The following is a 57,671-nucleotide window of genomic DNA, read 5'->3' as shown; positions in this document are numbered from 1 at the left end:
GGCAAGAGGGCGCTGTCGAGCTTGAACGCAAGCGCTTCGTTGGCCGCAGGCGTAAAGGCGTTGGTGCGCAATGTCGCGTCGATCACTGCGCGGAAGGCGCGCAGGATGCGGTCGTCGTCGATCGCGCTCACCGCGTCGAGCGCCGCGGTAATCTCCTCGTCGCTCTCGCCCGCGTCGCCGCTGAACGAGGGATCGTGCAGCGCGTGGAAGCGTGCGATCAGCGTGCGGGCAAGGCGCGCGTTTCGCGCCAGCGCGTCAACCACGGTCGACATAGTATAGGTCAGGCCCGCCTGGCGAAGATAGCGATACCACGCGCGAAACAGCACGGTCGCCTGCGGGCTCAGTCCGGCTGCGACCACCAGGCTGTTGAAGGCGTCATTCTCCGCTGCGCCGCGCAGCGTGGCCGCGATCGCTGCTTCCAGCACCTCGGGACGATCGTCGAACGCTGCGTCGGGGGCTTCGACGACGAAATCGTGCACAAAGGCGTTATCGGCCTCGCGCAGCCGCGTCGGCAGTTCGCCCACCACGCGAAAGCCGAAATTCTCCAGCACCGGCACCGCATCCGACAAGGCCAGCGCACCGTTCAACTTGTAGATCTTGAGCCGGTGATCCTCGCCCGCGGCTGTCGGGTAGAGGTAGACCTGCCGATCCCCCTCGCCCTCCAGCATCGACAACCGCACGATGTCCTGCGCCGCTTCGTCCGCGCTCGACACGTTGCGGTAATTGGCCGGGAATGCCGCGGCATAGCGGAGCGCCAGCCGCGCGGCGCGTGTGGCGGGGATGCGCTCGGCCAGTGCAGCCTCGACGTCGGGCACCCAGCCGCGCACCATACGCGCCAGCCGCTGGTCGAGCGGCTCGACCTCCGGCATCCGCCCGCCCTCGCGCAGGTCGATGGTGAAGCGCAGCAGCGCGACCACCTGATCCTCCAGGCTGATCGCCCAGTTGATCACGCGCCCGCCTGCCGCCTCACCCAGCATGTCGCCGATCGCGACGCGACGCGCCGTTGTTGCGTCCTCGCGCGGCAGCCACACGAACGCGAACAGGTGCCGCCCCAATGGCGAGCGCACCAGCACCAGCTTGGGCCGCGGTCGGTCGGCGATGCTCATCGCGCTCAAGGCCAGTTGCTCGACCGACGCGCTGTCAAATCCGGTCACGAGATCGTGCGGCAAAGAGGCCAGCGCGTGCATCAGCGCCTTGCCGGTGTGTCCCGCGGGATCGAAGCCGAACTTGCCCTCGAACTCCGCCACGCGCTGGCGCAGCACGGGTACGCTGCGCGGCGGCGCGTTGAGCGCGGCCGAGGTCCACAGTCCGGCGGTGATCGACAGGCCGGTGACGCGCCCGCCCTGCGTGATCGGCACCACCAGCAGGTCGAGCGGGACCCGGCGATGAACCGGCGAAATCAGGCTCGACTTGAGCAGCAAGGGCGCCTTGTTGCCGGCCTGGAACCACTCGATCGCGAGATGGCGCGAGCGGTCGGCGAGGATCGGCACCGCGTGCTCCAGCCGCATGATGCCGAGCGCACCCGCGGTGTCGGCGCCGTCCGCGGCGCTCCAACGCTGATGCCCCAGCAGCGTGAAATGACGGTCGAGGAACCAGCGCAACAGGCTCGCACCCTCCGCCTCCCCGCCGGTGTCGTCGAGCGTGCCCGCGTCGTGCGCGAGTGCGGCCTGCATCGCGCGCCAGTCGCGCGTCGCCGCGCGAACGTTGGCGAGCACGCCGGCGAGTTCCTCGATCAACTCGCGCCGGTCGCGCGCATCGGCGCGGTCCATCTCGAGGTAGATCATCGATTCGCGCGCGCCGCCGGCGGTGTCGATCGCGGTCAGGTGACCGTCCACGTCGCGCGACACCTGCACGACGGGGTGGATGATCCGCTCGATCGCGATGTCGCGCGCGCCGATCGCGCCCGCGATCGAATCGACCAGAAACGGCATGTCGTCGTTGACGATCGCGACGCGCATCTGGCGCGGACCGCCGTCCCCCGGCAGCGGCTCCAGCGCGATCGCGGGCGTGCCGGGCGCGCGCGTCGCACCGGTCGCAATCAGGAATTCGGCCGCGCTCGCCTGCTCGGTCGGAGAAAAATCGTGCAACTCGTCGGGCAGTGCGCCGTGGGTAAGACGCGCCGCCAACGTGTCAGACAGTATCATCTGTAACTTCCTCGCCATGACCGCGGCTATGCGCCCGTCACGATCATAGCTCAACCCCCGCACGAGCCGGCCTGCACGACCCGCCCCGCATGAACCAGCCCCAAGGGTCGCCGGGCGGGTTCGGCTCAGCGCAGCCGTGCGAGGACGCGTCGGGCGAGCAGTGGCTCGGCACTCGCGCCGACGACGTCGACGGAGCCGTCCGCTGCGACGCGGCCCAGCAGCACCACCGGCTCGCCCGGATTTTCTTCCAGCCCGAGCGCGTCGGCACCGGCGACCCGTGCCAGCACGTCGCGCGCGGCGAGCGGCGTCGGCGCGGCGCGGGCAGCGGCACGACGGCGTGCTGCGCGCTCCTCGGCCACCATTCCGCGCGCGCCGCCCGGCAGTGCCTCGATCAGGCGCGGCAGCCCGCCCTCGGGCACGTCGCGACGGCGCGCATAGGCGAGGATCGCACTCGCCTCAGCGATCTCGGCCCCGCGCCCTTCGCGCGCATGCGCCTCGCGTGCATGCTCGTCGGCTGCGGCGCCGAACACCAGCCGTGCCACGGTGCTGAGCGGTGCGCGTGCGTGATGGGCGATGCCCGCGCCGTCCAGCAGGTCGGCGTAGGCGAGCGGCGCGCGCGCAGCCGCGCGCGCGAAATCATGTGCACGACCCAGCGCGCGGTAATGCGCCGCGCGGCTGCGCGACCGTGCGGTGCGGGCAGCCGCGGCGCTCTCGCGCGCCAATGCCAGCCGCTCGATCAGATCGGCATCGGCGCTGACGTGCAGCGCAGGAGCAGCGCTCGGTCCGTCGGCCCAGACGGGCGACAGATCGCTCGCACGCGGTGCCGCGCGCACCGCGCTCGCCAACTCGGCATCGAGCCGCGCCTGCGCGTCGCTGCTGACCATCTCCTTCCAGTTGATCACGCCGTAGATGTAATCGATCGCCGCGCCGTCGGACGAGAACGGCATCAAAATGCCGCGATAAAAGGTGTTGTGCCCGCGGATGCCGACGAACTCGGCCTCGAACCCGACCGGCGCGCGGTTGGCGATGATTTGCAGGTAATGGTCGGTCAGCCGCGACAGAAGCGAGCGCGGCGGCACTTGCGCGATGCTGGTGATCGAATGGTCGACACCGCATTCGGCGCGCAAGGCGACACCCAGGAACTGAATGGCGGGGTTCTCCAGGCCGTCACTGAAATCGAGCAGGACGCTGTGCGGGCCGAAATCGGCGATCTGCGCGGGGTTCAGATCGGCGATGGTCGGGAACGGCCGATCGGCGAGCAGCGACACCCAGTGATTGTAGGCGCGCACGTGCATGCGCCGCTCGTCGCTGCCGATCTTGATCTGCGGCTCACCGACGCCGCCCGGAGCCGGCTCATTGTCCTGCCTGATGCCATCGGCGCCACTGTGTCCGTCACCGTTGTGGCCGCGCGCGCTGTCCATAACCTGTTCTTTCCCGGCAGAATCGCGCCCCCGCCGGCGCGGCCTTTCTCCCACCGGCATGCACCCCCACGCGTAAACGCGGCGTAAAGCGGTCGAGGAAAGGCGCGCCATCGAGGCGGCCGCGCGACACCCTACGATCGCGCTTGTCACCTCCCGATACAGCTGCTAAGCGCCGCGCCTCGCCCCCAGATGGGCGCACCAGGCCGCTTTAGCTCAGCTGGTAGAGCATCGCATTCGTAATGCGGGGGTCACAGGTTCGAGTCCTGTAAGCGGCACCATCCTTCTTGACATTGACCCTTAGCAGGTTCGCTGTTGACACTTAGGCGAACCCTGGGGCGTCACGCGACCAACGGACGCGTGCGGTGATCCGTCTGTGAGTGCATCTTCGGCCGAGTGCTAGCCGAAGAGGGTTGGATTACCTGAGGCTCAGCTGCAGGCGGTAGTTGCTGAACAGGTCCCGGCAGGTGCCCGGCTCCAGCATGATCTCCGGGCCGGTCGGCCGTGCGAAGCTGCCCATCACCTCTAGGATGATCACTCGGTCCGACTGCGACACGCCGTATGCCGAGCTGATGACCCGCGAGGCGTTCCGCTTCTCGCCCGGCATCAGCAGCTGGACGTTCTGGTCGAGGTAGCCGAAGCCGAGCAGCAGGATGGTGGAGGCATCCTCCACCGCGGCTTTTATGCGCGGTTCGATGGTGCTCTCCACGCTCTCGGTGAACGTCCGGATGCGTGATCCAACCTCCCAGACGTTGAGCCCGTCACCGCCTCCAAGAGGCACCGCCTGTTCGCCTTCGGTCGTCTGCCATGGCAGCGGGCCCAGGGACCCGTAGGGATGCAGGAACTCGACCTTGGCGAGGATCGCGGTCGCGGCTGCACCGTCCAGGTCGAAATAGGCCTGAAGCGCCAGCCAGAGATACTGCTCCAGACAACGGTCGTAGTTGAAGATCACAAATCGCAGATGCCGGAATACCTCGGCAACGTCCGCCTTCCCGATGCCCGACATCAGCAGCTGGACGAAAGGGACATACCACGATGCCAGCATCTTCTCGCTGGTGAGGGTCATCGAGCGTTTGCGGCCCTGGATGCGCATCTGCTGTGATGTGGCAGGGCTGACCTTGTCGTAGAATGCGCTTCCGCGTTCCGCGGCGAGAATGGACAGGGCGATCGCCATCTTGCCCAGCCGCACCACTTCCGCGTCGGCCTGGTGCGTATGCAGGAAGTTGTCGATAGACATGGCGAGCGGCAATCCCCGGCGGATGCGACCTGCCGCCTCCCGAATGGCGATGATCTGGCCATCATAATCCGGCACGTGGTTCACGTAGACGTGGTTGCGCTGCCCGAACCGATCCTTGACGATCTCGATCAGCTTGGGATTCTTGAGGCCGTAGCTGTTCTCATCCGTTGTGGCGAAGAGATCGACGATCTGTTTCTTCAGCTGATCCCCTGACGGCAGGCCGATCTCGCAGCTCGCCCCAGCGCCCACCACGATGGTCGTCTTCTGCCTGAACATCCGGCCTCCTGGTGGACTACCTACAACCCCCTGGCCGGCGGATCAGCCCTGATCTTTCACCTCCCGTTCTCGCGAGCGGCGATCCGCCCTTGCGATCCGCGAGCCGCCGCAGCGTGGCCAGCGCCGGGTCGCGCAGCCATCCGAAGCGATCCAGCCGCGGGCAGCCGCCATCCTCCATCAGCTTCTCCAGCCTGACACCCTGGACACCCGTCCGCGCGCACATCTCGGTCAGCGTGATGCGGGTGCGCGCGAGATCGAGGACTGCGCTCCACGGTATCTCCCAGTCATCATCGGCACCTGCGAAGGTCTTCAGCAGATCCGCGTGCTTGCCGGGAAGGTTTAGGATCTCCAGCGCGTCCCTCTGCGAACAGGTCGGCGGCAGCCAGGAAGGCGTAACGGAGGTGAGATCGATCTTGCGGAACGCGACAGCGTCCTCGCTGCCGATCTCGATGCGACTAACCCGATCGCCGGTGATCGCGAATGGGATGTCGCCGGAGAGCAGCCGATCGAGGATAGCGCCCCACGGTTTCAGACCGCCGCCGATCGCGCGGGCGGCCCGGTGCAGCGAGACCGGGTCCGCTATGCCGAGAGGCTCGGTAGCTGGTCCAGCCGCGAACACGTCAACTTCGGACTCGCGGTCGTCGGGCTGGTCGGAAGATCGACGGACCGCAGCGGCACGGACGGCGTCCTTGAAGCGACGGTATTCGACGGCGTGCAGTTGGGGGTCGCCGTAGTGAGCTAGCAGGAACGGGTGGCTTTCGGGCGTGATGCGACCCGCATCGGCGATGAGGGTCATCGCGTAGGCGGGCAGGTCGTAGCTGTCGGAGGCCTTCTCGACGCTGATCCTGTTGCTACCGAAATCGCGCAGGTACTCGACCTCGGCGCGATCGAGAGAGGGGAAGATGCGGTTGGCGCGAATGCAGATGTGCGTGCGCAGCCGCCCCGCGCGCCTCGCGGGGGCGAGCAGCTGAAGTGGCCGCCCGAGCCGCTCGGCCGCCTCCATCATCCCGATCTGCTCCGGTGGGACCTCGCCAGCTGCGGAGGCGATGGGCGCGAGCGCCTCGTTGATGGCGGACCTGACGATGTCCGGCATGACCTCGCTCGCGAGGGCGGGTAGGTAGTTCGTGACGCCGGTATATCGGACGTTTCGGCGCGACCTCGACCGGTGGGTGACGGCGTCCTCCAGCGCGGGCACGAGCGTCGCCGGCCAGCCGCGGACCAGGTCCGCTGTTCGGGAAAGTGAGGTCGCGTAGACGACCTGGTCTGCGGCGGGAGTTGGATCGCCGCGGCGCGGCGCGTAGCCGTCGGTGGTGAGAGGCATGAGCGCGAGCGCTAGTTCGAGGATCATCCCGCCATCCCAGCCCGCGAGGGCTACCGGCAGCATGGCGCGGGCTGCGGATCGGCGCGCTTCTTCGGGATCTATCAGGCCGAGGAGGAAGGCGAGTCCGTCGCGAAGGTCGGGCTCGACCTTCACCGCGGGCACTTGAGCGAGCGGAGCGTTGCACACGTCGCACCGGTCCAGCCGGTCCGCCGACTGCCAGCGCTGGACCGCGCCGCATCCGCATGCGTCGACGAGATACTGCCAATGCTCGGTGCAGCAGGGCACGGTCTTCAGCGACCAGATCGCGCGGGCGTGCGGGGACGCGCAGACCGCCGCCGGACCGAAGCGGCGGCGGCGGAAGACCATCTCATCGGAGCGAACGGCGACACCGAAGAAGTCCACGAAGCCAGGTTCCGGCCGCGGCAGGTGGCGCCGTCGCGCGATCTCCTCCACCGGCTGGCGGAGGATGGTCGCCAGCCGGTGCTCGTCGAGCCCGGCAATCATCGCCGCGGTCGGGTTGTTCGCGTGACCGGCGCCGACCTGCCGCAGAAGGACGTGGGACGACGGCAAGATGTTCCTGGTCACCGTCCGGGTGACCAGGCTCATCAACCCTTCGTTGCCGATCGGGTCGACACCCCAGAGCACGGGACCGGACACGCGCCTACTGCCCCTCGCGCGAGCGCTGCTGCGCCAGATTGGCGGAGAATCCTTCCCGGACGAAGTTCCGGTCGATGGTGCCGTCCGCCATGCACCAGGCGTCCACGGCGTCGGCGATGCGCGTCATGCTGATGAGAGGTTCACCGGCGAGCAGCGTCTCCTCGAGCGCGGCGAGCAGGATGTTGTGCAACTCGCCGATGAGCCCGTTGCTGGCGCGGCAGAGGTCCTCCGCGAGGAACGGGTCGGCCAGACCGGAGATCGAGCCGAGGATCTTCCGGTTCACCAACGCCATGTCCATCCGCTTGAGGAAGTCGGTCCAGCGCGCGAGGTCGCCGTCCCTGTCGTCCACGTCGTAGGCGGAGAGCACCACCTGGGGGGCGCAGCGGTTCTTCAGTTCCCGGTTGTCCGTGAACAGCGACTGCGCAGCGGTGGTGCCCATCAGCACGACCGGCACCCAGCCAAGTGTGAGGATGTTCTTGATGGTGTTGGCCGCGTCACGCGCCATGCTCTTGTGGCGGAAGTGGTTGAGTTCGTCGATGATGAGGAGCTTGACGTCGAAATCCTGGAGACCCTGCCGCACGCGGCGGAGCAGCAGTTCGGCCTCGCCACGGGTGGAGTAGTTGTCCCCCAGAGCGTCGAGGATGGAGCTTGCAAGGCTTTTGGGGGTGCCGGTGGTGGACAGCGTGACGTGAAGGACCGGCTTGGAGTCGGGAACGAAGTCCGGCCGACGCTCCATGTTGATCCGCAGGATGTTGGCGCTGGTGCTCTTCCCGGAGCCCGAGTGGTTCAGGTAGCGGTAAGCCCGCCGCATCTGCCCCACGGGCTGCTGCTCGCCCATGACGAGGAGCGAGTGCATCTGGCGCACCGCAGTCTGCTGCGGGGCCGTGGGCAGGATAATGCCCTTGAATGCGGCGAGACCGTTGCCCACGATAGTGGCGAGATCGGGAGCCTCGACGTCGTCCACACCCGTGTCAATGCTGCGCGGCGTGACGGCGGGCGACATCATCCCAGTCGCGAGCGGCGGCTTCACGCCGACCGTGGCCCGTCGGCCGGTGGTTCGGGGCGCGCGACGCGCGGGCACCTTCGGCGAGATGGCTGCGTCCGTGGTGGACGCGGCCAGGTCGATGTTCTTGTCGGTCTTGCGCATCATAAGCTCCTTCAGCTCCAGAGATAGCCGTCGGAGGCCGAGTCCACGTCGAGGCGGCGCCCGGCCCGGGCGGCGTCCTGCCGGGCCTGCTCGGCCTGGGAAGACATCGTGGCGCCGGGCTGGTCGCGCTGACCGCGCCGCCCTCCCTTCTCTTCGTTCCGGTTGGAACTGCGGGGCGCGATCTTAGTCGCGTCACCGCGTGTGCCCACGCGGTGACCGTGTTGAACGATGGTCTCCATGCCGGAGGGCGACGGTTTGATGTCGACCAGCTTCACGGCGTCGCCAAGATAAGCGCGGCCTTGGCTCGATTCGGCGTAGCGGGCCGCGGCGCGGCGCTCGGCGGCGACCGCCTCCGGCGCGATGCGCGACATCATCTGCGCATAGGAGTCCCTGACCGCGATCATGTCGTGCTCGGAGTCGAACTTCTTCCGCTTCTCCCGTGCCCAGTCCTTGAGGCGGTTGTGCAGCCAGAGCGGTAGACCCTCTGCATAGCGCCGCATGGTGCAGGGCACCTCGACGTACGCGCGCAGGTGTTCGTCGAAGATCCATGCGACGCCGAGGTCGTTGGGATCGTATTTGACCTTCACGTCCGTGAAGGACCGCTTCACGGTGTCGTTGGCGACGCCGCGCGCGAGACCGATGTTGAAGAGAAGGTCCTCATTGGAGACGGGCCAGCGGTGGTCCGAGCCGTCAGAACCATAACGCAGTCCCTCGATGCCGAAGCCGTCGCCGCGAAAGCCGACGTAGTCGACGTTGCCGATCGCGCGACGGAAATGGTCGATGTCCGTCACCCAGTCGAGACCGTGGAGGTCGCGCTGCTCGAGCCAGACATCGACCGGGTAGCGGTCCAGCAGCGCGGTGTGACCGGTTGTGTGGTAGCGGGCGACCACTTCGGCGAAGATTTCGCGGAACTGTTCGAGGGTGACGATCGCCTGCTTGGACGGATCGTAGCCGAACCGCCGCATCAGGGGTATGTCCCACGTTGCTGCGGGCAGGACGTCCTTGAGGATCAGCTGGAGCGTGCCGAGGCAGCTTTCGACATGTCCTTTGTGCGTCGGCTCGTTAGCACCTGCCCACCTGACACCGAAGCCGATGTCCCCGCCGGCATCCTGAGCGGCCCGTGCGGTCTGCTCCCGCGCGTTGTCGACCAGCATGTGCCCCACGATGGCGCCGGCGAGTTCCTCGAGCGCGGCCGCCACCTTCGGCTCGCATTCGAAGCTGGCCGGGACGTGCTTCGGCAGTGCGGTATGCAGCATCGTACGCATGAAGCTCGCCGAGCTCGGCGGCTCATACGTGATGTCCCAACCCAAGATGACGCGCGTAAAGATGCACAACGCGATCGTGACGGTCGGCGTGCCCACCGGCATACCGCGCACAGCGTCGAACGCGAAGACCGCCGGGAAGGGCGTCGCGTCGATCTGAACGTATTGGAGAAAGCGGACGGGCTCCTGCGCCACCCCGCCGCCGCCGAAGCGCTGCTTGCGCGCCTGCTGGTTCCAGGCGACGGCGGCCGCCTTGCCGCCCGCCGCGCGCTCGATCTCCTGGTTGAAGATGCGCCGGGTGCACATCTTCGCCTTCTTGGGATCCTTCGGTGGCTCAAGCGCCTTTTCGAAGTCCGTGATCTTCAGCTTCTCGCCCCGCCGGTAGCGATCGACGTCGTCCGACGCCTCGCGCCAGAACGCGTTCTTCGACTGCCGGGGCTTGGCGTGAAAGCGGACCACCCAGTGCTTGACGATCGCGAGCACGACGGGATCGATGCGGCGCCGCCGCGTGCCGAGGCCGGAGAAGGACGCGAAGTCCGCGGGCCGGAGGTCCCGTCCCTGGCCGCGCGTCTGGATCCACTTGCGGAAGGTGCGGTCGCTAGGCAGCCGCCCGAAACGCCTCTTCAGGTCCTCGACGTCGAAGTTCGCCTCATACCAGGCGGTGATGCCCGGCTTCGTGAGCGAGCACTGCTCCACCTCCGGGTTGTTCCAGACCTCGAGCGTCTCCTTCCGGTAATAGAACCAGGGGTCGCGGGACTGGCCGGGCTTGTGCTTGCACTTGGCGTTGGCCAACTCCTCCCGCGTGCCCTCCTCACTGCGGGCGCGCCGACGAACGGGATCATCGAGCGGATCGGCTCGCAGGATGAGGCGCATGTCCGCCATGAGCCGGCGCACGTCTTGCGGGAGCGGCCACACGGGCAGGCCGGTCTCCGGATCCTCGATCTCGAGGAACCAGCCCTCCCCGTCGCCGAACTGGCATCGCCCGTTGGCAGCCAATCCGAGATACACGCACGGGTGCCCATGGTAGGCGAGGTGCGCGCCCTTGCGGAACGGTAGAGGGCGATCCATCGTCAGAACCGGATCAGCGAGGTGAAGTTCGGCGCCGGCAGGAGCCGCACAGGGGAGAGGTCGAACAGGTAGCGGTCGAGCTCGAAGGACACCCGCCCGCGGCAGATGAGCGCGTTAGCCATCGCGGAGCCCTTGATCCGATTGGGGTGCAGGGCGAGGCGAAGCTCGCGGTAGGTGAGCGATGGACGTTCGATGCAGAGCCGTTCGAAGCGCTCGAGAGGTCCGTCGGGGATCTCCGCCGTCTGGTGCGCGTACACCGTGCCGAAGTTGATCTGACGCTCGCCACCGCCGACGATGCCCGCGTGGTAGAGCACCCGGTGCCTCCAGCCCATGCCGCGGATGACCTTGCCGGCCGCCGCCTGGACTGCGCGCTCGTCGGCATCGAGGTAGGACACGTCGGGCTTGCACTCGATCGCCTCGACGACGTCGTGGCCGTTGACGCGGATGTGGCGCAGGTGGTCGCAGATCCACTCGCGGACGGTGGTGCCGACGAGCAGCCGCAGCCGGAAGGCCTGGGTCCGGTAGTCGAGGACGTCGGCGCGCAGTTCGCTTTCCACGATGAGCGCGTGTTCGGTCGGACCCTCGTAGGGGTTGGACAGGCCGGTCTTCTGCGACTGCTCCTCGCCGGTCCAGTGCCGGTGCATGTCCCCGACGATGGTGCGGACGGGACCTCCGTCGTCGGCTACGAACATCTCGGCGGCGAATCGCGCGCCCTCCGCATTGGCGCTGCCGCCGCGCACCAGGCGCAGGCGTTCCCCCGGCCGCTGGGCGGCAGGGAGGTGCAGGGCCTGAGCCGCGAGCTTCGGCTTGATCCTCACGCGAAGTCGCCGAACCTCGGCCGGCGAACTTCGCGGCCGATCTCGCACCTGGGCTCCAGGTGTTCGTCCTTCGGTGACGTAGCGTCCCGGACCCAGCGGCGGACGGTCTCGTAGGAGGGGCGCCGCCCCCACTCACCGTGCCACTCCCTGCTAATGACCGAGTGGATGTGTGCGATGGTCAGGTGCCGCTGGTCGGACGCCCTGATGATGCGGAAGGCGGTGGCTCGAGCCTGCGCCGGCCAACGACCGACTCGCGACGGCTTGGACAACCCGGACTCCGGCCGTGGCAAGCTGTCCGAGCCCGGCGCATTCCGCGCGACGACGCGGATCACGTCCTCGCACGGACCGGAAGCCGCGTCGCGCGTCGCGAGGCGCGCCCGACCCCTCGCGAACATGGCGTCGAGCTGCGCCACCGAGAGCGCCTTCCGAACGAACGTCCTACGCTCGACCGCGATGGGCCGGACGATCACCACGTCGCCGCCGATGCCGGTCGCTGCCGCATAGCGAGCCTCGAGCTGCACCGCGTTGCCGTCCAGAGTGAACGGGCTACCCGCGATGCAGAGCATGGTGTCGAGACGGAGTCCGGACCCGGACGGTTTTTCGGATGCGGCGACGGCAGAACGAACCTGGCCTGCCGGGGTCGCGACGTTCCTGTCCCGGCTGGCCCCGGCGCGCCGGCGGCGCCCCGCTTGCGAGCGTCGCACGTCGGTTTCGGTCTGAAGGTGCTTGATCATGATGAAGGTCTCCCGTCGTTCCGCACATGACCCGTCCTCAGGAAGGGGCACCGGCTTGCGGAGCAGGTTTTTGCCGTGGCTGGGCGGGCTCGTCGGTCAGGCGGCGAGGCGGTCGTCGTGGAGCATGGTCCACCCTCCGGTTTCCAGGTTGAGGGCGAGGGCCGGGACGGTGGTGAAGGCGCGGTAGGGCGAGCCGGTGAAGCGGACCACCTGGAGAAGCAGGACCTCGCCGTCCGCGTCGCCCGTAGCGCGATGACGTCCGATGACGTGGGCGATGCCGCCGCCGGTGCGGAACGGCTCGCCCGACATGATGCTTTCGATATCGTTGTTCATCTCGCTGCCTCCTCGCTACAATCCTGAGCGGAAAGTAGTGGACAGCCATATCGGCGCGGGTCATGCCGATCGCAAGCCCAAAGCAGTGGACTAATTTCGAGCTCGTGGTTAATGGGTGTCATGCAAGGCCAAACCGACCCGCAACAGCTGTTCGCCGAGATCTGGCCGGAAGGGATGCCGGAACGCGAACGACTGGTCTGGGAGGCGATCTCCGCACGCGAGCGCGGCACTATCCTCAAGCGCATAGAGGCGGCGTTCCGGGGGGAGCGGGGCGAAAGGTGGTCGGACCTGGCGGAAGGGGTCGGGCTGAAGCGCGCCGGCTTCTACAAGCTGCGTGCTGGCTGGCGGGATCACGGCATTGCGGGGGTGGTGCCCAACCAGACTCAGCAGGTCCGCCGTGTGGCCGTGCCCGACGATCATCCCCTCCGCTCCAGCGCCGCCGCGCTGCTCCGCAGTGAGGGGGGAAGGGCGCGCAACGTGGATCTGGCACGCCGGCTGCTCGGCGGCGCCCCGGCAAAATCAGGTAGGGAACTTGCGGAACTACAGAAGGTCGAGAGGTTGGTGCAGCACGAGCGTCGAGCGCTGGCGCTGGACCCTGAGTTTCTTGCGAAGACCTTCGGAGCGGGACTGTTGGTAGACCTGACCGCCGTATCCGTCCTGCTTGACGGTGCCGAACCCGCTCCCGCGATCGTAGCCGTCGTCGCGGAGACGTCGAGCGGCCTTGTCATGGGAAGTGCCATCGGGTCGCGTGTCGATGCTCTCCATCTGGAGCGTGCCGCCATCGGTCAGGCGCTCGGCTTCCTTCGAGCGAGGCGTGGGGACAGGGACGTCGACACGGTGCCGGCGAGCGACCTAGGCCTGACGCTGCCGCCGGGCGTCACGGAGTCCGACGCCGATGTCGATCTCCTCAGGGGCGCAGTTGCGCACCTGGAGTTCGGTCGGCCCGGCGGGTTCGGATACGGTCAGGCGCTGGTCCAGCTTGTCGGCCCGCGGATCGGGCGGATGGTCCTCGCGCCGAGGCGGACCCTGCCGGCTGATGGCGCGGCGTACGCGAGCACGCGTGTCGCACCCGTCATGACGCTCGAACAGGCCGGAGCCCAATGGGCCCGTGAGGTGCTGCGTCACAACGAGCCGGTGCTCAAGGTTCTGGAGGATGCATCGCTAATCGACGCGGACGGCGTCGCGAGCGGGCCGATGACCAGTGCGCTGATGGCGGCGGACGTGCTGCTGGCGACCCTCGCTGGTCCGGATCAACCCCGTGACAGCTGAAGCAGCTGGTTGTCCAGCCGGTCCCGTGAGAGATCGTCCAGGAAGGCGAAGGCGGCGGATGTTCGCAGGCCCACCAGTCTGGAACGGGCGTATTCCGTCGCGACCTCCAGGGTCATCGGCGCGAGCGCGCTGTAGCCCCTCATCAGGCGATCCTTCAGCGGCGCGCTGACGAGACGTGGTCGCATCTCGATCCGGCCGTGGCGCCGTCCGAGGAGCGCCTCCACGATGGCACCGTAGCTGCGCGGCGCCGCGATCGCGGCGTCCACCTCCATCCCCGCTTCGTCAAGCACATCGTCGAGTGCCGCCCAAGCCTCGATCCCGTCTTGCGGCCGGGGCAACCTGAGCCGTGGCGCCGTTGCCGCCGTGGCGTGACGCTGGCCATGGCGTAGCGCGTCAAGCAGGCTCGCAGCGGCGGCGCCCGGAGAGGGATGACCAAGCGACAGGGACATTCCCACCGCTGCCTCCGTGGCGGTGTCGATGGTGAAGGTGGCCATCGGGCGGATGACTTCAGAGTCGGACCTTACGGGAATGTCGATCACGACCTGGTCGAGCATGATCTGGCTGTCGCGGCAGTGTGCCGGCAGCAGCGGGGGGCGTGCACGTGCCACATACCGAGCGACGATCTCCCGTCGGGGCATGGCGAGTCCCTTGGCTGCGGCGGTCCGCTCGATCGCGGCGACGAGGTCGGCTGGGGCCGCCCGTGGATCTTCCGCGATAACCGCGTCCATGTGGGCCGACTGCTCCGACGTGACGCCCAGCGCCCGTTCCCGGCGATCGCCGGCACCGACGAGCCGTTCGGGCCTACGGCTCGCCTCCCAGGAGCGCACCAGGTTGTAGAACTGCGCGACGCCCAGCCCGAGTTCGCGCGCATGCGCCTCGGCGGCCTTCCTGCCGCGCCCCTTCAGGAAACTGTCGATGATGGTGATGCGCCGAAGCACCTCGTCGCGCCGGTCCGGCGCGACGAGCGACAGGTCGTAAACCATGCTCTTTTCCGATCACATTGGGGGTGATGACCCACCCGTCACGCCGGACGGGAGCTCTATCGTCGCGCGCGGGCGGCTACGGCGCCGAGCGGACCTAACGCTGTGCGATGAGGGGCACGGGGAACCAGTTGCCAAACAGATGTCGGCGCGGCGTGCGGTTGTGCCGCGCTCAGATCCGGTGACGAGAGCGCGCTGCTGATGGCGGGGCGGGTTCGGTGATGGAAAGGCGGTGCCAGCGAGCTCGGGCCGGCACGGCGGAACGATGGCGCGCCGGACCGGAAGCGGATGGCGCGCAACCCTACCTATGCGGAGTGGTGTGTCGTTTCAGATCGGTCGTGACGGCGATGGCGGATCGTCTTCCGCGCAACAAGAGGTGTGCGTGCGTAATGACAGGCTTAGTGGGACCGATGCCCTGACCATCTAGGAAGAGGCTTGGCGCCGAGCAGCGCCCTTCAAGCCGCGGTTGACGATTGGTCGTCCGGGTTTGTCATGGGCGTCCGCGTCTTCCATCCTGCCGATCCCTGCGAAATCCATGACGTTGACCTTGCCGTCCGGCAGAAATGCCCGGATCTCGGAAGTTCCGCCAGCTGCCTCAATTAAGTGACACAGGTTGCTGACGCACATGTCCGTGCGCCTCTCCATGTCCGCCACGGCAGCCGTCCGACTTCGAGGGCGTCATTGGCCGCATGCCGACGAAGATGTAGTCTCCCGCGGGGATGAGGCGGCGAACCCACGTGCATCCTTGCCATCTTGGACCGCGTCACGGCGTCGGGGTTGCCGGGTATGCCGGCACGTAGCCCGTATAGCCCTCGTCCCGGTAGCGGCCGACAGCCCTGTCGAAGGCCAACGCGGTAATCGGCCCGAACCTTCGGGAGGGATCGGCGAGGTCCAGGTTGAACGTGCCAGCTGGCCCGTGCTGGTTCGCGGACTCGATCTCATCCAGCCCGATGAGGAACAGGCAATCGACCGCCTCGCGCGGGATCAGTGCGATGACGAGCGGTTCGACCCCGAGCTGCGGCATGGCCTTACGGAAGTCCGCAATCTCGTCGCTGGCTAGCGAGAACTGCTTTAGTCCGCCTGTCTGGTGGAGCTTGGCATCGACTAGAAAAGTGGCATCGTCCAGTTCGACGACGAAATCAGGACGCTTACCGCCTTCTGGAAGCAGCTGACCCTTTGTGCCCCGTTCCTGCGGTAGCCGCAGGACGTCCGCGCGTGCCACCTCCAGGAACCAGGTCTCGACGATGATCTCGCCGAGGCGGCCGTTGTCCCTGCGGGCCTGCTTCGCCTCTTTACGCTCTTGCAACTGTCGACGTATCTCATCGATACCTGCCATCGGCACCTCTCTATGTCGGTTGGGACACCCGCCTGCGGCGGACCTGATCGGAACTATGCCTGCGTCATACGTAGGGCTATTTATGACGACGGACTACCCGGCCCACGTCGGGGCTTGGAGTGTCGACGTTGGCGACATGGACGGATCTGCTGCGCGGCCGGATCGAAGATCCTACGCTCGCGCGCGAACGCCTGCTGAAGTCGGCGCCGCACTACGTCTATGTCCTGTGCTGCGCCGATGGCACGCCGTTCTACGTCGGCAAAGGCGTGCAGCATCGATGCTTTCACCATGAGGCTGAGGCGCGGAACACCGACCGCCTGACCCACAAGCTGAACCTGCTGCGTGCGATGCACCGCCGGGGAGAGGCGGTGGGCTACTGCATCGACAGCTCCTTTACGACCGAGGCGGTGGCGCATGCGCGTGAGCGGGAACTGATCGCGCTGTTCGGTCGCCACGATCAGCGCAGGGGGCCGCTGACCAACCAGACCGATGGTGGCGAAGGCGCGTCCAACCCGTCGGAGGAGTCCCGTGAACGCCGGCAGCAGTCGTTGTGGGGCGAAGCCGAAGACGAGGAGCGCAGGGCCGCCAACCAGTGGTTCCGAACTCTCTGTGACGTGAGGTCGGTGCCGATCAAGCCGTTGAGCCGGTTCAAGCCGGAGCGCCTGCACGCGAACCGGACGGGGTTCGCGATGAGCCCGCGGCAGGCGGCCGCCCTTGTCGCGTCGGCGGTGGCCAATCACGTGCTGCTCAGGCCAGGTGCCGTCATCCCCCGCCTGATGGATGTGGACGGCATCGCGATGGCTATTGAGAACGGTGTCGGTCGCGACATCCTGTCGAGCGGCATGGCGGTGGTCGCCGACACGGCGATCGGGGCGGAGACGCTCTCGCTCACGCCAGCGGGTTGCCGCTTCATCGTGTCGTCGTTGGGAAGGGGCGTGCTGGAGGATGCAGGCGTCCTGCTGCCCGAGCTAGGTTAGCTCCAGTTTTCCGGGCGACCAATCCCGGATGGTCAGGCCGCGCGTTGGCCCAGGACGGAGAAGAAGTCCGGCTGCTTCACGAGCTCCACCCGGTCGTTCCAGCCGAACTGCATGGCGGAGCGGCGAACTGCGCCGTCGGGCGATACGATCCGGACGTCCTTCGCCTCACGCAGGGTGGCCAGCGAAGTGTCGACAATGCTGCTGACGACAGGCGTGTCATTGCAGTTGGCTGAGAACAGCAGCTTCTTGGTCAGCGGCTCCGCGCCGGCAGACGCTCGGGCATGAAGCAGCCGGGCGAGCTGCTCAACCACGGCGTCCTCGGAACGGGTGCGTGCGTCGTCGTTGAAGCCGAAGTCCAGCATTCCGTCGCGCACGTCGCCACCCGGCACGAAGCCCAGCGAGTTGAATCCGGCGCGTCCGAAGTGTTCGAATGTGTTCTCCAACTCCCAGTGTATTTTACCCATTTCCTCACGCGCCTGGTGGTGACGCGAGAGGTGGAGGAGCCAGTAGTCGCGGTTGGAGCCACCCTCCGGATGGATGAAGAACGGCGAGTAGTAGTCGGCCCCCGTATTGCGCTGGATGTGTTCGTAGAGCGTGTTCTGAATCAGGCGCTTCCAGCCCCGCTGCTCCTTCATCTGGAGCATGGCCTGCACGTCGCTGCGCGTCAGGTCGATGGCGTTGAGCCCCGGCGTGTCGATCATTCGGTCGTTCAGGAGGTTGACGAGGTGGTCGACCATGAAGGTGAGGATCACCTCGGGGTTCTGCAGTGACGCCATGATCCTGCGGATGGTGGCGAACGTGACTGCGCTCCAGCCATACTGGTCCAGGAAGAAGAGCGAGCGGTGCGCACGGCCCTTCGCCTGAATCCGGCGGATGACGTCGTCGCTGACGTCCTCGAAGCGGTCGGCGTGGATGTGGATGTCCCGCCCGATGCGATCGCCGTATCCGCGTTGACGCAGGACCTCGCGCAGGAAGTCCACATGGTCCGGGTTGGCGTCGACGAATACGAACTCGGCGTCGATCTGGATGCCACGGGCGCGGGCTGCGTCGAGTTCGACCTGCGCCCGTTCGACCGCCGCCAGCATACGTAGGGGCGATCCGTCGACCTCGTCTCCGCACAGGGCGTAACGGCCGCCGCCACAGAAGCCATCGACGAGGGTGAGCTTTAACCGCCGTGTCAGATGGCTCTTGGTTAACGTCCGGATGTAGGCGGCTATGTAGGCATCGAAGATCCGGTGCTTGGCGAAGCTGTGCAACCCGAGTTCGGGCAGCGCGCCGCCAAGTAACCAGTCGTAATGCCGTGCCTCAGCCATTTGGCGCCCCCCGGCGAGTTAGGCGCCGTTGCGGGAGTATGGTGAGTAAGTGCCATGCTTGTCCAGCGTCCGCACCTTGACACGGCTGGACGCGATCGCCGAACCGCCTCCGATCGGGTTGCATCGCGAGTCGCGCTGTGGCATCGTTCCATGTATGTTCTAGCGGGGCGCAGCGGAGATGGCGGACGGCAGTGCAATCGAGTGGACCGATGCCACCTGGAACCCGGTCACCGGCTGCACGAAGATAACGGCCGGGTGCGACAACTGCTACGCCTCCCGCTTCTCGGAACGGTTCCGCGGCGTTCCCGGGCATCCCTTCGAGAACGGCTTCGACTTGACGCTCAGGCCGGAGCGGCTGCAGCAGCCGCTGGCCTGGAAGCGGCCCAGGATGATCTTCGTTAACTCGATGAGCGACCTTTTCCACAAGGATGTGCCGCGCGTCTTCGTCGACCAGGTGTTCGACAGCATGGAGGCTGCGCACTGGCACGTGTTCCAGGTGCTAACGAAGCGCAGCTCCATCATGCGTGACTACCTCAGGCGTCGCTATCGCGCGACGACCCCGCCGGCCCACATCTGGCTAGGAGTGTCGGTTGAGAACGACCGCGCCAGGTCGAGGATCGAGCACCTGCGGCAGGCTCCCGCGGCGGTCCGCTTCCTGTCGATCGAGCCGCTCATCGGGCCGGTCGGTCCGATGGAGCTGGGCGGTATCCACTGGGTCATCGCCGGCGGGGAGAGCGGGCCCGGCGCCCGCCCGATGCATATCGACTGGGCGCGGGACGTCCGGGACCAGTGCTCGGCGCAGAATGTCGCGTTTTTCTTCAAGCAGTGGGGCGGCATCCGGCCGAAGACCGGTGGGCGTGATCTGGACGGCCGGGAGTGGAACGATTTGCCCGTCAAGGTCGCGTCAAGGGCTGCGTGATGCTGCCGCCGATCCGCGCATATGCCGGTCGGCGGCAGGCATGGGTGAAGCACTATTTTCTCGGCAACTACATCGAGAGCCTCACCTTTAAGGTATCGAGCTGGGCTGACGACTTCGTCTACGTGGACGGCTTCTCCGGGCCTTGGCAGGCCGGAGAGGAGGAGTATCAGGACACCTCCTTCGGGATCGCGCTCGCCGCACTGCGCAAGGTGAAGCATGAGTGGAAACGCATCCGCGGCAGGGACGTGCGCATGACCGCGCTCCTCGTCGAGAAGAGCGCTCGGGCGTTCAACCGCCTGCAGCAGGTCAAGGAGCTATTCCCGGACATCAGGATCGAGACCTACAAGGGCGAGTTCACGTCGCTCGTTCCCACCTTGATCAAGGCGATCCCAGCGAACGCGTTCACCTTCGTGCTGATCGACCCGAAGGGATTCGCAATCGACATGGACGCGGTTGCTCCGTTGATCTCGCGGCCACGCACCGAGGTGCTGTTCAACTTTATGTTCGACTTCATAAACCGGTTCGCATTGCACGACGATGCGGATGTCGTAGCCGGACTTGAGAAGTTGATGCCGGGCACGGGCTGGCGCCAGCGTCTCGGTCATGTCGCGAAGACGGTGACCGGAGACGAACTGCCGCAAGGGAGGAAGGCCGTGCTGGTGGAGTGCTTCTCGGAGGCGCTTCGTCGGATCGGCGGCTACCCCCACGTGCTTGAGACGCCCGTCTACTACCCGCTGCGCGACCGCACCTTCTATTCCTTGGTCTACGCCACGCGAGCGGCTGCGGGCGTCGAGGTGTTCCGTGACTGCCAGGTTGCGACCCTCAAGCAGCAGGACGACCGACGGGCCGAGGCGAAGGTCGCTGCCCAGGCGCAGCGATCAGGTCAGGACGAGATGTTCGTGGATGCCCCGCGCCTGGCAGCGCGCCCGTCGGACGCGATCCTCGCATCCGCGGAAGCGGCGTCACGTTCGATGATGATCGACCTGCTCGGGCAGCAGCCTGCAGGAATGAAGTTCAAGGACTTGCGCCTGCAGGTTCTGGAACGCGAGATCATCAGGAAGCAGCGCGTGGGCGAGTTGGCTGCCGAATTGCGCAAGAGTGGCCTGATCGACTTCCCTGACTGGGAATCCCGTCGCCGCGTCCCCCAAGACGATTACCTGGCGATGGCCGCCCGCTGATGATCGGTGCGCCGGCATCGACGATCATGCGGATGACGCCGGCAGGTCTTGCTCGCGATACTCTCCAACCACCCAGATGAAGCTCTGTACGTCGATCCGGTCCGCTGGCTCCAGAGCAGCGATTGCCTTAGCGGTGTGGTCGGCCAGGTGGAGCAGGCTCTCGTAGACGTCCGGTCGGATCGCGGCGTCGTAGTCCACGGCGAACCGGTGCCCGATCCTCTCCGCGAAGTCCCGCGTGACCGTCGGTTTGAGAAACATGTGCCGCGCAGGATCCCATAGGAATGGAAGGTATGTTGCGATCGGCCAAGACAGCAACCCATGCGCCTTGATCGCGGCGTGCATGCCCGAGATCCCTTTCGCGAAGTCGTCGTTTGCGAAGGCAGCTGCGGCGCGCAGGAAGGCACCGCCATTCTGCGCCAGCACCTCCTTCAATCGTGTGGACTCCTGCAGCGACGGCATGTGCGTCCAGAGCTGGTCCTTCTTGAAGGCGGCAGCGAGCCTCACGCCATCCGCGTCGGTTGCATCCGCGGCGGCGGCCAGCGGCAGCAGATCAGTCAGCGTCCGGTGCGCATCGACCTTGTAGCGCCGTTCGCCATCCCTCGATCTGTAACGCTCTCCGGCGAAGCCGCCAGGCATGTATCGAAGGAAGCGGGTGAGCGCGCCGTCGATGCCGAAGTAGTTCGGATGAACGGTCCCGGCGAGGTTCATTAATCGGGTGCGAAGACGGTCGCGGTCATCGTCATGGATGACGTCACCCGCCTGCCTGCCCGCGATGATGACGAGGCCGGACCATCCGCCGTTCTTGGCTTGTCCGATGCGCAAGGTCGCCTTGCCGTGCTTCTCGTCAGTCGTCTCCATCCCTAGTTCTCCCCCTCTCCGCCATGCCGCTCCATCGGAAGGTTCCTGTAGGACACCGCACGAGATGTCAGGGGTCTATGCCCCAATAGCTGAGCGCAGCTCGCACTTGGCCGCGCGGGTAGAAGGACCCAGCATGCTCGAGGTCGTGCCGGATCGCGGCCAGTCTTTTGTCCGCATCCTTAGCTATGGCGGGTGTCACCATCACCATCCCTGGCGGGGCTTCGTCCGCGCCTGATCTCGGCCACGTGGACGGATACGCCGCGTGGCTCGTCCATGCATCGATGTCCATCTCGGGTAAGTCGTCGTGGTCGCATCGCCACCCGTAGACGACGGACGCGCACGCCCGCAGCATCGCCTTCACGTCCGGCATCACGTCGGTGAACGCCTTCAGCGGTGTCGGGAGCAAGACCATGTTCGCCACACAGGAGTAGAAGCGGGCATCCTGCACGACGGTGTTGGTCGGTGCGTAGACGGCATCATCCACGCCCCAGATGTGACAGCAGGACCAGTTCGGCCGATCGCCGCTTCGTAGACCCAGCGCGTGGGTCAGCGCCTTGTTGGCGTAGAGGTTGCCCTCGCGCTTGTGGACGGACTCCTCCGTCTGGCGGTTGCGATTGAGCTGTGGTTCAGACCAGTTCGCCTTGTAGAACAGGCCACGCCGACTGTGCTCCGGATACCAGACGGGCAACCGGCGGAACGTCGCCGGATCGACCCACCTGGCCGTCCGCTCGATCAGCCTCATGATCTCCCCCATGCTGAGCTCGGCCCGCAGGGAGTCAAGGCCGTCAGTGGCGGTCCGCACCGATGCGCGGGAGGCAGTCGACTCCCTTGACCTCCTCACGGTCGTCATGCGCCTTGCTCGCTGAAGGCGAAGAGCAGCGGGTCTGTCCGTTGAAGGGGGGTGACACTGTGTCGGGACTTGTTGGCCGCTGCATCCAGGAGCCGCTTTGCCTCGGCGGTGAGTGCTAGCGGGGCTGCGTGCGCGAGCCTGAGGTCTGGCTCACGCCTGATCATGCCCCAGGACACCATCGTCTTGAATGCGTAGCTGGTCGCCTGATCGATCGTCGTCCGCTTCCCGTGTTGTTCGAACATGCGCCGGTGGACCTCTCCGGCGGAGCAGGTTCCCTGCAGTCGGAGCAGCCGTCCCACATTCTCCACCACCTGCCGAAAATAAGGGTACGCGCCGATCGCCACCGCTTCGTAGGCGGCGGCCCGGGCGCCGTTCGAGCCGAAGGCGATGCGGGCCGCCGTGACGGCGATGTCGCGAGCGGCCTGATCGTCCGGGAACCACATGCGGTTGATGATACCGATCGTCTTGCGCCGCACCTGAACGCCGGGGATGTCGGCGGCGAGACGGGCATGGAGACCGTCCACCTGCATCTCCCCGCGCACGACGGACGCCGCCAGCTCCATCCACTCGGCATCGACGAAGCGATCCATGCCGATTCGGGGCGGTGCGGTGCTCACGTCTTTTCCTTTCTCGAGATCCTGACGAAGGGAACGATGACCTCCTCCAGGGATGTGCCCCCGTGCACGACGGCCCGGCGGCCGTCGGGAATGAACGCCCGCCCGTGGGGGGCGAACAGCGGCTTGTAGGTGTCGGGCAGACCACCGGGCTGCAGGACCCGGGTGCCGGCGATCGTCGCGCACGACTTCTGCCGCAGCGCCTCGCTGTCATAGATGCGGGCCCGCTCGCCGCGCTCCTCGGCCGCGCTGCCTTCCGACGGGCGGCCCATGCCGATCACGTCCACGTTGCCGTGGTCCGCGGTGACGTAGATCCGGTAGCCGGCACCGATCAGCGATGCGACGAGCCGATCCCACTCGCCCAGCCCCAGCCAGTGCTCGATGCGGCTGATCAGCGCCTGCTTGCCGAACAGCTCGCCGTGGAGGAGCTCGTCGATCGTATCCACCACGAGGCCGATGACCTCGGCGCCACCGGCGATCGGGCCGGAGACAACCTCGTCGCAGGAGCCCGGGTGGCCAAGCCCCTTGGCGTAGAACACTTGGTTCTCGGCGAGCCCCTCGTTCACCCAGAAGCGCCGCCATGCGGCGGGTTCGGGCGAGGTGCTGCCGATCGTCTTGGCGAAAGCCCGTGGTTGGTCGCCGGTGAAGATCGCCTGGCGCGAGACGCCGGTCACCGTCGGTAGCCAGGCGAAGCATGACCGGGTGTCGACAAGGACGTCCGGCTGGTTCGCGCGTAGGCGGCGCTCCAGGATGAGCCACTGGTCGAGCGCTATGCCGTCTACGACGATCAGCGCCTGCTTACGCTCACCGGCCCGTCGACGATGCGCCATGTGCGGCGCGATCTGATGCACGATGGAGGGAGCGGTCGCGTAGCTGTTGAAGCTGAGCCCGTCGAAACCGCTCTCCAGCCAGGCGAAGAGCGCGACGTCGATGGCCGGTGCGATCTCGGCCATCGGATCCGGCCCGGGAGCGTCGGCGGCCAGGCTCCGTGCGGCATCGACGATCTCGGCGTGCCGTTCGGCGAACCGCAGCCAGTCGCCGTGGGTGGCGCCCTCTCTCGGAATGTCCTGTTGCAGCAGGTCGATCCGCTGCGCGGCCAGGGCGCGGGCGGCGTCATCGTCCCGCACCATACCGACGAGCATCCAGCCCGGTGTCGATGGCGGGACCAGGTCAACCTTGCCGGGTGCGATGGTGCCATCCAGCACCATGCTGTCGAGGTTCACGCGGATGCCTGGCAGTGCGAAGGGAATGACGTCGGCGGGCGGTTCTTCGCCGCGTGCGGACGCTCGTGCGAACAGGTCCCAGTCCCTTTGAACGCGGTCGATGAAGGTCGCCCGGTCGGAAAGGATTGATGCCGCCACCTCGACCGACAAGTCGTCGGGGCGGCAGGCCCGCTCGGCCACGTGGCGGGCGATCAGATGAGGAAGGGGTGAGCCGCGAAAGAAGAGGTCGAACGCCTGCTCCCAAAGATCGGTGGGGCGGCGAAGCAGGTCCGGCACGACGCGGTAGAGGTTGGCCGCCAGGAAGTCCTTCGTTGCGACCGTACCCATCGTCGGCATGGTCGGCCTAGACGACGTGACCTGCCATAGGTCGTCGTAGCGCTCGGAGCCGACCGCGCGCACCGCGTTCGCGTCCAACGCGCCGAAGAGCTCCGGGATCGATAGCGAATGTACGCGCGCCTCGTTCAGCACGTCCCATGGCACCGTCGTGCCTGCGTCGCCGCGCACGTGGACGATGTAGGCGCCGCCTTCAGGCGCATCGCGCATCTCGGTCTCAAAGCGATGCCTGAAGGCGAGCGGGTCGCGATAGGTGACGAGCTCGAATCCCCTCTGCGCGAGGATCGGCGCGACCGTAGGAGCCAGCAGGATCTCGTCTGGATCGCTGACGACCCACAGGTGACCGAAATCGCGCTGGAACGGTGCCGTGACGTGGTCGGACCAGGCGGTCATGCCGGTCGCACCTCCACGATGGTGACCGGCTCGAGGCTCGGCATCATCGCCGCCGCGTCCTGGAGCTCACGGATGCGACGCTCATGCTCCTCCTCAAGGCGGCCCAGCCGTGCGCGTCGGACGTTCTCGAGCCCGATCCGACCTATCGCGCGTCGGCGTGCGTCGAAGGCCGCCGCTACGCGCTGGCGTTCCTGCTCCAGCTGCTGGAGGTGTCCGTCGCGAAGCTCCAGGTAGATCGGCTCGGCCTGCGCCTCGGCGAACCGTTCGAGGTCCGCGGCCGGACTCGTGGCGTAATCGCCGGCTGTTGCGAGTTCCCCTGTGACGATCATGTCCCACAGCCTGCGCGCCGTGGGCGCGAACGCCCGCCCGCTCTGCACGAAGAGCGGCATGTACCGTTGATCGTCACCGCGGACGGTGGTCATCCGGATCCGCCACAGCGACCAGACGCCTTCCACGCCGGCCGGCAGCTGCGGCACCGATACGCGCGGGATTGGGCGACCCGGCGGCTCCGCGGGAAGGTCGTCGATCACGCGCCGAACGGCATGGTTGTCGAGGGTCAGCCAGGTCGCGTCGGGTGCCGCGTCGAGGCCGGAGGCGTCGAAGCATGCCCGATCAACGATTGGGCCGTCGGGCCAGGCGATCCGCCAGGTCTCGCCATCGCGTCGGGCGTCGCCTCCGGCGTCGACCAGCCCGGCGATCACCGCCTTCTCCACCCAGAAGTGGATGGGATGTCGGCGCCACCGTTGGGCGGCCCCCGGATCGAGCGGGGCGTCGGAGCCGAGCAGCTCCCGCCGCTCGCGATCGGCGGCGATCCGCGTCCGCAGCTCCTCCAGCGTCGCGTCGGCGCGCTGCTCGACCGCCTCGGGCGAGAGGATGCCATCGATGTAGAGGCCGTCGAACATCGCCTCCGCCTCGACCGAGTCCATCACGTCAGCCGCCTTGTTGACTCCGAACTCCTCGGCGATCGCCTCCAGTTTCGCCTCCAGCACCTCGCGGACGCGGTGCTCGACCGTCTCGCTTAGGACGAAGTTGGTGGCCCGAACCGTATGCTTCTGCCCGATGCGGTCGACCCGGCCGATGCGCTGCTCGATGCGCATGGGGTTCCACGGCATGTCGTAGTTGAACATGACGTGCGCGAATTGGAGGTTCAGGCCCTCGCCGCCAGCGTCCGTAGAGATCAGGACCCGTGCCGTCCCGGCGAACGCCTTCTGGGCGGCGACGCGCTCCTCAACCGCCATCTGCCCGTTGAGCGTCGCCACCTCGAACCCGCGCTCGCGCAGCTGGGCGGCGAGCATCGCCTGCGTCGGGACGAACTCGGTGAAGATGAGCACCTTCAGGTCGGGGTCGTCCTCCTCCTGCTGGATGCGGTAGACGTGCTCCAGCAGCGCCTCGACCTTGGCATCGGTGCCTCCGAGCGCCTGCTCCGCCAGACGAAGCAGCGTCGCGACCTCCGCCTTTTCCGACCGCCAGCCGGGCCAGTCCACCAGCTCGTCGAGCTGCGACTGCCCGTCCATGTCCGCCATCTCGGCGACATCGATGTCAGGCGCGAGCGACAGCTGCGCGGGCGTATCCTCCAGCGCCTGGAGACGGCGACCCAGAGTCGCGGCGATCGCGGCGGTGGACGACGTCACCAGCCGCTGCAAGAGGACCATGAGGAAGCCGATGTGGCGCTGCTTGCTCTTCAGCGCCTGGTTGTAGCCGTGCCGCACGTAGTCGGTGACCGCCTCGTAGAGCTGCCGCTGGGCGTCGTGCCTCGGCGCCCAGTCGACGGTGACTAGCCGGGTCTGCCTGGGCTTGAAGAGCGGATTGCCCTCGTTGTCGATGGCCAGCCGCTTCTCGGTCCTGACGACGTACGGCGCGACCCGGTCGCGGTCGATGCAGTCCTCGCCGGGGAACGCCTCGCGGTCGAGGAGCTGCATAAGGCGCAGGAACTGGTCCGACTTGCCCGAGTGCGGCGTCGCCGACAGCAGGAGCAGGTTGGGCGTGGCGTCGGCGAGCGCCGCACCCAGCTTGTAGCGGGCCACCTGGTCGGTGCTGCCGCCGAGGCGGTGCGCCTCGTCAATCACCACCAGGTCCCAGCCGGCCGTGATCAGGTCCTCGAAGCGTCGCTGGTTATAGGCGGCGATCCGCTCCCACGACCATCCGCGCCGCCGTGCGAGCGGCTTCACGCTGTCGAGCGGGCAGATCACCTGGTCGGCGGCGCGCCAGACGTTGTCGTCGTCCGACCAGCGGGACACCGCGTCGAAGTCGCCCGGGTCGGCGATGCGGAACGTCTCGCCGAAGTGGAGCTGCATCTCCGCCTGCCACTGCGGGGTGAGCCCCTTCGGCGCGACGACGAGGATGCGCTTCGCCAAGCCGCGCAGCTTGAGCTCGCGGATGACGAGTCCCGCCTCGATCGTCTTGCCGAGCCCGACCTCGTCCGCGAACAGGTGACGGACGCGCCCCTTCTCCATGGCGCGCTCCAGCGCGAAGAGCTGGTGGGGCAGCGGGGTGACGCTGGAGCGCACGGGCGCGAGCAGGACCTCGGTCGCGAGTGCCTCCTGCACGCGCGCCGCGGCCGCCCGGTGCACGATGGTGTCCAGCGTGGGCGCGTGCGCGGCGATCGGCTCGGCCATAGCCTCCTCGATCTGCACGACCGTGCCGGACGCGGGTGACCACACCCGGAGCGACTGCACTCCCCAGCGGTCCAGCCGCTCGATCACCTGCACGGCGCCGAGGGGACTGTACCACAGCCAGTCGCCGCGCTGGGCGACCGCCACGCCCGACGCGGCGACGGCGCTCACCGCTCGGCCTCGAGTCGCGTCTCGGCCATGCTGTGCAGCATCATGAGGCGCTCGTCCTCCTGCCACACCTCGTCCGGCACCTTGGCCGACACGTCGATGATGGTGCGGTAGTCCTTGGCCGCCCACGCCGCCTTGAACCCGACCCGCATCACCTCAAGCCGGATCTCCTTCATCTTCTTGCCCTTGTGGGCTTTGTAGATGTCGAACTCGCGCAGCAGCGCCTTCTCGCGCCGCGCCTCCACGTCCTGCTGCTTGTTGGGGTCGGGGACGAACCAGCGGTTGCGCGCCTTCTCGACGAGCTGCGGATCGTCCTTGTCGAGGTTGCGCAGCTCCTTCCAGTTCGACGAGAGATAGCCGTGGATCTGCGACGGCACGGGGCCGTTGCCGTCGAACTTCAGGAAGTTCTCGTCGAGGAGCCGGAGCAGCTCCGGCTTGGTCTCGTGCTTGCGCCAACCGGCGCCCGTCTTCTGGGTGAAGTCGGGGTGCACCTCCTGGTAGGTCGAGGGTTTCGCCTTGAGGAAGTCGGTCAGCCAGTCGATCGCGGTGCGCTCGTCGTCGACGAACAGGTCGCGCTGGGGTGGATCACCGGCCTGCATCCGCGCCTTATCGTACTCGTCGATCTGATTGGGCAGGAAGAACATGCCGTCGCGCTCCGGGAAGCGCTCGGCCAGCCCCGCCTGGAACTCGGCACTGGACAGCGGCACAGGCGTGTTGTGCCGCACGAACCAGGCGACCATCCTGTCGAAGAGGCGTCGAGCATCACGCTCGGCGACCATCTCGATCCCGCCGACCTTGTTGCGCTTCACTACGGCCAGGTTCTTCAGATGGGTGCGGATGAAGTCCCATGCCGTATCATCGGTAAGCCCCCGAGCTTCGAACCGGTCCTCCAGCCCGCCATTCGGCTTGTAGCAGGAGACGACGAGATCTTGCTTCACGGCGTTGGCGGACGTCACCTGGCGGTAGCTGCCCTGCGTCTTGTCCAAGGCCGTCACCTCGGCGACGACAAAGCCAGCCTGCTGAAGCGCGACCTGGATCGCGTTCCATACGGACGCTCGGCTGTTTGAGAACACGACGGTCATCCACCGCCCGGGCTTCAGGACGCGGAAGTATTCTGCGAAGCAGGCCTGCATGGCACCTTCATACCAGGGAAGGTCCTTCTCTTTGGCCGAGTCTACAATAGCCTCGGCCGACGCTGCGGTAATTACACCGTGCCAGGCCTCCACAAGGAAGTTTAGGTCAGCATAGTATATGTTCTCGCCAAACGGCGGATCAGTGAACACGTAATCTACAGATGCCGCTGGCACCGGGAGGTGCGCAGCTGTCCCAACGGTCACAAACTCATCTCGCGACTTTGGTGCGAACAGGCGAAATGCGCTGACAAGTCGTGAGAACTTTCCCTCAAGATTATACCAAGGGCTGCATTCCGCATGCTGGGAGGCGATGTAGTAAACGCCGTTGAGATTGCGGTTGACCTGAGAAAAGTGAGTCGGACTGTAGCGATTGAGGATTGAGAAGCCCCAGATCGTCTGCTCCACAGCGAACAACAGCATCTTTCGCACGCGCTCATTCGGCTCCGCCGCCGCCAAGCGCCACAGGGCAGCGAGCGCCTGTCTTGCCCGAGGTAGGTAGAAATGGTGAACATGGGTGAAGCCCTTGGGTGCGATCCGAGAGCCGTGGGACATTTGCTCGATCGGAAAGCGCCTCGTCGGAACCTCAGCGGGGAGCGGAATTGCCTCGATCCGGGCAAGCAGTGCGTGGTCATCTGCCGTCAGTTCACGTTCGATGCGGCCGTTCGCGGTCGCAACGCTGACGAGCACCGGCTCGAATTTGACGCGCCGCCAAATCTCACCCGTGGCCGGATCCGCGGTGCTCTCGAAAACACGCTCCAGGCGATCCTTGTTTAGCTCGGCACCGCAATGAGGACACGGGAACCTCGCCGACACTCGCCCCTCATCGTCGCCCTTCGCATCGCGATGGAAATTGATCGTTCCGGTGCACTCGGGGCAGGTAAAAATCTCGCTCCAGACCATGTAGCTGATACGTTGGCTGTCGGACTCGTACATCCAACCGATATCGGCGCGAAGGTCGCGAAGTAGCTTCTCGGCAGCCTTCTCGAACTCGTCGACGTCCAACGGCGTAATGTAGTTTGCAGCTATGTAGCTAGCGGCGGGCGAGAGATCGTTGATGATTGCCCGACGAATGCCCCATGCGGGGGCATCACGCCCGTCGTCCTTGAATTGTCTCTCCACGGTGCGCTTGTAGGCGGCTGGCGCCACGTCGCAGAACGCGGCCGCCACGCCGGTCATGCCCGATCCACCAAATCCATCAAGAACGAGATCGCCAGGCTTGGTGTAGTGGAGGATCGACGGCACGATCGCCTGATGGGGCACCTTCGTATGGTAGCCATGTGCCTTGTAGAGCGGATCCGTCTTCCCGACCGCTACGTCGATGGCAAGAGGAGCCCGGATGTAAGCTGCGTGCGGCTCCGCCGCGGCAGTGCTCGCGACCCAATCTCCAATGAAGGGATTCGGGCACGCCGTGTAGTATGGCGGATCGGACATCTTCACGATGTCGTCGTCGCTGCCCTCAGGAAATCCCGGGGTGGTGCGAAATGCGGGATCGGCGAGCCGCTCCCGCAAGAGACCGCGGAAGTGCTCCCGCCGCTCGTCATCATCGGCGAAGGTCTGCCCGAGGCACGTCACCGGCTGCCCAGCGCCCTTCAGGTCCATGCGCACCTGGCTCGCCATATCAGTTCACCTCCTCGACGATGACGAAGCGGACCTTCGTCTCGTCCTTGCCCTTGAGCTCGTCGGCGAGCAGCTTCTCGAAGCGCTTCCGGATGTCGTCGACGGTCACCGGCGATCCCCCGCTGGTCAGTGCGGCGCGAAGGTCGGCGGACGTGATCTCCACCTTGGCGAGATCGGAGAGCGCGTCCCGGATCCCGGCCACGATCTCCCCATCGAGCGGCTCTGGCAGGTCGCCGCCTGCCGCGAACGCCTTGATGCGGTCACGCACCTTGGCATCGACCATCTGAAGACCTTCGGCGAGCGTGATGGGATCGTCGAGCTCCTCGCGCAGCCTGGTCGTCCACGCCGCCAGCAAGGTGTCGAGCCGGTCGTCGAGCGTCGCCAGGACCGAAGACGCCGGAGCTGTAAGCGGGAGCTGGTCGGCCTTCGGCGTATAGGAGCAGTGCGGACACGTGGCTCGCGGGGCCAGTTCGCTCTCGACCAGGCCGGAGCACGTCTTCAGGTCGGCCAGCGTGTTCCGGAAGTTCTCCAGCTCATTGCCGGGAAGGATGGGCACCCGGGTGAGCTGCTCGAGGGTCTTGAGCCGCTGATCGTTCATCAACGTCCCCTTGGTCTTGCTCTCCGTGACGCCGAGGCGAGCCTTCGCGTGCAGCGACATGTAGTGGGTGACGTAATCCTTCTTGAGCGTGGCGAGGCGAGTGCGGACCGCGGTCATGGCCGCAGCGTCCAGCACGTCGCCCAACTGGCCGGCGATCTCGTGTCGGGCCTTGCGGGCCTTCTCGAGCCAGGGATCGTCGTCCCGCAGGACGATCTCGGTCTGCTGCAGATAGGTTGCGTCCCTGGCGACCGCCTCGATCTGGCCGACCAGCGATGCGACGCGGCGGTAGCCGGCGAAGTCGTCGGCACGCGCCGCGACGTCGGCGGGCGTGGTTCGCAGGTTCTTCAGCTTGGCGGGGCTGTTGTAGGCGGTGTGGGACTCGGCGAACTTCCTCGCGGCATCGATCCAAGTCCTGCCGTCCTGAACCTGCTCCGGCGACATGACCGAGGCACCCCAGAAGGAGAGCGAGCTCTCCAGCCCCGTCCCCAGTGTGAGCGTGCTGGCGATGACCTTCTCCAGCGCGTCCTGGAGGTTGCGGACCGCGGCGTCGTCGCCCTTGGCGGCCGCCTGCGCCTGCCCAGCCGGGAGCCCGAACATTTCGTAGAGGTCGCGCAGGACCGTCACATTGACGTCCTTCGGAGCCTCGACGTGCTTGAAGGCCGCCAGCTCCTCGACGAGCGATGCCGAGCCGTCACCGAGGTTCGACGAGTCGACCTTCCGGCCGGCGACGGACACGACCACGTCGCCCGAATGGACCAGCGCCGCCAGAACGACGGCGACGAGGTCGGGCTCAAGCCCGAAGCGGCCCGGCGCGAACGACTCCGCCATGGATGTCGCCTCGAAGACCTCTCCGCGATTGAGCACCTGGCCGGGCCCCTTGGCGGCGAGGCGCGTGGTGATCTCCTGGGCGTAAGGCGAGTGGCGCGGATCGAGCTTGTCGCCGTCCAGCAGCTTCAACGCGTCGAGGATCATGACCGCGTCCTTCGGCCGGGCCGGACCGGACAGCGCCTTCACGGCGGTCGTGCATAGCATCCGCCGGTTGGCGTCGGTCACAATCGTGCCGAAGGTCGGGTATTCCGGATACTGCTCGGCGAAGTGCGGCGCGAGCAGGAAGCCCGCCGACGCGTTGATGTACTCGCGGAAGTTGACGGTCTCGTCGCCCTTGATGCCCGCGCGCTCGCGCACCGAGAACCCCTTCGCCCACTCGCCGAGCGTGCGGGTCTTGCCCCGGTACGTGACGTTGAAGGCGGTGGTCTGCTGGTCGCGCAGCCACTTGCGCATGCTCTTGAGCGCGTCCTCGGCCTTGTTCGTGTAGACGGTCTTGGCGTTACCGCTGTTGAGTCCGGCCAGTGCCGATGCCGACGAGAAGCGCCGCAGGATGGCGGTCAGCGCCTCGTCCTTGCTGGCGAGCCGCAGGAACACCTCGTCGGGCTTCTCCTCGTCCTTGAACTTCGGCGGGTCGTAGGGCTGGACGAAGTAGAGGTAGAAGTCGCGTGCCGGATAGGCGGTCGGCCGGTCGTTTGGCGAGCCGAAGAACAGGTAGCCGTCCCGGTGGACCCGGCGCTCGAACCACTCCAGCGGATACTGCCAGATTTTGTGACCCGGCAGGTGCGTCGCCTCGTCGGTCCGCTCCATTAGGTGGGCGATGGCCTGGTAGTAGGCGTTGTCGAGATCCTCGTCGTCAAGGCTCTCGCCGCGCTTGTCGATCTCGGCGTCATAGTCGACGTCCTTGGCGACATCGAGGAACACTTGGTCGCTGCCCGTCGCCCGCGTGATGAACTGCCCGTTCACGGCCTTCATGATGTCGCCGATGGTGGCGTCGATGAAGGTGAGCAGGTCCTGCGCCGGCTCGTCTGAGGGGAAGTCGGCCGCCATGGGGTTCATCAGCAGGAGCTGGTCGCGGAGCTCGGCGGAGGTCGGACCCATCGGCACGTGGATGTCGGGTGTGGTCAGGCGCTGGATCGCCAGACCGTCGATGATCCGGTGCGCGGTCGGGCGGCTCAGCGCCTTACCCTTCGGGAACGCCGTCTCGACCTTCTCCTGCAGGGTCTCGGCGATCCGGACGACGTCGCGGACGCCGATCTGCGCGCGGAACGCAGGGTTGGAGCGCACGTCGGTCCAGAAGCTGTCGTAGGTGATCACGCCCGGCGCGTCGGTCGGCACGTTCTCGTCCAGCATTCTCCTCATCGTGCCGGAGAGCGTGGATAACGCGTTACGGTTCTCGGCGAACTCGATGCGTTCGAAGATGGCGAGGTAGTCGGGGTGTACCGGAAAGAGCCGCACGAACTGGTCGAGCTTGTCGCCCATGCTGCCGTAGAACTTGGCGAACGGCTCCAGATGCTTCCGGATTGCCTCGCGCTGGTGCTCGTCCTTGCGGAGCAGCCGCTCGGCCACCACGAAGCCGATGTCCTGTCGGTCGATCAGCACCTGCTGAAAGCGATCCTTCACGCGCCGCAGGCTGTCGGCGGTGGAGGCGAACCGGGCGCTGTCGAAGATCGCCTCCTGAACGCCGCCTACGAAGCGGAAGCGGGTGTTCTTCGCGATCTCGCCGATCTCGCGGAGGAAGGACAGGTCATGGACGAGCTCGGTGTCCTTGCGGGAGCGCAGATAATCGAGCATCTCGTCGACGACGACGAGCAGCCCCTGACCGGGAAACCTCTGCTCGAACGCGTCCATCATCTCGATGAGCGCGGTCTTGTTCTGCGTGACTTTGTCCTCGGGCGGAAACTTGAATGTGACGCCCTTGGCCGCCAGGAAGCCTTCCAGCTCCTGCACCAGGATGTCGCGCAGCGACATGCGACTGGAGATCTCGATGCGCAGCACCTGGAACCTCCCGCCGATCGGACCGGCGGCGGTGCGCACCTTCTCGTTGCGGACCTCCGGCACCACCTCGGCATCTTCGGCGATGGTGGAGATCACCGACATGAGGTGCGACTTGCCGGTGCCGTAGTTGCCGACGACCAGGATCCCCTTGTGGTCGACCGCGGGATCGAAGCCGAGCTGGGGGAAGATCACGTCGGCGATGCGGTCGGCCATGGCATCCGAGATGACGTAGCTGGCGACCAGGCGACGGCCCTCGTCCGCCTTGTTGGCGTCGAGCAGCTGGATGACCGATTCGATCGGCTCGAACTTGACGAGATCGCTGTACTTCATCGGTATGTGCCTTCGTTGGTCGACAGGTCGAGGACGAGCGCGCGTGTCGCGTCTTCGTCGAGACATTCGGGATGGTCGGGATCGGCGTAGCGGAGGCGGCCCTGGTCGAGCCGGCCCGGCCAGGAGGCGCAGACCGCACGGCGCCGGGCGACGCGGCAGAGCACGTCGGTGGCGTTGGTCCTGAGCTGCGGCAGCAAAAGGATCTGGATGCGGTCGAGCAGGAGAAAGGGGGACGCCGGCTGCATCGCGGCAATGATCGCGCCCACGTCCGCCCGTGTGCCGGCCGCATCAATAAGCGCTTGCGCTAGCGCGACGTTCAGGTTGATCGGCAGCACGCCGACGAGCTCGGATAGCGCCTCGAGCGTGACGCGCCGGTCGTCATCGTCACCGACGAGCAGCACCGGCTTGCCGCCGGACATGCCCGTGGCGTCCAGCAGGCGCTTGGCGTCCCGCGCGGCTGACCGATGGTCGATCATGACGGCCCGCCGCTGAGCTTCAGCCGCTCGAACACGACCTTTTCGAGTCCGGCGAGCGACTCGCGCTTGCGGACCACGATGGCGAGCAGGCGGAGACCGAGATCCTCGGGGCACGGATTGGCCGTCGAGATCCAGTAGCGCACTGCGCGATCGGACACGCCGAGGTCGCCGGCGATGGGCGCCTGCCACCGCTCGCCGTAGAGCGCTTCTCCGACCAAGCGGAGCAGTTCAAGATGCCCGTTTCCCTCCATCCTTCCGGGGTTTTAGGAATGAGCCTGGGCTTGGCCAAACGGTTTCTTCGCGCGGAAACCCTCAGCGCCTGCTAAAGCGAGGCGTGTAGCTCTCGATCAGGTCGGCTTCTTCAGCGTCGTCGTCGTGCACCGTCGCGTCGATGTGAAGTAGCACGGTTTGGAACCCGCCTGATTGATCGACGATCTGCAGACGGAGGTCCGGCCGGCGGGTCATCTCGCTCAAGCGGAGCCATGCGCCAACGTCCGCGCGCGTCCACGATCCGGCGGTCAGGCCCCCGCGTTGGCAGTCCGTTGGTGCGGCATCGCCGGAACGCACCGACAGCGGCGGAAAGGTCTTCGACGGCCGCGCGTATCTGATTCGCCCGTTCCGGACGAACACGAACGCGCAGGTTTCGGGCGTCAGTTCGGCGTAGCGGTTGGCGGCGGCCTCCATGCTGACCGAGTAGGTCGAGGCGAGCACCCGCAGGTGCGCCAGTTCCGGCGAGCCCAGTTCGTCCGTCTGGGCGGCGAACCACGGCTTGGGCATCAGCAGCCCGGCAGCGAAGCGGTTGGCCTGTGCTTCCTCCTTCTGGTGCAGCGTCTCGCGGCGCGTCTCCATCAGGTCCTTGGAGGTGCATCGTTTGTCGCCCCGGTGGGCCGCGATGAGGAAGTGGCCCAGTTCGTGAGCGACGGTGAAGCGTCGCCGCGGAGGCGCCATGCCCGCCGCGGACAGGATGATGCCCTTCGTCTTCTCCATGTCCGTCATCAGTGCGCCCACGAAGCCGTCGACCTCCAGGTCGCGAAACTCCAGGATGCCCACCGTCCGCGCGAACGCCTCGACGTCGACAGGCGGAGTCCAGTCGTGGTGGTGGTCGAGGATGACGCCGAGCAGGCGCTCCGGGGATCCGCAGTCAGCCAGATCCATCAGCAGCGCCTCGTTGACCATCAGCGGTCCTTGAGCCTCTCCGCCACGGTCCGCAGCGTTTCCCAGTCACGGGTGGATAGGTCGCCGCCGAACTCGCGGAAGAACTGGAGCGCGGCGGGGTCCTGCTCCCCGCCGTCGGCGTCGCCCGTCAGGAACGCGATGCTGACGGAGAAGTGCTCGGCCAGCTTCCGTACCAGTTCAATGCCGGGGTTGCGACTCTTGCCCGTCTCCAGCTCCCAGACGTGCGCCTTGGAGACGCCGACGCCGTCGGCGACCTGCTGGAGCGACTGCCGGTTCCGCGTGCGCAGCTCCTTCAGTCTGGTGGCGAGTGACACGGTCTTCCTCCCCGACGCCGGACGGCGCCGTCTGTTTGATCTTACGCTGCGGCCGCGCTGGTTTACAAGCGATTACCCGTTCACTATATCTTACGCGATGTAGGAAAGGGCCGATGATGTCGCGCGAGACGCACGCATCCGCTGAGCGGCCCGCCGGGTTGCCCCGCCGGATTCTGGCGATCGACGGCGGCGGTTTGAAGGGCGCTCTGCCGGCATCGTTCCTGGCCGAGATGGAGCGGCTCACCGGTAAGCGGACGGTCGACCAGTTTGACCTGATCGCCGGCACCTCCACCGGCGGCATCATCGCGCTCGGGCTCGGGCTTGGCATCAGCGCGGCCGAGATCTGCCGCTTCTACGTCGAGCGGGGTCCCCGCATCTTCGACCAGGCACCGCTGAACGGTCCGCTCAGCGGGGTCCGCGGCTGGTTCCGCGGCATGCGCCGGACCGCGCGTCACGTGCGCACCGCCAAGTATGAGGCGGACGAGTTGCGGACTGCGCTTGAGGACGTGTTCGGCGCGCGGCTCATCGGCGACAGCGCCACCCGGCTGGTGATCCCCGCCTATGATTCTGCGCATGGCGGACCCTACGTCTTCAAGACCGCGCACCACGAGCGCTTCAAGGTGGACCATGGCCGGCGAGCGGTGGATGCGGCGCTCGCGACCGCGGCCGCGCCCTCGTTTCTGCCCGCGCACAACTTCGAGGGCGCCTCGCATCTGCTGGACGGCGGCGTATGGGCGAACAACCCGATGGGCTCGGCAGCGATCGAGGCGGCGGCGGTGCTGCGGTGGCCGATGGAGGAGGTCCGCCTCCTGTCGCTGGGCTGCACCGACACCGTCCATCCGACGAGGGACGTCGTCGGCATGAAGGACGTGAAGTGGCTCTTGGACCTGCTGTTCCAGGGGCAGGACCGCTTCAGCCATGCGACCGCCAAGCTGCTGCTGGGGCATCCGCATACCAATCCTCACCTCCTTCGGATCAACCCGATGGTGGAGGCCGGGTTCGCGTCGCTGGACGACGCGGCGAGCGTCGAGAAGCTGGTGCAGATGGGCTGCGCCAGCGCGCGGTCGCACCTGCCGGACATCGAGAAGTGCTTCTTCATCGGCACGCGGGAGCCGTTCGTCCCGTTCAACTCCGAACAGGGGAACTGACATGCTGCACACCAATCCCGTCGATCGCTTCTACGACGATCTGCTCGCCGACGTCGCGCGCCGAATCCAGCTGACGCCCACCGCCTACGAGGAGGCGGTCGGCCACTTCGATGCGGTCAGCCGCTACCTGGACGAGCACGAGAGCGGCTTTCCCGACTACGCACCGGTGATCTACCCGCAAGGCTCGTTCCGCATGGGGTCGACCATCTCGGCATACGACGACCGCGAGGACTACGACATCGACCTGATCCTGGAGCTGGCGGTCGATCCACTGGCCGACCCGGATGCGGTGCTCGCCCTGGTGGCTCGCTCGTTGAACGCCGGGAAGGGCCGACTCCAGTTCACCACCTGCGAGATCAAGAAGCGGTGCGTCACGCTGGGCTACGCCAACATGCATCTCGACGTGACGCCCGCCGTGCTGGTGCCGGGCCGCGACCCGCGCGTCGTGTCGATCTTCGACCGTCACCCCGGCCGGCCCGATCACCCGCTCGCGAACCCGGAGGGGTTCGCGCGCTGGTTCGACGGTATGGTCCGGCCGCGCGTCGTGATCAACGAGCGCGCGGTCCGCGCGCAGGTCGTGCCCGTGCCTCAGCAGACCCCGGCCGAGAACAAGCCGGATCGCCTGCTGACTATCCAGCTGCTCAAGCGCTTCCGCGACCTCCGTTGCGACCGCGGGAACTACGATCGCTGTCCTTCGGTCCTGCTGTCGTGCATCGCGGCGCAGGCGCCGCAGGGTGCCGGCTTGGTGACCGACCTGCGCAACGCCGCGGCTTACCTTGGCGCGACCGTGGCTAAGGATGGCCTGCGCGTCGAGAACCCGGCCTGTCGCGAGGACGTGCTTTCGGACCGCTGGCCGAAGACGCCCTGGTCCAACCGCCGGTTCGCCGCCGACCTCGCAATCCTCGTCCAGCGGCTCGATGAACTCGTCCGCTCGGCGGGCACGCAGGTGAGCAAGCGCGACATCCTGATGGAGCTGTTCGGCGAGAATGCGGCGCGAGACGGTTATCGCCAAGCGGTGGAGCGTGCGAACGCGCAGAGCCGTTCGGGCCAGTTCGCCACGGCGAAGACCGGTGCGGTCAGCTTCGGCGGGGCAGTCCCCGCGGGCAGCGTGGCGGCGCCGGCCCACAAGTTCTACGGCGGGCCGGCGCGATGATTGCGGACCCGGACGCAAGCTGGTCGGCACCGCTGCTCACGGTGGCGTCGAACGGCTGGCGCCCGGCGGTCGCGAACGCTTTCGCGCAGCTGCAGGCGAAGGCGATGAAGGAGAAGTTTCCCGACTTTCGAGCGGTGCTGGACTTGCCCTGGGTAACGATCTGGGAGGGCGAGCTCACGCCCGTGTCGCAGCCGTATCGCGTCCGGATCGTCGACCACCGAGGTATGGACGATGGTCGGATCGCCTTCGGCGGCTTCGCACCGAGCGTCCGGGTGCTGTCGCCGCTGACACGACGCGGTGAGGAGCCCCACCTTCCGGTTCCGCACCTCTACGGCGACCACGACAATCCGCGCGGGCCCCAATTGTGCCTGTTCCATCCCCTGAGCCACGACTGGAACGATTACATGCTCCTCGCGGACTCGATCGTCCCATGGTCGGCCGAGTGGCTGTTCTACTACGAGATGTGGCACGTCACCGGGTCATGGGGCGGAGAAGAGGCATCGCACGACACCCCCGTTATCCCCGTCCCAACGTCGGCACGGAGCGCGCGAACCCGGTCGCTGCGCGCCATCGATGAACCCGTGATGCGGTGCATGCCCTACCTCATCCCGTAGACCGCCGCTGCAGGTCCGTTCTCAATTTGTTCAAACCGTCCTAGAACGTCTCCGAACCGGTGTTTGGAAGCGTGTAGATGACCAGCCTGACCCTGCATGACGTGCCCTTTGAGGCGGTCGCCCACGAGCTGCCGCTGTTCGTCTGCGCGACGCCGGCTGGCTTCCCGTCGCCCGCGCAGGACGACATGGAGGAGCCGATCGACCTCGCGGCCTGGCTGATCGACCACCCGGCGGCGAGCTACGTTATGCGGGTCGCGGGCCATTCGATGGTCGATGCGGGCATAAACGACGGCGACTTGGTCGTCGTCAGCCGGGCGGTCGAGGCGCGAGCCGGGGACGTCGTCGTCGCGCTCGTCCACGGCGACCGCACGATGAAGCGGCTGCGCCGCCGCGGCGACCGGATGTGGCTGGTGCCAGAGGCGGAAGGCTACGACGCCATCCAAATCGACGAGAACGTGGAGATCTGGGGCGTCGTGGTCGCGCTGGCCCGCCGTTACCGCGCGTGACCGCGATCGGTCTCATCGACTGCAACAACTTCTATGTCAGCTGCGAGCGCGCGTTCGACTCGAAGCTGGTCGACGTTCCCGTGGTCGTGGCCAGCAACAACGACGGCTGCGCCATAGCCCGCTCGAACGAGGCCAAGGCGCTCGGCGTGAAGATGGGCGATCCCATCCACTTGATCCGGGATCGCCTGGACAGGCACGGCGTCGTGGTCCGCTCTTCGAACTACACGCTCTACGGGGACATGCAGCGGCGGGTCGTCGCGGCCGTGGAGGAGTTCGCCAGTGAGGTCGAGATCTACTCGATCGACGAGAGCTTCCTCGACCTGGCGCCATTCGCCGACCGCGACCTGGTGGCGCACGCCAATGGCATGCGACGGCAGGTCCAGCGTTGGACGACGATCCCGACCTGCGTCGGTATCGGGCCGACGAAGACCCTGGCCAAGCTGGCCAACGCGGCCGCAAAGAAGAACCCGCTCTTCGACGGCGTCGCCGACCTGCGCGACGAGACGATCCGCGGCTTCGTCCTCGACCGCTTCCCGGTTGCTGAAGTGTGGGGGATCGGGCGGGCGACGGCCGCGAAGCTGGCGACGCTGGGCGTCACCACCGCGGGCCAGCTCCGCGACATGCAGATGAAGCAGGCGCGCGGGCTCGGCACCGTCGTCTTGGAGCGTCTCGTCGCCGAACTGCAGGGGGTGGCCGCGAGCGTGGTGGAGGTCGTCGAGCCGCAGCGTAAGGGTATGGCGGTGACCCGGTCATTCGGGACGCCGATGACCGATCTCGAGGCGCTAATGGGTGCCGTTGCCCAGTACGCGATGCGGGCGGGTGAGAAGCTGCGGTCGCACGGGCTCGTCGCCGCCCAGCTCACCGTCTTCTTCCACACCAACCCGCACAAGCGCGACCGTCCGCAGCACTACGGATCCCGGCGCATGACGCTGCACCCGATGACCGACGACTCGCTCCAACTGCTCGCCGCCGCCCGCCGAGGTGTGGAGGCCGCGTGGCGTGACGGCTTCGCCTACACGAAGGCGGGCATCATGCTGGACGACCTGGTGGCCGCCGATCTGCGCCCGCGGACGCTGTTTGAGGGCGACACCGACCGGCGCGCCCGGCTGATGACGGCGCTTGACGAGGTGAACGGCAGGTTCGGTCGCTTCACCGCCGTGTCGGCGGCGCAGGGGTTCAAGCGCGACTGGAGGATGCGCGCCGAGTCGAAGTCGCCGGCGTGGACGACGCGGATCGACGAGGTGCCGGTGGTCTCCGCGCGCTGAGTGCGTCGTCTCGTCGTCGGGTTGACGATGGAACTCCTGCGCCTCACGCTTAGAGGGTAGCATCCGCATCGCGCGCCGATCCAGATCGTCCTACGCTCCCCGGATTGCGTCGAGTGGACCGGGTGACGGTTTGGTGCTCGCTCGTGTGACAGGTTCGCCCTAAGGCGCGTGTGGACAGATCGCGTTTGGGAGACGGTAGTGACCGAACAGGATTACGTTGCGACACTGAAGGTCGAAGTGGATGGGAGTGGGCGGCGCACACTGACCGTCCTGCAGGCCCCTGAGACCTACGCGCCGCTCGATGGTCACCTTCGTGACAACGACGACGCCGGAACTTTCTACCGCGCAGTGGCGGCGCGTCTCGCGCTGTTCGCGGCGACCGGCATGAAGTTCACGTACGAGGATGCGGGCGCATAGCGTCCGCCCGCCTGTGCGATAGCGCCGATCGCGATGTCGGATTGGTTTGGAAGGAGGCGACGAAGCGATCGCTTCTCGGTCGGGCGCACGCCGACTCGCGCTGACCGACGCCCAGCGAGAACGCGGCAGTGAACGCGGCAGGCTGGCGGCGGGATCAGTCACTGTGTCCAACGCTTGCGGTCCTGTCGCGGGAGGGATGGCTCATCCATGGAACTCATCGGCGGCTCGCTGCGGAACGTTGACGACGCGTTCCCACGCCTTCGCTCTTCAGTCGGGCGTGGGCGCTCGTTTCCCGTGCGCTCTGCTGCTGAATGGCTGACGCGGATCGTTGGACTGCTCCAGCACCGGAATGCTGAAGCGCGGGGAGCGCACGTGCGACCCACATGCCCTGCACGGTCTCGGCGTATCGCTGCCTTTGTTCGGCTGTGGTGCCAAGTGTGACCAGCATGAGGGAGAACGGGGTCTGCTGCGCCTTGCCGGCCGGACTCAAGAAGCGGACGCGCCCCTGCAGCAGGTAGAGGTCGGCGTCGGCGCTGAGCGTCTGGTGGAACCAGGTCGAGTCCGTCCTCACCGGGACGAGGCAGACGACGGTGTCGACGTTCCCCGCCCGCCATTGGTCATGAGCGCGGCGTAGCCACTTGAGCAGCTCGCTGAAGGGTGGGTTCACGAAGGCGAGCCGGCCCGACCAGGTCTCGGTCAGACCGTCGCCGCCTTCGCTGAGGAGGATGCGGCGGCGCGCGACGACCGGGCTGAGGAAGTGGCCGCACGGGTCGAGATCGACCTCGCCGAAAGCGGCATAGATGCCCTCCATGAACTCGCTCGGCGTGAAGCGGCTGTCGCGGTCCTGCTTGTCGGCCTGCCCCCAATAAGACCGTTCGGGCGCCCTTCGCCTCGCCTGAGGGGCGATGACGGCGAGCAGCCGCAGCAGGCTGGCGACGGAGCCGCCTCCGCTCTCCAGGCTGGAGACGGTCCCGCGTGCCAATCCCGCCAGCGAGGCCGCCTTCTGCAACGAGAGCGATCTCGTCCGGCGTCGCGAGCGGAGCTGTTCGGCCAGCGTCGATCCCGGACCGAGTCCGGTCAGCCGGAAGTCGAGCGCGTCCATCGCGGAGACGAGGTTCGCCACCGATCCCACCCCGTTCTCGAGCCTCTTCACCGTCTGCGCGTCGACACCGATCCGATCCGCCAGCGTCCTCTGCGACCAGCCTGCCGACCGCCTGGCCGCCTTCAATCCATCGATCAACATCCGACCTCAACTGGTATCACATTCTGAGCGTGCAACGGGTTCTGTGGTGGTAGTGCTCCTACTTCTGCGCTGAGCAGTAAACCTCGAGTGCCCCGCGGCGGTCCATCACGCCCGGTCCGAGGATAGCTTTCGGCCTGCCGCCCATTGCACGCTCCGACGAAACACGTAGGCTCCGTACACGTGGCAGTGGAGGGATAACGGCTTGCAGCAGGCAGGGACGGACGGGAAGGTTGAGACCACCGAGGCGTCTGGGGATGAAGGCGAGCATACGGCTGTGGCCGGGACCCCGCCGACGGCCGCCGAAGCGTCCAAGCCCGAACTCGTCATCGGCCTCGTCGGTCCGATCGGCACCGACCTCCACGATCTTGCCAAGACCATCGAGGAGAAGCTCAGCGCCTTCCGGTACAGATGCGAGCAGATCAAGGTCAGCACGCTGATCGCTGGCATGTGTGACGACGACGCCAAGGCCCGCCTCGACGAGGCTCGAGGGGGCGCCCGCATCCGGATGCTCATGGCCGCGGGCGACAGCATCAGGACGGGTGCCGGCGACGGCGGCGCCCTGGTGCCGCTAATCGTCACCGCCATCAGGACCGCGCGCGTGGCGTTCAACAAGGATCGCAACGTGACCGAGGACGTGCACGCCGACGACGCGTGCTACATCGTCGACTCCCTCAAACATCCCGACGAGATCAAGGCCCTCCGCGATCTGTACGGGCGCGGCTTCGTCCTCGTGTCGGCGTTCGATTCCCGGGACGCGCGCGTCGCCAAGCTGCAGCGCGACATCGCCAAGTCGGCGACCAGCACGAACGTCGACCAGTATCGCGAGGAAGCGACTACCCTCGTGGACATTGACGAGAAGCGTCCGGGCGGCGGCATCGGCCAGTACGTCCGCGACGCATTCCCGCTAGGAGACTTCTTCATCCGCGTTCGAGAGGGATACGACGTCGCTCTAGGCCGCTTCCTCGACGCGCTGTTCGGCGACCCTTATATCACACCCTACCGCGGCGAGCACCACATGGCTGAGGCTAGCATGGCCGCCCTCCGCTCCGCCGATCTCTCTCGGCAGATTGGCGCCGTCATCGTCGATCGCCACGGCGAGATTGTCTCGAGCGGCTGCAACGACGTTCCCATGGCGGGCGGCGGTACGTACTGGCCGGATGAGCCTTCCGCCCTCGACAACCGCGACCACACGACCGGGCAAGACTTCAACGCGGTAATGAAGTTCGACATCATCGGCCAGCTGCTTGCCTTCTTGGAGAAGGAGGGACTGTACGAGCGGAAAGTCGACGGCGACGCATCCGCAGTGACCGCCGAGCTCGTCACCGGCCGCTACCGCACCGGGTTCAAGGAACTGCGGATATCCAACCTCATTGAATTCGGGCGGGTCGTCCATGCCGAGATGGCTGCGCTGATGCGCGCCGCGCAGCGCGGCATCGCGATCGACCGATCGACCATCTACAGCACGACCTTCCCGTGCCACATGTGCGCCAGGCACATCATTGCGGCCGGGGTCACCCGTGTCGTCTACATCGAACCCTATCCCAAGAGCATGACGGCCGAGCTGTTTCCCGAATCGGTCCTGGTAGACAGGAAGAGCTACGCGACGGACCGACCGGACGACGGCGGTGGAAAGCCGCGGCCCGACGCTGGCGGCGATCGCGACCCAGTGCGGTTCGACCCTTACGAGGGCATCGCGCCGCGGCTTTACACCAAGCTGTTCCGCGTCGAGTCGGGACGAAAGGACGCCAGGGGGTACACAGTCAAGTGGCGCCGAGCCGACGCGCGACCGAAGACGTACGACCGGCCAGAGATCGACCTGAAGCTGGAACGTCAGGTCGCAGCGGGACTTGAGGGTATCGCGCGCGTCGGTCTAACGGCCATCGGCGTTTAGTGGAGGGAGAGCAGATGAGATTCGGATTCGAAGCGATTATGGAACAGCACCGGAGTGATCTGCGCGGCCTCGACGGACTGACTGACGAAACGCGCCGCCGGCTCGACAGGCAGGTGACCGTGATCCGCACCTCCGTGTATGCCACGCCCGCCGGCGGCGACGTGCCGACCGGCCGCCCGACCGCAACCACCCGCGGCTGATCCACGCTACGGCTCCGACACGCGACGCTCGCCTGGACCGATCGGTGGACGACCGCGCACCCTCGAACGGCCCGGCGGGCGCGGGTCTCGTCGGCATTCGGGGCTGCACGCATTTCGACGCGACACCGGCGCGATGGCCACCGTGTCTTCGGATCCTCCTTACCGGCCGTTCCGGAACCCGCGAGAAGCATGCTCCAAACTAGTGCCGCGTTCCTGGCAGGTGAATATCGGGCCAGTAGAAGTCCAGGGCGCACTGACTAAGAAGGAGCATGGGCAGCAAATATTCCATTCAGGAGAACGACTGGGCTGGCTGGCTCGAGGTGCAACGCGGATTGCGGCGGTTCACAAGAGATCTGCGATGATGCATGGAACGAAACAGGATCGTAATCGCGGCGAATGGGAGACGAACGGATGGTGGAGACGATGGAGCCGCAGCGCGCTGCGATGGCACCCGGCGTGTTCCTGAAGGGCTTCATCGCGCAGCTGGTGCTGGAGGGATTGCGTTCGATCTCCTCGCGCGACCCGCAGGTGCATCGCGGCCTCAAGCGGGTGGTTGAGCTGCTCGATGATCGAGTTCGCGAGATCCTTGATGAGAGCGACGACGTGCGCCTCGCGGGTCCGTGGATCGCGACGGGGAACCTGCTCCGGCTCTCCCCGACCGGCGGCGTTGAGAACTGGGAGCGCGCGCTCCGGTCCGTCCAGATGACGTACACGAGGATCGGCGGAGACGATCGGGACAGCGTGGCTTTCGAGATCGACGAGGTGCGCGCGGCGGACGAGCTCGCTCACCTGCAGCCCGCGGACCGAGCCTTCGTGGAGGTTGCCGCGACGGCCTTCATTGCGCGGACCGGCTCGACGGGATGAACGACGGCTCGGTCGTCGAGCGCATCGTCGAGCTCGGCAGGAAGCTGCGGTCGGACAAGGACCTCCAAAAGGCGCTCGACGATGCGTTCGACGCGGTCGGCTTCACCGACGGATACGCGGCAGCAAATGGCGCCAGCCGACGTCGCAAGACGATCAAGGATAACGTCTGGGGCATGCTCGAGCCAGAAGCGGACGAGATGCTACTTGTCGACTCGCCCCTGCTGCAGCGGCTCCGCCGCATCCGGCAGTTGGGCTTCTCCAACCTCGTCTACCCGTCGGCCGAGCATTCGCGGTTCACGCATGCTCTCGGAATGTCGCACGTCGCCTCCCGTCTCGTCGCGGCGCTCGACCGCGCGGCGACGGACGGCTTCGTGAACCTCGACGAGCTAGCCCCGCTCGACCGTCGCGAGATCGTGTACGCGGCTCTCCTGCACGGTATCGGCAACCTGCCGTTCTCCCGCGCGGCGGAGGCGGCGCTCGCCGGGCGGCCCGAACTCTTCACACTCGGCGGCGTCGCGCTGGAGGGTCGGCTGACGCGCGTCAACGCCGCCGTCGGGCGCAACGTGCCGTTCTCGATCGCGTTCTCGGTGCTGATCGTCCTATCTCGCCGGTTCGCGGCGTTCTATGCGCGCCTGGATCCCGGACGCCCGCGCGACCACACCTCTCTGGCGCGCGTCGCCGGCATGGTGGCGGGCGCGCCGGTATCGGATGTTTGCCCGAACATCCAAGACCTCGTCTCGTCGGCGGCGATGGACGCGAACAAGATCGACTACCTGAACCGCGACGCACAGGCGTGCGGAATCGCGATCGGCCTCGACACGAGCCGGATCTTCGCCGGCAGCGCGCTGGTCCGGGCGAAGCGCTCGACCTATGACACGACCTACGAGGGCGAGGAGGAGAAGGTCCTCTACGTCGTGAACGCCTCGGGATCCGACACGCTGGCGGAGATAGCGCATGCGCGGGCCGCGATGTACCGACGCGTGTACCTGCATCCGCTGACGCGCGCCGCCGAGGCGCTGCTGTCGCGCGGCCTCGTCTTGAACGCCGGGAGTAAGCAGTCGGAGGCGGATCTGACGGATGTCCTCACGCTGTGGTGCATGGGAGACGACGAGCTGCTGCGACGTCTCCGCCTCCATAACGATCCCGTGATTGCGGAGATCGGCTCCGACCTAGCGATGCGGCGGCTGCCGAAGAAGGCGTGCGCGTTCTCGGCCTCGCTCGTCACCCTGCAGCTGCCATTGGCCGAGCAGTTCGGCCGGGAGCGCGCGTCGGCGGAGGCCTCGCTGCTCAAGGATGTAGGCGGTCCGTTCCTGGAGAAGCTGAAGGGAGACGGTAACTTGGTCGACGTCCAGGAGCTGGAGGCGGATATCCGCGCCGAGGCGATCGTCCTGGCCGACCTCCTGCGTCCGGTCACAGCCGAGCTCGTGCCTGACGGCGATCCGGGGCGGATTGTCGTGACCCGGATCGAGGCCGCCGAGACCGGGCGGCCCGACGCGATGATCCTGCGGGACGGAAGGGTCCTCCGCGTCAAGGGTTCGAGGACGGCGGGCATCTCTGAGGACGCCTACGACGTCTTTCGGTCCGTAGGGTACGTCATGTGCGACCCGCCTTGGCGGCAGATCGTCTTCCAGGCGGCGCGCAGCGTCATCTATCGGAAGTCGTCGGCGTTCGACGGCGGCGTCGATCATCCGACGCTTGCTCCCGGGCCACAGGTGAGCTTCCGGCGCCACACCCTACTCGACTTCGACGGGGCCGCCCTGCGCTCGAACCTGTCCCTTGACGATGCGCACGATCTCGCGGCCGCGGCGTCCAGCGCCGGCTATTACCAGCGCCATCCCGTTCTCGCCCGCAGGGTGAAGAGCTCGAACGGCGACGTGCAGGCGGTCGCCGCGCGCTTCCGCGCATTCGACGGCGAGGGCGGCTGGAAGGTGACGCCGGCGACGGTCGCCGCGTTCGCGGATCAGTTCCCGCCGCACCTCAGGCAGCCGCTGCTGGACGCCCTCGTCGTGGGCACCCAGCTGAATCAGGACCAGACCTCCCGCTTCCTGCGCAAGGGACTGGAGACCGCGGAGGCCGCCGGTCTGTCCGGCGCAACGCTGGTACCCTTGTCATCGAGCAGCGGCGGCTCCAGCCTTGCGATGCTCAAGCCGCATCTCGGCACCGGCGGCGCGATCGCCGGAACGACGCTCGCGGCGGCCCTCTCGGATACGACGGGACCGATCATCTTGGTGGACGATAACGCCGCGTCGGGCACCCAGTCCGCCGCGCAGCTCCACGCCTACTCCGGCGGCGACAGGAACAGCTGGCCACCGGACCTGGTGAAGGAGGATGGCCTGTTCCCCGCGCTGAATCCGGCCGAGTGGGAGTTGCTGAAGAAGCGCAGTTGGGGCGTCGTGGTGGCAGTCGGCGCGGCCAAGGCTAGCGTTCGCTTGGCCGAGGAGGCCACGAGGCTCGGGCTCACGGGCTTCGCGGGCCTCCATGTCGGCGAGTCGCTAGGCGCGGCCGTCGAATGGACGGCGGAACTGCGAGAGTTCCTGGAGGCGGTCGGCCGCGATTTGGTCGCCCGCCGTCGCTGCGGCGTACCCTACGCGGAACTGCCGGACGGCCTGGATCGGGACGTGTGCAACCTCCACTGCTTTGGCTATGGCAGCTACGGTGGGGTGACTGTTACCAACGCTAACGTGCCGGCATCCACCGTCACCGCCCTCTGGCACCCCGGCCTGCGCGACGGCATGCCTTGGGTTCCGTTGTTCATCCGGCGCGGAAGGCTCGGAGACCTGATCCTAGGCTGAAGGCAGGAGCCGGCCGGGGGACGATTCGCGGGAGATGCGTAGGAATAAATGGCGAAGCTATCCCAGTTATCAGATTAACCCGTAGCTCTGGAGCGATCGAATCGTGCCTGCTGAGGACCGGTTTTAGAGTGCGTCACTGTCGAACCCTGTCGGCCAATGAACGTCCGTCATCGTGGGTCATTGCTCCAAAGCGGTCATTCCGCATTCCACCCCAGAGCCGACATTACGCATCTGTTTTGGTCACCCGTCTATAGGTTCAGGATCTAGTTCACCCGCATCTTCGACCGCGATGATGGGCGGATCCGGTGGGAGCGTGTCCGACGTCTGCGCCTCCGGCTCCATCTCGCCGGCCACGCGCCCGCTCGCCTTCGGCTTGCTCGAGAAGCCCAGCATCCTGCGGAAGGAAGCCGCCGGATCGGTGTCCCTGCGGCCGGCCTGCGGCGTACCGTCGATCGTGAACGCCTCCATCGCGACGCGGTGCTTGATGTTCCAAAGCGAGTAGTTGACCCTCAGCGCCATGCCGATCAGCGCGTGCTCCGCGTTGTTGATCCTGGTTTGATTGCTGCCGAGCTTCGCGAACTTGCCGCCAGGGGTGAGCAGCGGCAGCAGATAGACATACGCGATCGCGCGCTCGTATTCCCGAAGGATACCGTTGTAGGTGTCTGGCTTGTCCTTCAGCTGGAAGAGCCGCTTGTGCAGCGTCTGGCGGCAGGACTGACCGACGTAGTATGGCCAGATCACCTGTCCGCCGGATGGTTTCAGCGCGAACACGTAGCAGCCGATGGCATCAGCGACTCCGGTGAGGTGGAGCTTGCGGCGGGCCTGCTCCTCCGCGAGATCGAATACGTGTTCAGTCGCTCGATCAAAGTCGACGACGCGGCGACGACGATGGCGCTTCAGCGGCACCGGGAATGGACCGAGCACGGCGAACCTGTAGTTCTCTCCCATCAGTCCCCTCACTCCCCTCACTCCCGCGTGGTCATCGTCTGCGCCGGCTGCGCGCCCGCTGGTTCCGCTTGCGCCTCGACGACAGCCTCCGCCTGGCCGCGGCGGCACCTGCCATCCGCCTCGCGGGCTGCGATGCCGGCGATCCGGAGACGCGGTCCCTCGGCGCACCAGACCGGACCGTCCCCGTCCCAGACCCGGGTCGGCGTGCACCGGAAGTTTTGCCCGGCGGCGACCACCTGGACCGCGGCGAGGATGGCAAGCATCATCGCTTCGGTGGCAAGGGGATGACGATCTCCCAGATGTCATCGTCCTTGGCCCCGCGGTTCCTCGCGCGTTCGTTCTCAAGGAGCGCCAGCCGATCCAGTTCGCGGTGGACTGCGCCCAAGACGAATGCGTCGAGGTTCGCCGGAGGGGATCCCCTCGCCAGCTGCGATCGGACGAGCGCGTCGGTCACCTTGTCGACGGTGACATTCCACTTCACGTTGTCGGCCATGGCTTCGCATCGCCTACGGCGTCACCGTTGCCAAGAGGGAGGCGACCACCTTCCTCCTACCCGCCGGTCGCAGCGCGGCGCACCGGAGCCGGTCAGATGGTGAGGCTCGGCCATCCGAACCCAAACCGGCCGAGATAGTAAGTGCGGTGCAGGTAGCGCAGATCCTCCTCCCAGTCGGCGATCGCCTGGTCCATGACCGGCGTCCTCTTGCGCTTCGCGTTGCGGGCGAACCGGGCAATCTCCTCAGCCAGGCGCCGGAGGCGGGGGCCGGTCGCCGGGTTCGCCCAGTCGCGAACGTACGCGGGGTCGTTCACGGGTGGCAGCGTCTGCGCGAAGACGGCATCGAGCACCTGTCGGCGCGTCTGGGCCGCCACGCCGTTCGTCGACCCGACACGATACCCGAGGAAGGCGAGCATGCCTTCTCCGTGCCAGGCATCGAAAGGCATCGAGCCGTCGCCCCGCCCAGCGGCGGTGGACGGCCAGTCGAAATAGTTCGGATCGTGGAGCGCGACCTGCTGGCGATGGGCCCACTCTGCGAAGACTGCCTTCTCGAACGCGACCAGATCGGGGCGGCGGCCGTTCTTCGTGATCTGCTCTTGAAGGTTGATCCATTGCTGTCGGAGTTCGAGCATGGATCGCGAGGGAAGCGCCTCGATCAGCTTAGTGGCGCTCAGGCGGACCTTTAGCGGTTCGGGCCTCTGCTGTGGTTTTGGGCCGGATGGTGGTTCGGCGCGTCGCTTTGCCTTTGTGCCGGCCCGCCCCTCCTTCAAAGCGTCAGGAATCACCATCGCGGCACCGGGGAGCGTCGCCATCGACGGTGCGCCGCCCGACTTTCGCTTTCTTCGCTTCTTCAACGGCGTCTTGTCGGCGGGCGACGGTCCCTCCGCCTGGCCTCCCTTCCGGCGTCTCGGCCCTCGGCCGACCGGTCCTGATGTCAAGTCTTTCACGCGATCCGATCCCCGACGTGACGCTCGTCACGGCAGCGGATCGTCCATGCGATCATCGACGGGCGCTCTTCCCACGCTCGCAGGCGTGCGCCAGGAAATCGCTCAACTCCTCCGCTGGAGCGGTCTCCGCTCGATAGATCACGCTGCGGCCGATCTTCTCAGACGAGACCAGTCCGGCCCGCTCCAAGATGGAGAGGTGCGCGCTCATCGTGTTTGGCGTTGTGGAGATAGCGGCAGCGATGTCGCTGGACGCCATACCTTCCGGTAGCGCCTCCACAAGTGCGCGAAATGCTGCGAAGCGGCTTGCCTGCGCGAGGGCGCTCATGATCTGCAGGGCGTGCATCTTTTCCACTCCGACGTTTTATGCTGGCTCCGCCCCCCTGCAAAGCTGTTGGTCCAGTATCATTTACGCGCCGCTAACGCTACAATAATTCGCGAAGCATTGTATTATTACGGAGGCGTGCCATATTGGGTGGCGTCGGCGGACGTCGCCATCCCCGACAGGAACGTCATCGGCGACGATGGAGTGACCCATGGAAGCGATTGTCGCCGAGCGCACTTACGCCGTTTGTGGAACGGACACGGCGCCGCCGGAAGGAGATACCGAACCGTCGAGGCGCGTCGGCCACCTGTTCCCCGACCCGCTCGATGAGGATAGCGCGACGGATGAGATCGTCGTCACCACCCGTCGCGCGATCGGCCGGGTTGCGCTGGTAGCGACAGAGACGGCCGCCCGCTTCCAGCGGGAGGCGGTGGAGCACGATCCCCTCGGCTGGATGTTCGCGCCGCGCGAGGTGTTCAACGGGGCCGCGGCCGTGGATGCATGCCTCTCCCGCGGCGACTGCATGCGCGGCATCCTGCTGCACGGGCTCGGCCTGGGCATGGACGCCGACCGCTCCGCCATGGACGCGCTGCTCGCCGGTGATGACGAGGACTTCGAGGAGCACGAGTTCCGCTACCTCTTCGGGGAGCGCCTCTCCGGCAGCGGTAAGCCGACCCGCGGGCGCTCCGCCCGGATGAGCCGGGTGCGCCTCTACACCGCAACCATCGTCGACACGCGCGACAACCGCATGACACAAGTGTTTCACGCCAGCCTAGCGCGCGACGTCGAGGAAGTCCGCACGCGCCTCGCCGGTCGCTTCGGACCGGACGTGGCCGCACTGGCGGACATCCGTCTCGGGCTCCACATCGCGTCTCCGCCGGTGGTGGCGCTCGTGCCCGAGCCGGTGGTCGAGCTCATCCGGCGCATGGAGCGCGACTGCGGCAGGCCGCACGCCCGCAGCTTCGCGGTCGACATCGAGATGGGCATCCAGGCCTGACCGGCCGGGGATGACGGCGTGAGGTGCGCGCGGGGTCGGCTCGACGACCCCGACGCCAGGTAGCGCCGTCCCTCCGTCCGGCCAGGCATATCGAGGACCACAGACATGAACATCGATGCCGAGGTTGGCCGCGAGCGCGCGGCTGACGCCGGGGACGTGCGCGTCCTTCATCCCCTCCGCCTCCACGCCGGCCCCACCGGCAAGGGCGAAGGCCGCGGCGTCCACGCGGCCGCCGCCATCGACGTAGAGACGACCTCGCTGGACGCGAGGACCGGCAAGATCATCGAACTCGCGATCCGCCGGTTCGCCTACGACCGCGACGGCGTGATCACCGGCCTCGACGACGCCTACAACTGGCGCGAGGATCCGGGCGAGCCGCTGACGGACGATATCCGCGCCCTGACGGGGCTGACCGATGCCGATCTGGTCGGCCAGCGCATCGACACGGACGTCGCAACCGATCTGCTGCGGTCGTGCAGCTTCGTGGTCGCGCACAATTCTCAATTTGACCGCACCTGGGTGGAGAACCGGCTACCTGACGCCCGCGGCCTGCGCTGGTGCTGCTCGATGCGGCAGGTCGACTGGCGCGCACGAGGCTTCGACAACCGCGTCCTCGGCTACCTGCTCGTCCAGGACGGGTTCTACCACTGCGGCCACAACGCCGCCGCCGACGTGGACGCGCTCATCCAGCTTCTGCGGCATGAGGATGTGGACGGCCGCACCGCCTTGGCCGAGATGATCGAGCGCGGGTCCGAGCCGTCCTGGATCGTCCGGGCCCGCGGCGCGGCCTTCGACATGAAGGATAGGCTGCGCGAGCGTGGCTACCGCTGGGACGCTGATCCCCAGCGCAAGGTATGGTGGCGGGAGGTCCCGGACCAGCAGCTCGTCGATGAACAGCTCTGGCTCGCCGCCAACGTCTACGCGCCCGACGCGCGCGCCCAGCGGATCAGCCCCGAGCTCGTCCGCATCACCGCCGAGAACCGCTTCCTCTGACCGGCTCCCCCTGGTCCCCCATCAGCGAAGGAGAACGAGCATGGCACGCAAGACGACGGGCACCACCGGCAACGGCGGATCGACCGCGCTCGCCACGGTGAAGCCCAGGCCCATCACGCCCGCGACAGAGTCGACGCTCGCCGGGGTGCTCGGTTCGGACCGGGCGCTGGCGAAGATGCCGGGCACCGGCGGCGAGGTCGTGAGTCAGGAGGGGGTCACGCGGGTGACTGGCCGCGACTACGCGACCGGTGCCGCCACTGTGCCCGCAGCCGAAATCTACTTCTTGGACGGCGCGAAGCCGCGTGGCCATGGCGTCTGGCTTGGCGAGGCGGACAAGGTCGCCTGGCTCGACCCCGTGACGGGTTACGAATGCATCATGATGCGGCACAGCCCGGATGGTTTCCTGAGCGGGTATGTCGGGGTGCCGGACGGTCACCCGCTGTTCGGCTGGAAGCATCAGGCGGTGCCGGCCGAGCTCGGCATCGAGGTCCACGGCGGCCTGAGCTATTCTCGGATCTGCCAGGACGGGCCGAGCCCCCAGCGCAGGCTCGTCTTCGAGGCGCGACGGATCTGCCACGTGGTCGTCGGCCAAGCACCGCTGAGCCACGCGACCGAATATCGGGTCCACGGCGACGCCTGGTGGTTCGGGTTCGACTGCAACCACGTCTACGACGTCGTGCCCGGCCGGCAGCGGGATCGGCAGCGCTTCATGGGCGCGGAGACCGGCGCCGAATACAGGGACGACGCGTACGTCGTTCGCGAGATCCTCAACCTGGCGGCCCAGCTCAAGGCTGTCGCGGACGGCCGGCCGGTGCCCCGGCGCGAAGGGCCGCCGCTCCCCGCCATCGGCCTCGATCCGAAGCGGGGAGGCTGAGGATGGTGCGGGAACGGCACAGCCCGGGCAAGCTGCCGTGGGGATGGTGGCTGCGCGCGCGCGGCGGCGTGCTCGAGGACGAGGACGGTCGGACGTGGCGCTCGGTGCGCGACTGCTTCTGGCAGGGCGAACTCGGTTTCGGCGACGTCCACTTCGCACCGGAGCAGCACGAGCTGATGCTCCGCGCCCTGTCGTCACGCGACAGCCGCTGGTCGGACTCGAGCGAGCACCGCCACGACCTCTTCGCAGGCGACATGATGTTCTGGCGCTTCTACCAGTGCTGGCTCGCCTCGATCGGCATGATCGACACCTCGAACTCAATGGGAGCGCAGTTCAGTCCGTTCGACGGGGGGCTCAGTCCCGAAGGCGTGTCGGTCCTGCTGATGCTGCGCGCGACGAGGGAGCCCGAGTGGGAGGACCTGCCGATGGCGGAGGTCCTCGACGCCGTTGCGTCATCGTCGCGAACCGCAGCCGACGATGCGCGCGAGCGCGCCTTGCAGGCGTTCGAGGAAGCGATCGGTCTGCGCCGGCACGTCTTCGCACGCGAGCGCATCGGTGGTTCGCACTTGGTCACGCTAACCGGGATGTCGGGCGACCCCGGTGCCCGCATGCCAGTGCGCAGGGTGACCTGGTCCATGGCGTTCAGAGAGACGACGACGCGCGACGACCTGTTCGCGTGGCTGGCGACCCGGATCGAGCGCTGGGACGACTGGGGCGAGATGGCCTACCGCAAGGGCACCGACGCGTTCACGCAGCACCTGCTCGGACTGGTCATCGCGTCGGGCAGGTCTGGAGCGGGATCGTGACGGCCGCCGATGTGGTCGTGCAGATCCGGGAGATCGCGGGAAAACGCGCCCGCGAGGAGGCGCTGATGCTCGATCGACTGGTCGAGACCCTGCGCCTGGCCTCCTTCAGGTCCTTCCTGTCCGCAACGGTGGACTCGATGTCCTCGCTCGTGCCTGACGTCCTGGGGATGGCCGGATCCGATGTCGCGTCGGCGCTCCAGCGCATCCGCCCCGGACACATGTGGCCCTCGATCACCCGGTTGGAGGACCAATACGGACGGACGGGGCCGGCCTTCAACCGCAAGGTGAGGCTGGGCGGCAAGCTCGTCACCCGGCCGGCACCGCTGATGGGCGATGCCATCATCGCGGAGGGCGCACTCGGGGACTGGGTCGAGGCGAAGGTCGTCGGCGGGTCTCTCGAGGTGACGCTCCGCAGCGGCGGTTTCGAACTGACGACGCAGGACGGGACGGGATACATCCGCCTCGCTGGCAAGCTGCCGGCGACGGTACTCGCGGCGTGCCCCGGTCGGTCGCTCGTCGAGGTAGTCGATCATCCGCTGCTGCGCTCGCGCGGCTTCGTCATCGACCGGGCGGCGGACGTGGCCGACGCCTCCTCGCTGGCCTTCGACGTCGGTCGCATTCCGCTGCAGCTGCCATGGAGGGAGTGACTGTGGGTTGGGCTGCCGCTGATCTCGGCTTTTGGGGGTAGCATGCTCATGGGCATACCGTCCGTGATCGAGGTGGACGGACAGGCCGTCGCCATCCAGCAGCCCTTCACCGCACGCGAGGTGCTGCGTCTCGGCGGCATCCTGGGTCGCGGCTTGGTCATCCGTATCGACGGAGGGCGAGCGTCTCGCTTCGACCCGCCTGAGCCGGTCTCCTTCGAGCAGCCGACGCGCCCGGTGTTCCGCACCTTCCGCGGCACCGCCCATCGTCTGCACGTCGACGGCCTGCGATGGGACTGGGGTATGCCGGCCATCTCCGAGGTCGACGTGCGCGGAGTCGCCGGGATCGCGCTGGACGTGCGGATCAGGGTCGATGGCACCATCCGCTTCCTTGCCCCCGGGGAGCTGATCGACCTGACGGCCGTGCCGCCGCCACGCCTCCGAAGCCACCGGTAACCGGGACGGAGCTAGCGCCTGGGGATCCGTCCCGACGGCCGGCTACCGACCGATCCGGGCTGCTCGAGCGATTCCGTGAGCTCCACGACCTCGAAGATGTAACCTACCCATCCTCGCTGGCGTGCCGCATCCTGGAGCGGGGCCTTCTTGCCATCCGCCTCCTTCAGCGACTTGGCATGCCCCCAGAAGACCTCCGTGCGTCCACCGCCCAGGTCGGCCACGATGCGTCAAGAGTGCGTGAACGCAGCTACCGTGGGACCGATCGTCTTCACGTAGCCGTCAGCCAGGACCGCGGTGAGTCATCGCCGTCGCCTACCCATCTAGCATCCGTGCACCTCATTCAATTGTGCTGCCGTTGGTCGGCATTTCCTCTGACGCCGGGACCGCCGCCGAGGTGCCGAACTTGTTAAGTAGCAAACCAGTTTGACGCGCAGTTCGCTTAGGTAGCAATTTTCCTGCTAAGTCGCTATAATCATGGCTGCCACTTGCGAACCCCCTAAGTGACAGTGGCACTTCTTTATGTGCTTTCACGAGGGAAGCGGCGGCGGCTGAGGCTAACGGGCGTTGGCTTGGAAATCCACGTGGGTCCTAGCTGGGGCGGCTTTCGATAGGCAGCGAGGCTTGCGGTCACGACGGGTGGCTCTCGCATTGGTTATGCGAGCGCCTTCTGTGCGAGCTACGGTTGGACGCGCGGCATGTCCGCTTTCAGTCAAAAAACTAACAATTCGGTCAAACTCAGACGCCGAGCAACACCTCATGGCTTGACCTTAAGGGTCTGCTGGCCGTGCCAACACGCTCCGTTAAGACTGATCTGCCACGCTTTGCTGCTATGTCCTTTCTTGCGCTCGCTTGCACTCTCATCGCTGTTGACGGCGACACCCTACGCTGTGGTCAAGAGCGCATACGCCTGATCGGCATTGATGCGCCCGAACTACCTGGCCACTGCCACGAAGGACGGAGTTGCGCCCCTGGAGACCCCGTCGCGTCGCAGGCGGCACTCACGGCTGCATCTCACGGGATGGCAGAAATTGATCGTCAGGGTCGTGACCAGTACGAGCGCACACTTGCTCGGGTTAGGGTCAACGGTGTGGATCTGTCCTGCGCACAGATTGCTGGCGGGCACGCAATCTACCGTGCTGACTGGGATCTGCTTGGCGAGATCGGGTCAGAGTGTGGTATCGCCAAGCCGGTAAAAAGGGTCGCAATAGCACCCCACCGGACAAGCCTCCGCGCCGCTCGTCCAAACCCGACACCAACCTCGTCAAGCTGGAGCTATCGTAACTGTAGTGAAGCTCGCCGAGCCGGTGCAGCTCCCTTGCGTCGCGGTCAACCAGGCTACGGCGCTCACATGGATGGAGATGGCGACGGCATCGCATGCGAACCGTTCAGGCGATAGTTGATTTGATCGTCAATGCGTCGACGATCGTTCCTGACGCTGCACCGCCTCATTGAGCACCACGATCTCCTCGACCTAAGCATCGGGAGCGCGCACTTGGGTGCAACAACGTCCAATTGCGGGCGTCGGCAGAGCATCTATCTGTCGCAAGTTGATCACCGATCAAGACGTTCTTGAAAGCGCAGCCAATGCCGACGGTGCTCGCCAATGGCAAATATCACGGCGACCGGATGGTCTTTTTGAGTATCGCGAGTTCACCTTGGATGATGAAATCTACTGGGTTCATGAAGACGGTAGCGAAACAGACGTTGCGGCTCCATCGAGGTAGCCTCAAGAATCTGTGTCAGAGTTTTTCGACACAATTGATGCCACGCGGAGTGACGCGCTAGCATCGGTTCCTTGGCTATCTGATCGACTAGCGCGCTGACCGCCTACGTCCTCTTTGCACCAAAACCAGAAACGCTCAACGTAAGTTCACATGCCATCATGGGCGCAAGCGAGGAGGCAAAGGCAGTCACATTTCCCGTCCTCCGCTAGCTCGTTCCTGCTAGGATGCAGATATGCTCAGACTGCAAACGAAGCGGCTGGCTCGCCGCAACGAGGAAGCCGCGCGCCGCCTCGCCGACATCGTGCTTACCATCTCCGCCCTCAGCGACGACGATCTGCTCGACTTAGGCGACATCTTCCAAACAGAGCCTCGCGGCGCTTTAGGAGAGATCGCCTGGGCGGAGATGGGTCGACGGTAAGCGTCCGGTCTTCTCCGCCTTGCTGACGAGGTGATGCGCAAGCCACAGGTG

At 66.7% G+C, this 57,671-nt stretch carries 51 protein-coding genes, 1 tRNA gene and 1 pseudogene (1 of these 53 running past the window's edge); 23 read left to right on the top strand and 30 right to left on the bottom strand.

Features of this window, described 5'->3' with window-relative positions; genetic code table 11:
• Together Q0579_RS17135 and Q0579_RS17130 are read right to left on the bottom strand one after the other, a co-directional pair.
• Positions 1-2,162: the 5' end (the start) of an NAD-glutamate dehydrogenase domain-containing protein gene (locus tag Q0579_RS17135; protein WP_298814750.1), read on the bottom strand. The gene continues 2,473 nt to the left of window position 1, outside the view; the window shows 2,162 of its 4,635 coding nt (coding positions 1-2,162); it begins with the start codon at positions 2,160-2,162; its stop codon lies off the left edge, out of view.
• A 107-nt stretch (positions 2,163-2,269) separates the two neighbouring features.
• Entirely contained in the window at positions 2,270-3,565 is a 1,296-nt protein-coding gene (locus Q0579_RS17130) for a hypothetical protein (protein WP_298814747.1), read from the bottom strand.
• Between the two features lie 202 nt (positions 3,566-3,767).
• Between Q0579_RS17130 and Q0579_RS17125 the strand changes: the two genes are divergently transcribed.
• Positions 3,768-3,843: transfer RNA gene (locus Q0579_RS17125), tRNA-Thr, on the top strand.
• Between the two features lie 137 nt (positions 3,844-3,980).
• Here the strand turns inward: Q0579_RS17125 and Q0579_RS17120 are convergent.
• The 7 genes from Q0579_RS17120 to Q0579_RS17090 form a co-directional block, all read right to left on the bottom strand.
• Positions 3,981-5,075, bottom strand: a complete 1,095-nt coding sequence (locus Q0579_RS17120) for a hypothetical protein (RefSeq protein ID WP_298814744.1) — start codon at positions 5,073-5,075, stop codon at positions 3,981-3,983.
• A gap of 16 nt (positions 5,076-5,091) precedes the next feature.
• A complete protein-coding gene (locus tag Q0579_RS17115) occupies positions 5,092-7,041 on the bottom strand; it encodes a TniQ family protein (RefSeq protein ID WP_366522296.1) in 1,950 nt (649 codons plus the stop codon).
• Positions 7,042-7,057: 16 nt separating this feature from the next.
• Positions 7,058-8,200 (bottom strand): ATP-binding protein, encoded by a 1,143-nt coding sequence (locus tag Q0579_RS17110; protein WP_298814738.1) that lies wholly within the window; start codon positions 8,198-8,200, stop codon positions 7,058-7,060.
• An 11-nt stretch (positions 8,201-8,211) separates the two neighbouring features.
• Positions 8,212-10,470, bottom strand: coding sequence for a hypothetical protein (locus Q0579_RS17105; protein WP_298814734.1), 2,259 nt, complete (start codon positions 10,468-10,470; stop codon positions 8,212-8,214).
• A 62-nt stretch (positions 10,471-10,532) separates the two neighbouring features.
• On the bottom strand, positions 10,533-11,348 hold the full coding sequence (locus Q0579_RS17100) for a hypothetical protein (RefSeq protein WP_298814730.1): 816 nt from the start codon (positions 11,346-11,348) through the stop codon (positions 10,533-10,535).
• Positions 11,345-12,082 (bottom strand): hypothetical protein, encoded by a 738-nt coding sequence (locus tag Q0579_RS17095; RefSeq protein WP_298814727.1) that lies wholly within the window; start codon positions 12,080-12,082, stop codon positions 11,345-11,347. Before Q0579_RS17095 ends, Q0579_RS17100 begins: the two co-directional genes overlap by 4 nt.
• 96 nt (positions 12,083-12,178) lie before the next feature.
• The gene (locus tag Q0579_RS17090; protein ID WP_298814725.1) at positions 12,179-12,415 is read right to left on the bottom strand and encodes a hypothetical protein; all 237 of its coding nucleotides are present in this window, start codon (positions 12,413-12,415) and stop codon (positions 12,179-12,181) included.
• 120 nt (positions 12,416-12,535) lie between these two features.
• On the opposite strand from Q0579_RS17090, the gene Q0579_RS17085 reads away from it, so the two are divergent.
• A complete protein-coding gene (locus Q0579_RS17085) occupies positions 12,536-13,684 on the top strand; it encodes a hypothetical protein (RefSeq protein WP_298814721.1) in 1,149 nt (382 codons plus the stop codon).
• On the opposite strand, the gene Q0579_RS17080 is transcribed toward Q0579_RS17085, so the two are convergent.
• Positions 13,666-14,667 (bottom strand): hypothetical protein, encoded by a 1,002-nt coding sequence (locus Q0579_RS17080; protein ID WP_298814718.1) that lies wholly within the window; start codon positions 14,665-14,667, stop codon positions 13,666-13,668. The two genes, Q0579_RS17085 and Q0579_RS17080, sit on opposite strands and share 19 nt — an antisense overlap.
• A 760-nt stretch (positions 14,668-15,427) precedes the next feature.
• A complete protein-coding gene (locus Q0579_RS17075; protein WP_298814715.1) occupies positions 15,428-16,000 on the bottom strand; it encodes a hypothetical protein in 573 nt (190 codons plus the stop codon).
• Between the two features lie 128 nt (positions 16,001-16,128).
• Between Q0579_RS17075 and Q0579_RS17070 the strand changes: the two genes are divergently transcribed.
• The gene (locus tag Q0579_RS17070; RefSeq protein WP_298814712.1) at positions 16,129-16,977 is read left to right on the top strand and encodes a GIY-YIG nuclease family protein; all 849 of its coding nucleotides are present in this window, start codon (positions 16,129-16,131) and stop codon (positions 16,975-16,977) included.
• Between the two features lie 32 nt (positions 16,978-17,009).
• On the opposite strand, the gene Q0579_RS17065 is transcribed toward Q0579_RS17070, so the two are convergent.
• Entirely contained in the window at positions 17,010-18,290 is a 1,281-nt protein-coding gene (locus Q0579_RS17065; protein WP_298814709.1) for a three-Cys-motif partner protein TcmP, read from the bottom strand.
• A gap of 178 nt (positions 18,291-18,468) precedes the next feature.
• Here Q0579_RS17065 and Q0579_RS17060 point away from each other — a divergent pair, with 178 nt between their 5' ends.
• On the top strand, positions 18,469-19,209 hold the full coding sequence (locus tag Q0579_RS17060; protein ID WP_298814706.1) for a phage Gp37/Gp68 family protein: 741 nt from the start codon (positions 18,469-18,471) through the stop codon (positions 19,207-19,209).
• Positions 19,209-20,387 (top strand): three-Cys-motif partner protein TcmP, encoded by a 1,179-nt coding sequence (gene tcmP, locus Q0579_RS17055; protein WP_298814704.1) that lies wholly within the window; start codon positions 19,209-19,211, stop codon positions 20,385-20,387. The genes Q0579_RS17060 and tcmP overlap by 1 nt, the downstream gene beginning before the upstream one ends.
• 24 nt (positions 20,388-20,411) lie before the next feature.
• Here tcmP and Q0579_RS17050 read toward each other — a convergent pair whose 3' ends face one another.
• The 11 genes from Q0579_RS17050 to Q0579_RS17000 form a co-directional block, all read right to left on the bottom strand.
• Positions 20,412-21,245: a hypothetical protein gene (locus Q0579_RS17050; protein ID WP_298814701.1), complete on the bottom strand. Its 834-nt coding sequence runs from the start codon at positions 21,243-21,245 to the stop codon at positions 20,412-20,414.
• A 67-nt stretch (positions 21,246-21,312) separates the two neighbouring features.
• Positions 21,313-21,987, bottom strand: a complete 675-nt coding sequence (locus tag Q0579_RS17045) for a hypothetical protein (RefSeq protein ID WP_298814697.1) — start codon at positions 21,985-21,987, stop codon at positions 21,313-21,315.
• A 104-nt stretch (positions 21,988-22,091) separates the two neighbouring features.
• Complete coding sequence (locus tag Q0579_RS17040; protein WP_298814694.1) at positions 22,092-22,712, bottom strand: hypothetical protein; 621 nt, start codon at positions 22,710-22,712, stop codon at positions 22,092-22,094.
• On the bottom strand, positions 22,709-24,658 hold the full coding sequence (gene pglZ, locus Q0579_RS17035; RefSeq protein ID WP_298814691.1) for a BREX-3 system phosphatase PglZ: 1,950 nt from the start codon (positions 24,656-24,658) through the stop codon (positions 22,709-22,711). Before pglZ ends, Q0579_RS17040 begins: the two co-directional genes overlap by 4 nt.
• Positions 24,655-27,441, bottom strand: coding sequence for a helicase-related protein (locus Q0579_RS17030; protein WP_298814688.1), 2,787 nt, complete (start codon positions 27,439-27,441; stop codon positions 24,655-24,657). Before Q0579_RS17030 ends, pglZ begins: the two co-directional genes overlap by 4 nt.
• Positions 27,438-30,188 carry a DNA methyltransferase gene (locus tag Q0579_RS17025; RefSeq protein ID WP_298814685.1) on the bottom strand — a complete coding sequence of 917 codons (2,751 nt, stop codon included), beginning with the start codon at positions 30,186-30,188 and terminating at the stop codon, positions 27,438-27,440. Before Q0579_RS17025 ends, Q0579_RS17030 begins: the two co-directional genes overlap by 4 nt.
• 1 nt (position 30,189) lies before the next feature.
• Positions 30,190-33,939, bottom strand: coding sequence for a DUF6079 family protein (locus Q0579_RS17020; protein WP_298814683.1), 3,750 nt, complete (start codon positions 33,937-33,939; stop codon positions 30,190-30,192).
• Positions 33,936-34,415, bottom strand: coding sequence for a BREX-3 system P-loop-containing protein BrxF (brxF, locus tag Q0579_RS17015; protein WP_298814680.1), 480 nt, complete (start codon positions 34,413-34,415; stop codon positions 33,936-33,938). Before brxF ends, Q0579_RS17020 begins: the two co-directional genes overlap by 4 nt.
• A complete protein-coding gene (locus Q0579_RS17010; RefSeq protein WP_298814678.1) occupies positions 34,412-34,633 on the bottom strand; it encodes a hypothetical protein in 222 nt (73 codons plus the stop codon). Before Q0579_RS17010 ends, brxF begins: the two co-directional genes overlap by 4 nt.
• A 94-nt stretch (positions 34,634-34,727) precedes the next feature.
• Positions 34,728-35,591, bottom strand: a complete 864-nt coding sequence (locus tag Q0579_RS17005) for an ImmA/IrrE family metallo-endopeptidase (protein ID WP_298814676.1) — start codon at positions 35,589-35,591, stop codon at positions 34,728-34,730.
• Positions 35,591-35,905, bottom strand: coding sequence for a helix-turn-helix transcriptional regulator (locus Q0579_RS17000; RefSeq protein ID WP_298814674.1), 315 nt, complete (start codon positions 35,903-35,905; stop codon positions 35,591-35,593). Before Q0579_RS17000 ends, Q0579_RS17005 begins: the two co-directional genes overlap by 1 nt.
• A 116-nt stretch (positions 35,906-36,021) precedes the next feature.
• Here Q0579_RS17000 and Q0579_RS16995 point away from each other — a divergent pair, with 116 nt between their 5' ends.
• From Q0579_RS16995 to Q0579_RS16970, 6 genes are all read left to right on the top strand, one after another.
• A complete protein-coding gene (locus tag Q0579_RS16995) occupies positions 36,022-37,053 on the top strand; it encodes a CBASS cGAMP-activated phospholipase (protein WP_298814670.1) in 1,032 nt (343 codons plus the stop codon).
• A 1-nt stretch (position 37,054) separates the two neighbouring features.
• Positions 37,055-38,206: a nucleotidyltransferase gene (locus Q0579_RS16990; protein WP_298814668.1), complete on the top strand. Its 1,152-nt coding sequence runs from the start codon at positions 37,055-37,057 to the stop codon at positions 38,204-38,206.
• On the top strand, positions 38,203-38,820 hold the full coding sequence (locus Q0579_RS16985; protein WP_298814666.1) for a hypothetical protein: 618 nt from the start codon (positions 38,203-38,205) through the stop codon (positions 38,818-38,820). Before Q0579_RS16990 ends, Q0579_RS16985 begins: the two co-directional genes overlap by 4 nt.
• A gap of 77 nt (positions 38,821-38,897) precedes the next feature.
• Positions 38,898-39,326, top strand: a complete 429-nt coding sequence (umuD, locus tag Q0579_RS16980; RefSeq protein ID WP_298814664.1) for a translesion error-prone DNA polymerase V autoproteolytic subunit — start codon at positions 38,898-38,900, stop codon at positions 39,324-39,326.
• Positions 39,323-40,591, top strand: coding sequence for a Y-family DNA polymerase (locus tag Q0579_RS16975; protein WP_298814662.1), 1,269 nt, complete (start codon positions 39,323-39,325; stop codon positions 40,589-40,591). The genes umuD and Q0579_RS16975 overlap by 4 nt, the downstream gene beginning before the upstream one ends.
• 198 nt (positions 40,592-40,789) lie before the next feature.
• Positions 40,790-41,008, top strand: a complete 219-nt coding sequence (locus tag Q0579_RS16970) for a hypothetical protein (RefSeq protein WP_298814660.1) — start codon at positions 40,790-40,792, stop codon at positions 41,006-41,008.
• Positions 41,009-41,222: 214 nt separating this feature from the next.
• Here the strand turns inward: Q0579_RS16970 and Q0579_RS16965 are convergent, their stop codons facing one another.
• A complete protein-coding gene (locus tag Q0579_RS16965) occupies positions 41,223-42,236 on the bottom strand; it encodes a DNA N-6-adenine-methyltransferase (protein ID WP_298814657.1) in 1,014 nt (337 codons plus the stop codon).
• Between the two features lie 217 nt (positions 42,237-42,453).
• Here Q0579_RS16965 and Q0579_RS16960 point away from each other — a divergent pair, with 217 nt between their 5' ends.
• The 4 genes from Q0579_RS16960 to Q0579_RS16945 all read left to right on the top strand — a co-directional run bounded on the left by Q0579_RS16960 (position 42,454) and on the right by Q0579_RS16945 (position 47,998).
• Complete coding sequence (locus Q0579_RS16960; protein WP_298814654.1) at positions 42,454-44,142, top strand: anti-phage dCTP deaminase; 1,689 nt, start codon at positions 42,454-42,456, stop codon at positions 44,140-44,142.
• Between the two features lie 14 nt (positions 44,143-44,156).
• Entirely contained in the window at positions 44,157-44,342 is a 186-nt protein-coding gene (locus Q0579_RS16955) for a hypothetical protein (RefSeq protein WP_298814651.1), read from the top strand.
• Positions 44,343-44,753: 411 nt separating this feature from the next.
• The gene (locus Q0579_RS16950; RefSeq protein ID WP_298814649.1) at positions 44,754-45,206 is read left to right on the top strand and encodes a hypothetical protein; all 453 of its coding nucleotides are present in this window, start codon (positions 44,754-44,756) and stop codon (positions 45,204-45,206) included.
• The gene (locus Q0579_RS16945; RefSeq protein ID WP_298814646.1) at positions 45,203-47,998 is read left to right on the top strand and encodes a hypothetical protein; all 2,796 of its coding nucleotides are present in this window, start codon (positions 45,203-45,205) and stop codon (positions 47,996-47,998) included. The genes Q0579_RS16950 and Q0579_RS16945 overlap by 4 nt, the downstream gene beginning before the upstream one ends.
• Positions 47,999-48,238: 240 nt before the next feature.
• On the opposite strand, the gene Q0579_RS16940 is transcribed toward Q0579_RS16945, so the two are convergent.
• The 5 genes from Q0579_RS16940 to Q0579_RS16920 form a co-directional block, all read right to left on the bottom strand.
• Positions 48,239-48,946 carry a hypothetical protein gene (locus Q0579_RS16940; RefSeq protein ID WP_298814643.1) on the bottom strand — a complete coding sequence of 236 codons (708 nt, stop codon included), beginning with the start codon at positions 48,944-48,946 and terminating at the stop codon, positions 48,239-48,241.
• A 17-nt stretch (positions 48,947-48,963) separates the two neighbouring features.
• Positions 48,964-49,209 carry a hypothetical protein gene (locus Q0579_RS16935; protein ID WP_298815064.1) on the bottom strand — a complete coding sequence of 82 codons (246 nt, stop codon included), beginning with the start codon at positions 49,207-49,209 and terminating at the stop codon, positions 48,964-48,966.
• Positions 49,209-49,439: a hypothetical protein gene (locus tag Q0579_RS16930; protein ID WP_298814640.1), complete on the bottom strand. Its 231-nt coding sequence runs from the start codon at positions 49,437-49,439 to the stop codon at positions 49,209-49,211. The genes Q0579_RS16935 and Q0579_RS16930 overlap by 1 nt, the downstream gene beginning before the upstream one ends.
• A 92-nt stretch (positions 49,440-49,531) precedes the next feature.
• Complete coding sequence (locus tag Q0579_RS16925) at positions 49,532-50,251, bottom strand: hypothetical protein (RefSeq protein ID WP_298814636.1); 720 nt, start codon at positions 50,249-50,251, stop codon at positions 49,532-49,534.
• 187 nt (positions 50,252-50,438) lie between these two features.
• Complete coding sequence (locus tag Q0579_RS16920) at positions 50,439-50,729, bottom strand: metalloregulator ArsR/SmtB family transcription factor (protein ID WP_298815039.1); 291 nt, start codon at positions 50,727-50,729, stop codon at positions 50,439-50,441.
• Positions 50,730-50,919: 190 nt separating this feature from the next.
• On the opposite strand from Q0579_RS16920, the gene Q0579_RS16915 reads away from it, so the two are divergent.
• The 6 genes from Q0579_RS16915 to Q0579_RS16890 all read left to right on the top strand — a co-directional run bounded on the left by Q0579_RS16915 (position 50,920) and on the right by Q0579_RS16890 (position 55,478).
• Complete coding sequence (locus tag Q0579_RS16915; RefSeq protein ID WP_298814633.1) at positions 50,920-51,705, top strand: hypothetical protein; 786 nt, start codon at positions 50,920-50,922, stop codon at positions 51,703-51,705.
• 105 nt (positions 51,706-51,810) lie between these two features.
• Positions 51,811-52,698, top strand: a complete 888-nt coding sequence (locus Q0579_RS16910) for a 3'-5' exonuclease (RefSeq protein ID WP_298814630.1) — start codon at positions 51,811-51,813, stop codon at positions 52,696-52,698.
• A gap of 40 nt (positions 52,699-52,738) precedes the next feature.
• The gene (locus Q0579_RS16905) at positions 52,739-53,572 is read left to right on the top strand and encodes a hypothetical protein (RefSeq protein ID WP_298814627.1); all 834 of its coding nucleotides are present in this window, start codon (positions 52,739-52,741) and stop codon (positions 53,570-53,572) included.
• Positions 53,573-53,574: 2 nt separating this feature from the next.
• Complete coding sequence (locus Q0579_RS16900) at positions 53,575-54,378, top strand: hypothetical protein (RefSeq protein ID WP_298814624.1); 804 nt, start codon at positions 53,575-53,577, stop codon at positions 54,376-54,378.
• Positions 54,375-55,025 carry a hypothetical protein gene (locus Q0579_RS16895; RefSeq protein ID WP_298814619.1) on the top strand — a complete coding sequence of 217 codons (651 nt, stop codon included), beginning with the start codon at positions 54,375-54,377 and terminating at the stop codon, positions 55,023-55,025. The genes Q0579_RS16900 and Q0579_RS16895 overlap by 4 nt, the downstream gene beginning before the upstream one ends.
• 63 nt (positions 55,026-55,088) lie before the next feature.
• Positions 55,089-55,478 carry a hypothetical protein gene (locus Q0579_RS16890; protein WP_298814615.1) on the top strand — a complete coding sequence of 130 codons (390 nt, stop codon included), beginning with the start codon at positions 55,089-55,091 and terminating at the stop codon, positions 55,476-55,478.
• A gap of 11 nt (positions 55,479-55,489) precedes the next feature.
• Here the strand turns inward: Q0579_RS16890 and Q0579_RS16885 are convergent.
• Positions 55,490-55,765, bottom strand: a pseudogene (locus tag Q0579_RS16885) (hypothetical protein).
• Positions 55,766-56,307: 542 nt separating this feature from the next.
• Between Q0579_RS16885 and Q0579_RS16880 the strand changes: the two are divergent.
• Together Q0579_RS16880 and Q0579_RS16875 are read left to right on the top strand one after the other, a co-directional pair.
• Positions 56,308-56,874, top strand: a complete 567-nt coding sequence (locus Q0579_RS16880) for a thermonuclease family protein (protein ID WP_298814613.1) — start codon at positions 56,308-56,310, stop codon at positions 56,872-56,874.
• Positions 56,875-57,434: 560 nt separating this feature from the next.
• Positions 57,435-57,620: a hypothetical protein gene (locus tag Q0579_RS16875; protein ID WP_298814612.1), complete on the top strand. Its 186-nt coding sequence runs from the start codon at positions 57,435-57,437 to the stop codon at positions 57,618-57,620.
• The last annotated feature ends 51 nt before the right edge of the window (positions 57,621-57,671 follow it).

The organism is uncultured Sphingomonas sp. (assembly GCF_936927845.1).
Classification (GTDB): domain Bacteria; phylum Pseudomonadota; class Alphaproteobacteria; order Sphingomonadales; family Sphingomonadaceae; genus Sphingomonas.
Note: the sequence above shows the minus strand (reverse complement) of the source record. Positions and strands in the feature narration are given on the sequence as shown.

Bases quoted from the DNA above. Each gene is read 5' to 3' on its own strand.
- brxF (WP_298814680.1), bottom strand. From the start codon at position 34,415: ATGATCGACCATCGGTCAGCCGCGCGGGACGCCAAGCGCCTGCTGGAC.
- Q0579_RS17095 (WP_298814727.1), bottom strand. From the start codon at position 12,082: ATGATCAAGCACCTTCAGACCGAAACCGACGTGCGACGCTCGCAAGCG.
- Q0579_RS16915 (WP_298814633.1), top strand. From the start codon at position 50,920: ATGGAAGCGATTGTCGCCGAGCGCACTTACGCCGTTTGTGGAACGGAC.
- pglZ (WP_298814691.1), bottom strand. From the start codon at position 24,658: ATGACCGCCTGGTCCGACCACGTCACGGCACCGTTCCAGCGCGATTTC.
- Q0579_RS17075 (WP_298814715.1), bottom strand. From the start codon at position 16,000: ATGGCAGGTATCGATGAGATACGTCGACAGTTGCAAGAGCGTAAAGAG.
- Q0579_RS16945 (WP_298814646.1), top strand. From the start codon at position 45,203: ATGAACGACGGCTCGGTCGTCGAGCGCATCGTCGAGCTCGGCAGGAAG.
- Q0579_RS16935 (WP_298815064.1), bottom strand. From the start codon at position 49,209: ATGCTTGCCATCCTCGCCGCGGTCCAGGTGGTCGCCGCCGGGCAAAAC.
- Q0579_RS16940 (WP_298814643.1), bottom strand. From the start codon at position 48,946: ATGGGAGAGAACTACAGGTTCGCCGTGCTCGGTCCATTCCCGGTGCCG.
- Q0579_RS16875 (WP_298814612.1), top strand. From the start codon at position 57,435: ATGCTCAGACTGCAAACGAAGCGGCTGGCTCGCCGCAACGAGGAAGCC.
- Q0579_RS17025 (WP_298814685.1), bottom strand. From the start codon at position 30,188: ATGGCGAGCCAGGTGCGCATGGACCTGAAGGGCGCTGGGCAGCCGGTG.
- Q0579_RS17080 (WP_298814718.1), bottom strand. From the start codon at position 14,667: ATGGTTTACGACCTGTCGCTCGTCGCGCCGGACCGGCGCGACGAGGTG.
- Q0579_RS17090 (WP_298814725.1), bottom strand. From the start codon at position 12,415: ATGAACAACGATATCGAAAGCATCATGTCGGGCGAGCCGTTCCGCACC.
- Q0579_RS16995 (WP_298814670.1), top strand. From the start codon at position 36,022: ATGTCGCGCGAGACGCACGCATCCGCTGAGCGGCCCGCCGGGTTGCCC.
- Q0579_RS16930 (WP_298814640.1), bottom strand. From the start codon at position 49,439: ATGGCCGACAACGTGAAGTGGAATGTCACCGTCGACAAGGTGACCGAC.
- Q0579_RS16985 (WP_298814666.1), top strand. From the start codon at position 38,203: ATGATTGCGGACCCGGACGCAAGCTGGTCGGCACCGCTGCTCACGGTG.
- Q0579_RS17120 (WP_298814744.1), bottom strand. From the start codon at position 5,075: ATGTTCAGGCAGAAGACGACCATCGTGGTGGGCGCTGGGGCGAGCTGC.
- Q0579_RS16925 (WP_298814636.1), bottom strand. From the start codon at position 50,251: ATGGCGACGCTCCCCGGTGCCGCGATGGTGATTCCTGACGCTTTGAAG.
- Q0579_RS16905 (WP_298814627.1), top strand. From the start codon at position 52,739: ATGGCACGCAAGACGACGGGCACCACCGGCAACGGCGGATCGACCGCG.
- Q0579_RS17085 (WP_298814721.1), top strand. From the start codon at position 12,536: ATGCAAGGCCAAACCGACCCGCAACAGCTGTTCGCCGAGATCTGGCCG.
- Q0579_RS17110 (WP_298814738.1), bottom strand. From the start codon at position 8,200: ATGCGCAAGACCGACAAGAACATCGACCTGGCCGCGTCCACCACGGAC.
- Q0579_RS17130 (WP_298814747.1), bottom strand. From the start codon at position 3,565: ATGGACAGCGCGCGCGGCCACAACGGTGACGGACACAGTGGCGCCGAT.
- Q0579_RS17050 (WP_298814701.1), bottom strand. From the start codon at position 21,245: ATGGAGACGACTGACGAGAAGCACGGCAAGGCGACCTTGCGCATCGGA.
- Q0579_RS17045 (WP_298814697.1), bottom strand. From the start codon at position 21,987: ATGAGGCTGATCGAGCGGACGGCCAGGTGGGTCGATCCGGCGACGTTC.
- Q0579_RS17005 (WP_298814676.1), bottom strand. From the start codon at position 35,591: ATGGTCAACGAGGCGCTGCTGATGGATCTGGCTGACTGCGGATCCCCG.
- Q0579_RS16920 (WP_298815039.1), bottom strand. From the start codon at position 50,729: ATGCACGCCCTGCAGATCATGAGCGCCCTCGCGCAGGCAAGCCGCTTC.
- umuD (WP_298814664.1), top strand. From the start codon at position 38,898: ATGACCAGCCTGACCCTGCATGACGTGCCCTTTGAGGCGGTCGCCCAC.
- tcmP (WP_298814704.1), top strand. From the start codon at position 19,209: ATGCTGCCGCCGATCCGCGCATATGCCGGTCGGCGGCAGGCATGGGTG.
- Q0579_RS16990 (WP_298814668.1), top strand. From the start codon at position 37,055: ATGCTGCACACCAATCCCGTCGATCGCTTCTACGACGATCTGCTCGCC.
- Q0579_RS16880 (WP_298814613.1), top strand. From the start codon at position 56,308: ATGTCCTTTCTTGCGCTCGCTTGCACTCTCATCGCTGTTGACGGCGAC.
- Q0579_RS16955 (WP_298814651.1), top strand. From the start codon at position 44,157: ATGAGATTCGGATTCGAAGCGATTATGGAACAGCACCGGAGTGATCTG.
- Q0579_RS17060 (WP_298814706.1), top strand. From the start codon at position 18,469: ATGGCGGACGGCAGTGCAATCGAGTGGACCGATGCCACCTGGAACCCG.
- Q0579_RS16950 (WP_298814649.1), top strand. From the start codon at position 44,754: ATGGTGGAGACGATGGAGCCGCAGCGCGCTGCGATGGCACCCGGCGTG.
- Q0579_RS17020 (WP_298814683.1), bottom strand. From the start codon at position 33,939: ATGAAGTACAGCGATCTCGTCAAGTTCGAGCCGATCGAATCGGTCATC.
- Q0579_RS16910 (WP_298814630.1), top strand. From the start codon at position 51,811: ATGAACATCGATGCCGAGGTTGGCCGCGAGCGCGCGGCTGACGCCGGG.
- Q0579_RS16900 (WP_298814624.1), top strand. From the start codon at position 53,575: ATGGTGCGGGAACGGCACAGCCCGGGCAAGCTGCCGTGGGGATGGTGG.
- Q0579_RS17065 (WP_298814709.1), bottom strand. From the start codon at position 18,290: ATGGCTGAGGCACGGCATTACGACTGGTTACTTGGCGGCGCGCTGCCC.